The following is a 57129-nucleotide window of genomic DNA, read 5'->3' on the forward strand; positions in this document are numbered from 1 at the left end:
CGGCGAGCAGCATCATCAGAAGGATGGTCTCGAGCGGCGCGAGCGTTCCGAAGAAGGATGTCGGCCCGATGCAGCAGCCGGCCGTGACATATTGCCCCCGGCTTATCCCGGTGCGGGCGCTTTGCCGCTCCAAGCCGAGCCCGGCGATCCGGCTCGCCAGCACGCGGCTGTTGGCGCGGCGCAGGGCGGCGGCAAAGAGACTCGGCGTGGTGACGACGATGTCGTTGCGAAGGTGCGGGCCGCCGGCGAGCATCCGCCGCAGAGCCGGGCCGGTCGGCGCCAGGACGAGCCGAATGCCGCTTCCGGGCATTGCGACCGGCGCGATGCCTTGGCCCAGGATGGCGTTGAGGTCGCCGCCCGCCCGCAACGAAAGCTCGTCATCGCAGAACGGCAGGCCAAGCTCGGCCGCCAGCGCCCGATAGAAGGCCGTCTCTCCCACCAGCCCCGAGGCGATGGCCTCGCTCGCGGGATCGACGCCGATGCGCGCGGCGCGTGCGGCGATCCGTTGCAGCCGCGCCATGGAGACGCCGTGGCGGATCAGGAATGCGATCTCGTCGGGCAAACCCGGCAATGACCGGTCCCGCCCGAAGTGACTTGTCTGCCCTGGGACATCGATACGCAACGACATGCCCGCCCCGCGGCCGTCGTGCTTATGACGTTACGGCACCAACCCATGGTTGATGATTTCGGCCTACGAGTCGATAGGCTGAAAGTCGGAAAGGCTGGAACGTGCCGCGATGACGCAGCAACCTCTCCGCGTCATCCCGGAGCTCCGCTGCGCTCCGTCCGGGATGACGGCGTTTAATTCTGGCAGATCACGGCAGGCTCTAGATCAAAATATCCGAATTCTGGCGCAGGCGGCGCCAGGCGGCCGGCGTCTCGCCGACGACGCGGCGGAAGACGCGGGTGAAATGGGCCTGGTCGGAAAAGCCGGCCTCGACCGCGATCTCGGTGAGCGAGCGGTCGCCCTGCAGCAGCAAATCCTGCCCCCTGCGCACCCGCGCCTGCAACTGCCATTGATGCGGCGGCAGGCCGGTCGAAGCCTTGAAGGCATGGCTGAAATAGGATTGCGACAAGTCGACCATCTCAGCCAGTTCCTGCAGGCGGATGCTGCCGGCGCAATTGGCCTCGATATAGTCGGTGACGCGGCGCAGCTGCCATGAGGCGAGCGGAGTGCGCTTGCGCTCCGGCCGGCGGCCGAGCTTGAACAGGTCGATCAGCAGCGCCAGCGTCAGGCCGTCGCCATAGAGGTCGTGGCGGGCGTTGGGCTCGGCGCATTCGGTCGCGATCAGCCGGGCCAGCGTCAGCAGGCGCTCATCGCTGAACATGATGCGCGGCTCGGCCAGCCTTGCGGGGTCGAGCGGCTCGCCGAGGCGCTCGCCCACCTCCTTGGGGTCGAAATGCAGGTCGAGATGGCGGATGCGCAGCTTGCGCTCGGTGCGGCCCCAGACCGGCATCTTCGCTGGGAAATAGCTGAGCGAACCCGGCCTGTGCTGGCTGGAGATGGCGTGGCCGTTCGAGGCCAGCCGGGTCGTGAACTCGCCGCCGGTCTTGTCGAGCACGATGAACAGGCGCGGATGCTCGGAGACATACTCGCCGCGCGCGCCGGTGGCGCATTCCGCCTGCCAGAGATCGGCGATGACGCCGTTCCAGGAGCGCCATTTCAGATCGTCGAGCAGCGTGATGCCTTCGCGGATCGACCTCATGCGCGGCTGAAACGTCATCATCCGGCTCCTCGTCCGGGGCAGTGCAGAAGCGCCACGCCGGACAGAAATTGAAGAAATGCCTGCCCTCACGATAATCGAGTGGACAGGAACGTTCAACATGCAACAGGAATGAACAATCCCGGAAAGGACTGAACTGATATGCGCCAGATAAGATACTCGGGCGGCACGTGAGTAGAGCCAGTTTACAATGGTTCTCATGTGTAAAGAGCAGATCGTGGTGGGCGCAAAAATGTTTTATCCCGCGGCAATGAAATCTAGATTTATTCTTATCTCGACGGTTTCTCTCGTCGCCATGCTGCAACCATTAGCCTCGCGGGCCCAGCAGGCCGGCGATGCCCGCGCGATCCAGCTCGACCCTGTCGTGGTCACAGGTGAAGGCGAGGCCGCCGCCGGGCCGGTGAACGGCTATGTCGCCCAGCGCTCGGCCGCGGGCTCGAAGTCGAACACGCCGATCACGGCGATCCCGCAATCGGTCTCGGTGATCGGCCGCGAGGAGCTCGACGACCGCAAGGTGCTCAAGGTCGACGAAGCCCTGCGCTACACCTCGGGCGTCGCGACCCAGACCTTCGGGCCCGACCCGGACACCGACTGGTTCTTCATCCGCGGCTTCCAGGCGACGCAGACCGGCGTCTTCCTCGACGGGCTCTCGCTCTACTCCTACGGGTTCGGCGGCTTCCAGATCGACCCGTTCACGCTGGAGCGGGTCGAGGTGCTGAAGGGCCCGGCCTCGGTGCTCTATGGCGGCGCCAATCCCGGCGGCATCGTCAGCCTGGTCAGCAAGCGACCGAACGGCAGGACTTTCGGCTATGTCGAGGCCGGCATCAATAATTTCGGCAATGCCTATCTCGGGCTCGACCTCGGCGTCAGCGACAAGCAGGGCGTCTGGAGCACGCGCCTGACCGGGCGCATCGCCGGCGGCGACCAGTATACCGACGTCTCCAAGGATTTCCGCGGCACGCTCCTGCCGCAGATCACCTACCAGCCGACGGGCGCGACCAAGTTCACGCTCTACGGGCATTATTCGGCGCTGGACCAGGTCCATTCCGGCGGCGGCTTCCTGCCCTATGTCGGCACGGTGGTGAACGCCCCCTTCGGCAAGATCCGGCGCAAGGCCTTCCTGGGCGAGCCGGCGATCGACGACCAGGACCGGACGCAGGCGATGCTGGGCTACGAGTTCCAGCACGCGTTCAACGACTGGACCTTCTCGCAGAACGCGCGCTGGGGCCGGATGACCGGCTCGCAGCTCGGCCCCTACGGCTTCGGCTATTATGGTCCGGACGCGCAGTTCGGCGACCGCTTCCAGCCGCTCGGGCCGGACTACCAGATGTACCGCATCGGCTTCCAGGAGCGCACGGCGGTCAACAGCTTCACCATCGACAACCGGCTGGAGCGCGAGTTCAAGACCGGGCCGCTGAGCCACTCCTTCCTGGTCGGGCTCGACTACAAGTTCTTCGGCATCGACCACACCCAGGCCTCGGGCGGCGCGACGCCGATCAGCGTCACCAACCCGGCCTATGGCGCGCCGCAGGGGCTGCCCGGGGTCTATCTCAACCAGAACCTCAAGCATAACCAGGTCGGCATCTACGCGCAGGACCAGATCCGCTTCGGCGGAGGCTGGCTGGTGACGCTGAACGGCCGCTACGACTACGTCACCAAGAAGTCGGTCAGCCCGGCCGGGCTGCTGTTCTCGCCGAGCTATGACGACAAGGAGGCCTCGTTCAGCGGCCGGGCCGGCCTCGCCTACGAGTTCGCCAATGGGCTGACCCCCTATGTCAGCGCCGCGACCTTCTTCAACCCGGTCTTCGACGCCAACCCGAACCTGCTCGGCGGCGACGCCCAGCCGTTCCGGCCCGAGACCGGCCACCAGATCGAGGCCGGCCTGAAGTACAAGCCCGGCTTCATGGATGCGCTGGTCACGGCCTCCGTGTTCCAGATCGTCAAGGAGAACGTGCTCAACCCGAACCCGACGGTGACGAACCCGTTCGCGCAGCAGCAGCTCGGCGAGGTGACCTCGAAGGGCTTCGAGTTCGAGGCCAAGGCGAACGTCACCAAGGACCTCAAGCTGCTGGCGTCCTTCACCGCGCTCGACCTCGAGACGACCAAGGACACGCGGCCGGCCTATGTCGGCAGGACGCCGATGATCGTGCCGGAAATCACCGGCTCGCTCTGGGCCGACTACACCATCCCGGAGGGGATGTTCAAAGGCGTCAGCGTTGGTGCCGGCCTGCGCTATGTCGGCAAGTCCTGGGTCGACAACGAGAACACGCTGAAAGTGCCGGCCGCGACCCTGGTCGACGCCGCCATTCGCTACCAGCGCGACAATTGGGGGTTGGCCCTCAACGTCACCAACCTGTTCGACAAGGATTACGTGAAGAGCTGCCAGGGCATTTCCGGCTGCGGCTATGGCGACGCCCGCACCGTGACGGTCTCCGCGCACTACAAGTGGTAGGATCTGAAGAAGCTGAGGCCCTTCTTGGCCAGGGTGAGGCTACTCCCTTCCCCCTTGTGGGGAAGGGATGGGGATGGGGGGCGAATGACTGGGTGAGATGCGGCTTGTATGAGCGAAGCAAGCCACAACGAGAATAATCGCTCGGACTTTTCGCCCCCCACCCCAACCCTCCCCGCAAGGGGGGAGGGGCTTCGCGCGCCCGATCCCGTTACCGGATATATTGATCGGCCAGCCTCTCAAGATGAGGGCTCAGAAGAGGTTCCGAACACGCTTGCGTCTCACCCGCCGCCAGATGCTCGCCCTTGCCGGCGCAATCGCCCTGCCCGCGCCGGCGCGCGCTGCGGGCTTGCGCGTCGCGACGGTGGACTGGGCCGTGCTGGAGACTTTGCTCGCGCTCGGCGTCGTGCCGGTGGCGGCGACGGAGCTGCTGCAATTCCATGAGGTCGCGGTCGAGCCGGCGGTTCCCGCCTCTGTCACCGATCTCGGCCTGCGCGGCACCGTGAACTTCGAGCTGCTGCGGCTGACGCGGCCCGACCTGATCTTCTCGTCCAGCTTCTACGTCTCATCCGAGCCACGCATGCGCCTGATAGCGCCGGTGGAGAGCTTTGCGATCTATGCGCGCGGGCAGCCTCCGTTCGATGCCGCCGTCAGGATGACGCGCAGCATCGGCCAGCGGCTCGGCCTCGCCGAGGCCGCAGAGCGCTATATCGCCGAGACCGAGGCCGAGTTCGCTGGATTGCGTGAGCGGCTGAAGAGCCATGACGGCCGGGCGGTCATCCCGATCAATCTCGGCGACCCCAGGCACTTCCGCGTCTTCGGTGCCGACAGCATGTTCGGCGAAGTCTTAAGTCGGCTAAATCTCGCCAATGCCTGGACGGAGGCGACCAGCTATTCCGCCATGGCACCGGTCGGGCTGGAGGCACTGGCGCGCGTGCCGGAGGCCTGGATCGTGATGATCCCGCCGGTTCCGCCCGATGCCGAGCGCATCCTCGCCCGCAGCGCCTTCTGGAACGCGCTGCCGAACGTGCGCGCCGGACGCGTGCTCCGGCTGGGTTCGATCAACCCCTATGGCGCCTTGCCGGCGGCGCGGCGCTTCGCGCGGCTGCTGGTCGAGGCATTCGGCCATGCCGGAACGAAGCCTCTTGGCTAGCGCGCCGGCCATGCCGCGCGCCGCCCTCGGCTGGGCCGGGCTGGCGCTTCTCGCCGCCGTGCTCGCACTGGCGGTCGCGCTGACGCGCCCGCCGCTGCCGGGCGATCCCGCGGTCACGCAGGCGCTCGAGCAGATCCTGCTCTGGCAAAGCCTCGTCCCGCGCGCTGTGACCGCCCTGCTCGCCGGCGCGGCGCTCGGGCTTTCCGGTGCGCTGCTGCAGCAGGTGCTGCGCAACCCGATCGCGGATCCCTCGACGCTCGGCATCGCCTCGGGCGCGCAACTGGCGCTGACCATCGCCACGGCCTATGCGCCGGTGCTGATCGCCTTCTCTCGCGAGGCCGTCGCGCTCACCGGCGGGCTGGCCGCGGTCGGCATCATCCTCGGCCTGAGCTGGCGGCGAGGACTCGACCCGATCACGGTCGTGCTCTCCGGCATGGTGATCTCGCTGATCGCGGCGGCGCTCAGCGCGACCGTGATCCTCGCCAAGGGCGAATACGTGCTCTCGCTCTTCATCTGGGGGGCGGGATCGCTGAACCAGCAGAGCTGGGATGCGGTCATCGCGCTGGCGCCGCGGCTGGCGCTCGGCTTTGCCGCTGCGCTGCTGCTGTTGCGGCCGCTCGGCCTGCTCGGGCTCGACGACCGCAGCGCGCGCAGCCTCGGGCTCGCCCTGCATGGCGCGCGGCTGCTGGTGATCGCGGTCGCGGTCTGGCTCGCCGCCACGGTCACAGCCGAAATCGGCGTGATCGGCTTCGTCGGCCTCGCCGCGCCGGCGCTCGCCCGGATCGCGGGCGCGCGGACCCCGCGCCAGATCCTGCTCGCAGCCCCCGTGATCGGCGCGATCATCCTGTCGCTGACCGACAGCGCCGTGCAGTTGCTCGGCTCGGGCACGGCCGATCTCGCCCCGACCGGTGCCGCCACGGCCCTGCTAGGTGGGCCGCTATTGCTCTGGCTATTGCCGCGCGTGCGCATGGTGCACCGCGCCCAGGCCGGACTGCCGCCGTCCGCGCCGCATCGCGTGCGCCGGCCGCTGACAGCCGCCATTTGGCTTGCAGGCCTCGCGGTTCTGCTCGTCATCGTCGCGCTGACACTCGGGCGCGGCCCGGATGGTTGGGAGATCGCGACTGGCGCTGTGTTCAGCGACCTGCTGCCCTTCCGCGGCCCGCGCATCGTCGCTGCCGGCATGGCCGGCGCGATGCTGGGCGCGGCCGGAACGTTGATGCAGCGCCTGACCGGCAATCCGTTGGCCGGGCCGGAGGTGCTCGGCGTCAGCGCCGGCGGTGGCGTCGGGCTCGCGGTGACGCTCTTCCTCGTGCCGGTGCTGAACCCGCTCTACCTCGTGCTCGGCATCGCCCTCGGCTCGCTCGCGGTGCTGCTGGTCATGCTCGCGCTGGCGGCGCGCTCCGGCTTCGGGCCGGAACGACTGCTGCTCGCCGGTATCGCCATGGGCGCGCTCTGCATGGCCTTGATCTCGACCGTGCTCGCCCAGGGCGATCTCCGTGCTTACGTCCTGCTGGTCTGGATGTCCGGCTCGACCAACCGCGTCGGCGAGATCGAGGCTTGGACTGGCGTGATCGCGGCGGCCGTATTGATCGCTCCGCTGTTCCTGTTCTGGCGCTGGCTCGACATCCTGCCGCTCGGCGCCGGCAGCAGCCGCAGCCTCGGGCTGGGACTGACGCGTAGCCGGCTTACGCTGGCGACATTCGGCGCGTTGCTGACCGGCTTCGCCTCCTTCCTGATCGGCCCACTCAGCCTGATCGGGTTGATCGCGCCGCATCTCGCCCGCCTGACCGGCTTTGCGCGTGGGAACCACCAGTTGCTCGCCGCGGTGCTGATCGGCGGCGCCACGATGATCCTGGCCGACTGGCTCTCGCGCATCGCCGCCTTTCCCTACCAGGTCCCGGTCGGGCTCTTCGCCGCGCTGATCGGCGGGCCCTACCTGATCTGGCTCTTGAGCCGCGGAGACACGGATGGCTGAGGCGCAAATGCTGATCGCGACGACGCGGGTCGCGCTCGCCGATCCGCGCGGCCTGCACGACAAGCTCTGCGGGCATTTCGTCGAGCATGGCACGGTCAGCCGCAGCCACGGTAGCAGCCGGCTCGACGGGCCATTCGGCGCAGTGCTGATCTCGGAGGGCGTGGATGCACTCGATATCCGCGTCGAGGCGCCGAGCGAGGGCTATCTCTTCGTCGTGAAGTCCTCGGTGGCCGAACATCTGGTCGCATTCGCCGAGGGCGAGGCACCTGTCGTTGCCTGGAACGGCGATCGCGCGGCAGCGACCGAGATCCCCTATTTCCGCGCCATGACGGTGCGCGGCGCCCGCGACGTCACGCCGAAGATGCGCCGCGTCACGCTCGCCGGCGACATCGCGCATTTCGAGACGGGCGGCCTGCATGTCCGCGTGCTGATCCCGCCGAAGGGGCACGAGCCGCGCTGGCCAAGCGTTGGCAGGGACGGGCGCGTCGCCTGGCCAAAAGGCAGGGACGAGCTCGTTGCCCGCGTCTACACGATCCGCCGCCTCGACCGCGCCAGCGGCGAGCTCGCTATCGACGTCGTGCTGCATGAGGACTCGGCCGGTTCGGTCTGGGCCCGGACGGCGCAGGAGGGCGATCCCATCGGGTTGATGGGACCGGGTGGTGGCGAGATCGTCCCGGCCGACTGGTACCTGCTTTGCGGTGACGAGACCGCGCTTCCGGCCATCGCCCGCATCGCCGAGAGCCTCCCGACGACGGCGCGCGCAACGATCCTGCTCGAGATCGCCGATGCCGGTGAGGAGCAGCCGATCGCCTCAGCGGCGACGCTCGACCTGCGCTGGCTGCACCGCAACGGCGCCGAGCCGGGAACGACCGACCTGCTGGAGACGGCGATCCGAGCCGTGGACTGGCCGGCGGAGGGCGAGCCCTACGTGCTGGCCGGCTGCGAGCAGAAGGCGGCGCGCGCGATCCGCGGCTACCTGCGCAAGGAGCGAGGGTTGGCCAGGGAACGCCATCTCGTCGCCGCCTATTGGCGGCGCGGGCATGAGGGGGTGCTTCCGGAGCGGGACTGAGGTTGCATTCTGGCGCCCGGAAGCAAATCCGGCTAGAATGCCGATATGAGCAAGAAGCCGGCCCCTCAGCTCTCGCCAGACATGGAGATCGCCCGCGAGCGGCGGCTCGTCGCCATGCATTTGCAGGAGATCGAGGACAATCCGCTGGATACCGCAGACGTGGCCATGTTTGAGATGTTCGAGCGCGAAGGCTGGTCTCCCGACAAAAGGCGGAGCTACATCGCCGAACGCGCACTGGCGGCAGGCTTCATATCCGCCGCAGAATGAGCGGCGACACCGCCTACTGCTATCCGCCGGATTATAAAGTCCTCAAGAACAAGCTGGGCTTGCGGGACGAGCACGCGCTGGAGCGTTTCGAGCGGCGCTCGGTCGTCCAGCGTGCCGGCGAAGGCATTCCTGATGGTGACTTCGACCTCAACCACCTGCGAACGATCCATCGGCACCTGTTTCAGGATGTCTACGATTGGGCCGGCACCTTGCGCACGGTCGAGATTTCGAAGGGCGGCAACCAGTTCCAGTTTCTTCGCTACATCCGAACCGGTATGGCCGATGTCCACCGCCGGGTCGTCGCCAAGACCTATCTGAAAGGACTGACGCCGCGGGTCTTCGCCGAAAGTGCCGGAGAGATCATCGGCGACGTCAATTACGTGCATCCGTTTCGGGAAGGAAATGGCCGCACGCTTGCCCTCTACCTGGAACAACTCGCCTCAAATGCCGGTCATCCCATCGACCTCCGGCTCATTCGAAAAGATCATTGGATCGAAGCTTCGAAGGCGGCGCATGCCGGGAACCATGCGGTTTTTGGAGCTTGCATCCAGAATGCGATCCGATCGGAGCAAAAGGCGTAGAGGTCCAGGAGCCGAGCAGACTTATCTCTCCGATCGGATAGGAGCGCTCACCTCCTATCACCCGCGCCAACCGGCCCCAGCGGCGACATCAGCACGCCCGGCCCTTCGCTCCGCTTCTCCGGCTCGGCCGCAACGACCATCGCCCAGTAGGTCCGGTACTGCGTGCGCGGATCCTTGGCCAGCGCGATGCCGAAGCGGGTCGCCTGCGGCATCAGCAGGTTGGCATTGTGCTCCGACGAGCTGCGCCAACCGGCGAAGGCCTCCTCGGTCGAATAATAGCCGCCGCCGAGGTTCTCGCCGGCCCGCACCGTGTCGAGCCCGGCCGCCGCGACGCGCGAGAAGAAATTCCCGGCCGCATCATGCGACAGGTTGTTGCTTGCGGCCATCGCATCGGCCTGGCGCTGGGCCATCGCGGTCAGCAGCGGGTCGAGCCTGACAGGGCCGAGCCCACGGCCGGCGCGATAGGCGTTCAGCATCCTGATGGCGCCGGCAGGGTCGACGCGGACATTCGCGACCGACTGCAAGGTCTTCTCATTGATCGGCCCGGCGCGCCGCGGTTCGCCCGCACAGCCGGCGATGAGCAGGGCAACGCCCAGCGCGGCACCCCATGATCCGGTTCTGATGTTCAGCATATCGCCCTGGCTCGCCTCGATGGCGGCCCCTGTCGCCCAGGATGATGTCGCCTTTGAGGTCGCGGGCGCCCGGCCGTGCCCGGGCCTTCGGCGAGGGGTGGTCCCGAAGAGCGCTCGACGTGACGGCGGCAACAAAAGGCCCCACCGGCCGGAGGCCAGCGGGGCCAGTCTAGGGGAGAAACAAACGAATGAAGACAGTGCGGCGCTCAATGCGAGCACCCGCGCTACTCCATCGCATCGCTGCGATGCCCGAACCCTAGCCCGCGCGCATCCTTCATTTCAGTGATGCGCATCACATAGTTCGCGACCAGAGCATCGGCCCGAAAAGTGGCATGCGGTTTTCGGAAAAAGCCGATGCCAAATCAAGGCTGCAGCGCCGGCGTTCAGCGGAAGAACTCGGCGAGCTGATCCAGCACGACCCGCGTCTTCGGCGGCATGCGGCGTCCGACCGGGATCAAGGCATGGACCGGCGGCCCGTCGGCATCGGCCTCGGGCAGGACGTGCTGCAGCTCGCCGGAGACGACATGCGGATGTGCGACGCGGTCGAAGATCTGGGCGACGCCGAGACCCTTGATGGCCGCATCGATCAATGCGCGGCCGTCGCTCGTCACCAGGCCAGCCTTGGGGGCAATCTGGGTGGCGCGGCCGCCGTCGAGCACCGTCCAGGGCCGGAGCTGCCCCGAGCCGGAGCGGAAGACGATCGCCTCCTGGTTCCAGAGCTCCTTCACCGCTGCGATCGGCCCGCGCTGCGCCAGGTAGTCGGCTGAGGCGTAGAGTCCAAGGCGGAGGTCGCAGAGCTTGCGAACGGTCATGTCGCCGCTATCGGGCAAGGGGCCGACGCGCACGACGATGTCCCAGCCCTCGCCGACGGCGTCGGATTGCCGGTCGTTCAGCGCCAATTCCAGCGTGACCTGCGGATGGCGCGAGCGCACCAGCGCGAAGACCGGCAGCAGCAGCCGGCCGAAGCCGACCGGCACGTCGATCCTGACGCGCCCGACCGGCTCCTCGCGGCGGGCGGCGAGCGCGGCCTCGGCCTCGCTCAACCCGTCGAGTGCGGTGCGGGCGGCTTCGAGATAGGTCTCGCCCTCTTCCGTGAGGCGCACGGCGCGCGTGGTGCGCTGGAACAGGCGGATGCCGAGCCTGGCCTCCAGCCGCTGCACCGCCTTGCCGACATTCGACTTGCTGGTGCCGAGCTGCTCGGCCGCGCGAGTGAAGCTCGCATTCTGCGCCACCGCGATGAAGCTGGCGATATCCTCGATCGGCAACGCCCCGCGCGTCATCCCGCCCTCCCCGTTGGCGCTGGAACGCCCGCCTGCCGATGCCTAGCACGAGCTTGCGCAAATTGTCTCTTCATGGGCGACAGAGCATCGCCTCTCGCCTCATTTATCTCGCTTCGCGCTCAAGGCTCATTGCGGCCGGACGATTCCGCGCAGGCGAAATTTCACCGCGCCATGATACAGAGGCGAACCATGGACAAGCACTTCCTCACCCGCGAACTGATCGAGAGCGGCGGCATCGACGCCCTCGTCGCCCGCGACGCCCCGACCATGCGGGTCCTCAGCGAGGCCGAGCGCACCGCCTCGCTCAAGGCGACGCTCGCCGCCCGGCCGGCCGGCGACGCCTGGCTCTTCGGCTACGGCTCGCTGATCTGGAACCCGACCATCGACGCCGTCGAGCGGCGCACCGCCCGCATCATCGGCTGGCACCGCGCCTTCTGCCTGACGACGATGGTGGGGCGCGGCTCGGCCGCCAATCCCGGCCTGGTGCTCGGGCTGGACCAGGGCGGCGACTGCACCGGCGTCGCCTTCCGCCTCTGCGAGGAGAAGCTCGAAGCGGAGCTCGCCATCCTGTGGCGGCGGGAGATGCTGTCGGGCGCCTATATCCCGCGTTGGCTCGACCTGCTCGACGAGGCCGGCGAGCGCTTCGGCAGCGCCATCGCCTTCACCATCGACCCCGCCGGTCTGTATTATGCCGGCGGGCTCGAGCCCCCCGACGTCGTCCGGCGGCTCGCGACCGCCTCGGGAGCGCTGGGCAGCGCCGCCGACTACCTGTTCCAGACCTGCAAAGGGCTGCACGAGCACGGCATCCCCGACCCGGCGCTGGATCAGCTCGCCGCAAGCGTGCTGGCGGCGCAGGCCGCCGAGACCGGCAAGTAAGCACCTCATCGCGCCGATCGGCGACGCCGCATTGTCTCACTTCAGGCGACAGAGCGTCGCCTTGCCTCGTATTTATCGCCCCTGCCCGGCGAATTACCTCTCGCGCAGCGCCGCCGACCCGGCGGCCCTTCTCTCGAAGCGAGACCGCGCATGCATCCCCAACCAGAACCCGCCGGCCGCCTATCGGTCGCGTTCATCGTCTGCCTGGCGGCGCTGATCCTGCCGCTGAGCTTCTCCGGCGGCGCGGTGGCGACGCCGGCGATCGGCCGCGACCTCGGCGGCAGCGCCACCGCCCTGACCTGGATCACCAACGCCTTCATGCTGACCTTCGGCAGCCTGCTGATGACGGCGGGCGCGCTCGCCGACCAGTTCGGCCGCAAGCGCATCTTCATCGGCGGCGTCGCCCTCTTCGTGCTGTTCTCGGGGGCGTTGAGCTTCGCGCCCTCGCTCCTCGTCGTCGACCTGCTGCGCGCCGGCCAGGGCGTCGGCGCAGCCGCCGCCCTGGCCGGCGGATCGGCGGCGATGGCGCAGGAATTCGAAGGCCGCGCCCGGATCCGCGCCTTCAGCATGCTCGGCACGACCTTCGGCATCGGCCTCGCCTTCGGGCCGATCGTCGCCGGCGTGCTGATCGCGCAATTCGGCTGGCGCTCGATCTTCCTGACCAGCACACTGGTCGGCGCGGGCGCGCTCGTCCTCGGCATGCGGCGGCTGCGCGAGACGCGCGATCCCAACGCTGCCGGCCTGGACTGGCCGGGCGCGCTCAGCTTCACCGGCATGCTCTCGCTCTTCACCTTCGCCATCATCCAGGCGCCGGAAAGCGGCTGGACGAGCCCGCCGGTGCTCGGCCTGTTCACCGGCGCGGCGATCCTGCTGGCAAGCTTCATCCTGGTCGAGACACGGGTCGCGCGGCCGATGCTGGACCTCTCGCTCTTCCGCTACCCGCGCTTCGTCGGCGTCCAGGTGCTGCCGATCGCGACCTGCTACTCCTACGTGGTGCTGCTGATCCTGCTGCCGCTGCGCTTCATCGGCATCGAAGGCCTGAGCGAGATCGAAGCCGGCTGGCTGATGATGGCGCTGTCGGCCCCGATGGTGGTCGTGCCCGCGCTCGCCGCAGCCGGCACGCGCTGGCTTTCGGCCGGCGCGATCTCGGCGCTCGGCCTGCTGATCGCCGCCGCCGGCCTGCTCTGGCTCGGGCGGATCGGGCCGGGCGCGCCGCATGAGGCGATCGCGCCGATGCTGCTGATCGGGCTCGGCGCCGGCATGCCGTGGGGCCTGATGGACGGTCTCTCGGTCACCGTGGTGCCGAAGGACCGCGCCGGCATGGCCTCGGGCATCTTCAACACCACGAAGGTGGCGGGCGAGGGCGTGGCGCTCGCCATCGTCAGCGCCGGGCTGGCGCTGCTGAGCAGCACCGGCCTGCAGGGCCTCGCCAGTCAGGCGCGGACAGCTTCGCCGCAGCACTTGTCGGAAGCCGGGCTGCGCCTCGCCACCGGCGACCTGGCGCAGGCCGCGACGCTGCTGCCGGAGATCGGCCGCGCGCTGCTGGTTCAAAGCTATTTCGGCGCCTTCGAGACGCTGACCCACGCGCTCGCGGCGGTCACGATCCTCTCGGCGCTGATCATCTTCTGGTTCCTGAGCCGCGAGCGCTCCGAGGACCACGCTACCGGACAGGTCGCGGCATCGGCCGCAGAGCTTGAGCCAGTCGCGGCGGATTGCTCCGCCCAGGCTTGAAGTCAGGCTTGCGGAGCTGCGGCGGCGCGTTGGCCCAGCCAGCGCCCGCCGCAGAGACTGCCGGTCCGCAGCCACACGTCGTCAGGCCTGCGAGACAGCCCGATCAACGCGCCCTCGGCCTAGAGCCGGATGATTTCAGATGGAATCACGAAGCGATCCCATCTGAAATCTGAATCCGTCTCTCATCAAAGAGTTAGAGCATGATGTCGTCCGAAAACCGGGGCCCACTTTTCGGCATCATGCTCTAGGCGAGCTCGAAGCTCTGCTCCAGGACGTCGCGGGAATCGAGGCCGAGCTGCACGTCGAAGCGCCCGCTCTCGAGCACTTCGCGCAGCTCGGCATTGACGAATTTGAGCTGGTCCTCGCCGATCTCGAAGCGCACGACGCGGCTCTCGCCAGGCTTCAGCGCCACCTTCTGGAAGCCTTTCAGCTCCTTTACCGGTCGCGCCACGGAGGCAAAGCTGTCGGAGATGTAGAGCTGCACCACGTTCGCGCCCTCATAGGGGCCTTCGTTGGCCAGCGTCGCCTCGGCGGTCAGGCTCTGGCCGCGCGAGATCCGGGACGCCGAGAGCTTCAGGCCCGACAGGGTGAAGCGGCTGTAGCTCAGCCCGAAGCCGAAGGGATAGAGCGGCCCGTTCGGCTCCTCGAAATATTGCGAGGTGTAGTTGCCGGGCTTGCCCTCCGTGAGCGGGCGCCCGATGCGCAGGTGGTTGTAGTAGATCGGGATCTGGCCGACCGAGCGCGGGAAGCTGATCGGCAGCTTGGCCGAAGGGTTGTGGTCGCCGAACAGCACGTCGGCGATGGCGTTGCCGCCCTCGGTGCCGGCGTACCAGGTCTCCAGCAGCGCGTCGGCGTTGTCCTTCTCCCAGCCGATGGCCAGCGGCCTGCCGTTCATCAGCACGACGACCAGCGGCTTGCCGGTCGCCTTGAGGGCCTTGAGCAGCGCGCGCTGCGAGCCGGGCAGGTCGAGGCTGACGCGGCTCGATGATTCATGCGACATGCCGCGCGATTCGCCGACGGCCGCGATCACGACGTCGGCCTGCGCGGCCAGGGCCACGGCCTCCGCGATCATCGCCTCGGGGCTGCGCGGGTCCTGGATGACCTCGGGCGTGTCCCAATTCAGGTAGTTGAGATACTCGACGACCTTGGCATCGTCGGTGACGTTGGCGCCGCGCGCGGTGAGCAGGCGCGCCTTGCCCGCAACCGCCTTCTCGATCCCCGCGCGCAGCGTGACTGCGAGCCCGGCCACGCCCTGGGCCGACCAGCTGCCCAGGATGTCGAGCCCGGAATCGGCCAGCGGCCCGACCAGCGCGATGGTCCCGGCCTTCTTCAGGGGCAAGGTCCGGTTGCGGTTCTCCAGCAGCACGATGGTTTCGCGGGCGATTTCGCGCGCCGGCTGGCGGTGGAGGCGGCTGTCGACCTTCTCGTCGACCGGATCGTCGGCGGGCTTGCCCATGCGCAGGAAGGGATCGGCGAAGAGGCCGAGATCGTATTTCACGCCCAGCACCTCGCGCACGCGGGCGTCGAGCTCGGCCATCGCGATCTCGCCCGAGGCAACGAGGCCGGGCAGCTCGGCCAGATAGATCTGGTCGGCCATGCTCAGGTCGATGCCGGCCTTGATGGCGAGCTTGGCGGCCTCGCGCGCGTTACTCGCCACGCCATGCTTCAGCAGCTCGGCGATCGCGCCGTGGTCGCTGATCGTCACGCCGCTGAAGCCCCATTCCTTGCGCAGCAGGTCCTGAAGCAGCCAGGTGTTGCCGGTCGCCGGCACGCCGTTGATGGAGTTGAGCGCGACCATGACGCCGCCCGCGCCGGCCTCGATCGCGGCGCGATAGGGCGGAAGATAGGTCTGATGCATGCGCATCGGGCTCATGTCGACCGTGTTGTAGTCGCGCCCGCCCTCGACCGCGCCGTAGAGCGCGAAATGCTTGACCGCGGCCATGATGCTGTCGGGCCGGTCGACGGAAGGGCCCTGGAAGCCGCGCACGCTGGCGCGCGCCGATTCGGAGACGAGATAGGGGTCTTCCCCGAAGCCTTCCGAGGTGCGGCCCCAGCGCGGGTCATGGCTGATGTCGACCATGGGCGCGAAGGTCATGTCCACGCCGTCGGCGCAGGCCTCGACAGCCGAGACGCGGGCCATGCGTTCGATCGCCGCCATGTCGAAGCTCGCCGCGAGGCCGAGCGGAATCGGGAAGGTTGTGCGATGGCCGTGCACGACGTCATAGGCGAAGAAGAGCGGGATCTTCAGCCGGCTGCGCTGGACGGCGGCCTCCTGCAGCGGCCGGTTGTCGCGCCGGATGACGGTGTTGAAGGAGGCGCCGATGCGCCCGGCCGCGATCTCCTCCGACAATTGGGCGTGCGTCATCTCCGGGCCGATGCTGATCAGGCGCAGCTGGCCGACCTTCTCCTCGACGGTCATGCGCGAGATCAGGTCGTCGATGAAGGCCTTCTTCGCGCCCGGATCGGCCTTCTTGACGCCCAACCCGACCGGCGTCTGGGCTTGCGCCGGCCCCGTCGTGGCCAGGTTCGCGGCCATTCCCGCCGCCCAGGCGACCGAGGCGATGGCGCCGAGGGCCTGGCGCCGGGACAGGCCGTCCCCGGTTGCGTCCGTGCGGGAGTCGGCCCCTCGTCCGTCGACGACTGGCACACCGTTTGCTTTGTCCATGCTGGGTTTGTTCACTTCGATTGGGGTCGCCGGAGGCGGCGCGGGTGCAGGTCGAGGTGTTTGGCGCTCATTCCTTGACCCTTGTCTCGATGATAGGCATTTGTGCTCGTGCGCGCCGTCGCCAACGCAGGACGGGCGCGCCGCCCTGCCGTTCGAGCCTTTTTAGAGGAGCTTCTGTGAACTTGTCGACCCGTTCCGCGGCAGGGCTCTGCGATCAGGCCCGGCGCATTCCGGCCTGGCGTAGATTGGCTTCGGTTTGGTGCCGTTTGGCTCGGCGCAAGCCGGATTCGGCGCGCCTTCGCCCGGCTTTGGGCTGGCTGGCCGCCGGCGTCTTCGCGCTCGGCACGTCGGCGTTCGCGCAGGATCGGCCGACCGGCTTCGGGCTGGAGGAGGTGACGGCCAGGGCGAAGGCGCTGGCGGATGCGCCCTACGCCGCCCCGGTCAGCAACCTGCCCGACGTCTTCAGCAGGATGCAGTTCTCCGACTATCTGAAGCTGCAGCCCCGGCGCGACCGGTTCGCATGGGTGGAGCTCGACACGCCCTTTCAACTGGCTTTCTACCATCAGGGGATGCAGTTCAACACGCCGGTGAAGATCAACGAGATCGTCGACGGCGCCGTGCAGGAGATCCGCTACGATCCGGACCGCTTTGATTTCGGCGACCTGCGCTTCGACCGCAACCAGACCAGCAAACTCGGCTGGGCGGGGTTCCGGGTGACGTATCCGATCAACCAGCCCGGCAAGAACGACGAGATCATGAGCGTGCTGGGCGCGAGCTATTTCCGCGTCATCGGCAAGGGCCAGATCTACGGCCTGTCGGGGCGCGGGCTGGCCCTCGACACCGGCCTGCCGATCGCCGAGGAGTTTCCCGCCTTCCGCGAATTCTGGATTCGCCGCCCCGCGCCGCAGGACCGGTCGGTGACCTTCTATGCCCTGCTCGATTCGCCGCGCGCGTCGGGCGCCTACGAGTTCACCCTGACGCCCGGCGCTGAGACGCTGCTCGGCGTCAAGGCGCGCGTCTTCCTGCGTGCGGGCGCTACGCCGGCGGCGCTCGGCGTCGCGCCCTTGACCAGCATGTTCCTCTTCGGCCCCAACCAGCCCTCGCCGACCTATAACTTCCGCCCCGCGATCCATGACTCCAACGGGCTTGCGATCCACACGGGCAGTGGCGAATGGCTCTGGCGCCCCCTCAACAACCCTTCCATGGTGGCGACCAGCAACTTCGCGGCGGAGAATCCGAAGGGCTTCGGCCTGCTCCAGCGCGGCCGGGCCTTTTCGCGCTACGAGGATCTGAAGGACCGCTACGATCTGCGCCCCAGCGCCTGGATCGAGCCGACCAACGACTGGGGCAAGGGCCATGTGCGCCTCGTCGAGATCCCCACGGCCGACGAAACCAACGACAACATCGTCGCCTTCTGGGCGCCGGACACGCTGCCGCCGCCCGGCCAGGCCATGCAGTTCGACTACCGCGTCCGCTGGACCATGGACGAGCCCGATATCCTGAAGGACGGCCTGTCCTACGTCTGGCAGACCATGCGCAGCACGGGCGAGGTCTATCAGTCCAACCTGATCCGCGCCTATGACGGCACGCTCGCCTTCCTGGTCGATTTCAAGGGCCCCTCGCTAGGCGATCTCGCGCCCGATGCGCCGGTCGCCGCGCGCGTCAGCGCCAACGACAATGTCGAGATCGTCGGAACGGAGCTTCAGCCCAACCCCGCCATCAAGGGCTGGCGCCTGACCTATCGGGTCAAGGTCAAGGATTCGACCGAGGCCTCCGAGCTGCGTGCTGCGCTGGAGCTGGGCGGACGCACGCTCACCGAAACCTGGAGCTTCCAGCTCCCGCCCTTGCCGGCCGCCAGGTCCGCCAAGGACAGAGAGCGCTATCTCAACCTCTTCAAGGCGATCGAGTAGCACGGCCGCCGGAGCCGTGCGCTCCGGTGGCGCAAACTCATGGACCGAGGCGGAATGCGCCTGGTGTCCGGGCGCGGTGATCAAGGTTTACGGAACAGCGGCTTCGGCAACGGGCCGTCCCGTTGCCGGGACGGCTCGAGCTGCGCCCGCCGCAGTTGCGGGGGGAGGTCGACGCCGGAATGGCACTCGCCCGCCTCGTCAAACTCGCTCCTGCGCTTGTGGTGCGGCTGTCCGGCCGGCACTCCCGTGATCATGGGAGCAGGCGACGGGCGCGCGCCGGCCGATTGAACGCGACGACGAGGGGCTCGCTCGTTGCCCAGTTTTACACATTGGCGAGGGTCGACAGGATTGCGCCTGCGGACCCTGCTCGGCGAAGTCGTCCCAAGAGCGAAAATCAGAAAAGCTCTCCAGGGAGGATATCGTGCTGACAAGGTCAGGATTACTCGCGGCTGCGATCCTATGCGCCCTTACCGGCTCGGCAATCGCCCAGCCGAAGACGATCAGCCTGTGGCACCCGTTCACGCTTGAGACCGACATGATCTATGGCGGCATCAAGGCCTTCAACGAGTCGCATAGCGAATACCGCATCGACCCGCGCATCGTGCCCGGGCCGCAAATGGATTCCGAGCTGATCAAGGCGATCGCCAGCGGCTCGGTGCCGGATCTGGTGACGCTCGACAACCCGGTCGTCGCCAGCTTCTCGGCGCAGGGCACGCTGACCGACCTGACCGAGCGCGTCGGGAAGTCGACGACCGTCAAGCCGGACCTCTACTTCAAGGGCCCCTGGGCCTCCGGCCTCTGGAAGCAGCGCATCTTCGCCGTGCCGCGCGACGCCAACACCCTGGCGCTCTGCTACAACGCCGACATGTTCAAGGCGAAGGGGCTCGATCCCGACAAGCCGCCGAAGACCTGGACCGAGCTGCTCGCCGCCGCCAAGGCGCTGAAGGACCCGGCCAAGAACGTCTACGGCTTCGGCTTCAGCGCCGTGCAGGCCGACGAGGGCGTGTTCCAGTTCCTGCCCTTCCTGCACCAGGCCGGCGGCGCGGTCGACAAGCTCGATGCGCCGGAGGCGACCGAGGCGCTCGAGTTCTGGGCCGGGATGGTCAAGGACGGCATCGCCTCGCGCGACGTCATCAACCAGCGCCAGTATGAGGTCACCAACACCTTCATGGCCGGCAATGCCGCGATGGTGATGTGCGGGCCGTGGGAGCTGCCGCGCCTGCAGAAGGAGGCGAAGTTCGAGTGGCGCCTCGCGCTGCTGCCGGTCAAGGCCGGCAAGGACATCGCCGCCTCCGCGCTCGGCGGCTATGACTGGGTCGTGCCCAAGGGCGCCAAGCAGGTCGACGGCGCCTTCCGCTTCATCGAGTTCATGTCGGACCCGAAGATCCTGAACGAGGGCTGGAAGACCGGGCGGCTAGCGCCGCGCACCGACGTCACCGTCTCCGACCCGCTCTGGCCGCAAGCCTACGGCATCTACCGTAAGCAGCTCGAGAGCGCCCGGGCGCGGGGTCCGCACCCGCAATGGCCGGAAATCTCGCGCGCGATCCAGATCGCGATGCAGGAGGCGGTGACCGGCACCAAGCCGGCCGCGGCCGCGCTCGCCGACGCGGCGCGGAAGATCAAGCCGATCCTGGCCAAGACGCCGTTGTGATCTGACGCGAACGGGGAGCGGCCCACCCGCCGCTCCTGCCTGCTCAAGCCTTCTGCCTGCCCAAGCCGAATTCGGAGCGAAAAAGGATATGCCGGGATCACCCTCAGCGCTGCTCTATGTCTTCCTGGCGCTCCCGATCCTCTATCTCATCGGCTTCGTCGGCTTCCCGATCGCCTACAACCTGATGATGAGCGTGCAGGAGGTGAATCTCGGCAATATCACCGAGTTCATCCGGCCCTTCGTCGGGCTCGACAACTACCGCACCGTCCTGGCCGACGAGTCGTTCCAGAAGGTGCTGGTCAACACCTTGCTCTTCGTCGGCTGCAATGTCGTAGCCCAGGTCGGGATCGGGCTCGGCGTCGCCCTGTTCTTCGCCCAGGATTTCCCGGGAGCGGGCTTCATGCGCGGCCTCCTGCTCTGCTCCTGGATGCTGCCGGCGCTGGTCGTCGGTGCCCTGTGGAAATGGATCTTCGCCACCGAATACGGCGTCGCCAACTACGTGCTCTCGGCCCTGCACCTGGTCGGCTCGCCGATCCACTGGCTCTCGGACCCGACGGTGGCGCTGACCTCGGTGACATTAGCCAATATCTGGTTCGGCATGCCCTTCAGCATGATCCTGATCGCGGCGGCGCTCACCGCGATCCCGAAGGAGCATTACGAGGCCGCCTCGCTCGACGGCGCCGGCAGCGCGGCGCGCTTCTGGTACATCACCTTGCCGGCGCTCAAGCCCGCGCTGCTCGCCGTCGCCTGCCTGGTGACGATCTACACGATGCGCGCCTTCGACCTGATCTTCGCGATGACGCAGGGCGGGCCGCTCGACGCCTCCAACGTGCTGCCGCTGCTCTCCTACCAGTTCTCGTTCAAGCAGTTCGACTTTGGCGTGGGCTCGGCTATGGGCTCCTTCGCCTTCCTGATCGTCTTCGGCGTGGCGCTGCTCTACGTCCGCACGCTGAAGCAGGAGACGGCGTCATGAGCGTCAGGCTCCGCCAGCTCGGCGTGCTGCCCTTCGGCGGCTGGCCGGCTACGGCCGTCGCCATCATCGGCGTCTGCATCTACCTGTTCCCGATCTACTGGATGCTGATCTCCGGCCTGAAGGACTCGGCCGAGATCTTCGCCAACCCGCCGACCTTCGTGCCGCGGGCGCCCTCGCTCGCCGCGTTCGAATACGTCTTCGTGCGCGAGAACGTGCTGCGCTACCTGCGCAACAGCCTGACCATCGCGATCCCGGTCACGCTGCTGACGCTCGTGCTCGGCTCGATGGGCGCCTATGCGATGAGCCGGCTGCGCAATCGCCTGGTCGATGTCGCGATCGTCGTCGTGCTGCTGCTCCAGGTTTTCCCGGAGGCGCTGCTGGCGACGCCGATGTTCATCATCTTCCGTTCGATCGACCTGCTCAACACCTTCGCCGCCGTCATCCTGGCGACGACCTCGAAGACGCTCGCCTTTGCCTTGGTGATCCTGCGGCCGATGTTCCGGCAGGTGCCGTTCGAGCTGGAGGAGGCCTCCTTCGTCGATGGCTGCACCAGGCTGCAGACCTTCCGGCTGGTCGTGCTGCCCTTGATGAAGGTGCCGCTGATCGTCGTCGGCACGCTCTGCTTCGTCCAGGCCTATGGCCAGTTCGTCTACGGGCTCACTCTGCTCAGCCAGCAGGAGCTGCAGCCGGCGACGGTCGGCATCTACAGCTTCGTCGGCGCCGAATATGCCGACTGGCACCGGGTCATGGCCTTCTCCTCGATCTTCGTGCTGCCGATCCTGGTGATCTTTTTGGCCATGCAGCGGCGCATCGTCTCCGGGCTGACCGCGGGGGCGCTGAAATGATCCAGATATCTGTCTTTTGGAGGCTCCAGCGATGCGCGTGACGGTGTGGAACGAGTTCCGGCACGAGAAATCGAACCCGGTGGTGTCCGGCATCTATCCGGACGGCATCCATGGCGCGATCGCGACCGGGCTCACCGAGAATGGCCTCGATCAGATCACGACCGCGACGCTGGATGAGCCCGAGCAGGGGCTTTCCGCCAAGCGCCTGGCCGAGACCGACGTACTGGTCTGGTGGGGCCATCGCCACCATGACGAGGTCTCGGATGAACTGGCGGCGGCGGTCGCCGAGCGCGTCAATGCCGGGATGGGCCTCGTCGTGCTGCATTCCGGGCATTTCTCAAAAGTGTTCAAGCGGCTGATGGGCACGCCCTGCACCTTGCGTTGGCGCGCCGAGGGCGAGCTGGAGCGGCTCTGGGTGGTCGATCCCGCCCATCCGGTCGCTGCCGGCATCCCGCCCTTCTTCGAGTTGGAGCGCGAGGAGATGTATGGCGAGCCGTTCGAGGTGCCGCCGCCGGACGAGCTCGTCTTCCTGAGCTGGTTCAAGGGCGGCGAGGCCTTTCGCAGCGGCTGCGGCTATCGGCGCGGGCGCGGGCGGATCTTCTACTTCCGGCCCGGCCACGAGACCTTTCCGACCTATCACGACGCGACGATCCGCAAGGTCATCGCCAATGCCGTGCGCTGGGCGGCGCCGACGCTGATCGAGGCCGAGCCCTTCCAGAACCGGCGCATCATGCCGCCGCTCGAGCCGATCTGAGGGCGGCGCGATGGGCAAGCGCATCTACGTCGCCGGGACGCTCGACACCAAGAGCGCCGAACTGGCCTATGCCCGCGACGCCATCCAGGCCATGGGCGAGCAGGCGGTGATCGTCGATCTCTCGACGCAGCCGCATGGCCATGCCGCCGATATCAGCGCTGCCGAGGTTGCGGCGCACCATCCAGGTGGCGCCCAGGCTGTCTTTACGGGCGACCGTGGCACCGCGATCACGGCAATGACCGAGGCCTTCGCCCGCTTCCTGCCATCGCGGGACGATGTCGGCGGCGTGCTCGGGCTCGGCGGTTCGGGCGGTACGGCACTGGTTGCGCCGGCGTTTCGGGCGCTGCCGGTGGGAACGCCGAAGCTGCTGGTTTCGACCGTCGCCTCGGGCAACGTCGCCGGCTATGTCGGGCCGACCGACATCGCGATGATGTATTCGGTCACCGACATCGCTGGTCTCAACCGGATCTCGCGGCTGGTCATCGCCAATGCCGCTCATGCCGTGGCGGGCATGGTGAAGGGCGCCGCGACGATCGCGCCATCCGCCGGGGACAAGCTCTCGATCGGCCTCACCATGTTCGGCGTCACCACGCCCTGCGTGAACCAGATGGTGGCAAATCTCTCCGATGACTTCGAGTGCTTCGTCTTCCACGCCACCGGCACGGGCGGACAATCGCTGGAGAAGCTGGTCGATTCCGGCCTGATCCATGCTGCGATCGATGCGACCACGACCGAGCTCTGCGACCTGCTGATGGGCGGTATCTTCCCCTGCACGGAGGATCGTCTCGGCGCCTTCGCCCGCACCGGCACGCCCTATGTCGGCAGCTGCGGGGCGCTCGACATGGTCAATTTCGGGCCGCCGGAGACCGTGCCGCAGCGCTATGCCGGCCGGCTGTTTTATCGCCACAACCCGCAGGTGACGCTGATGCGCACCACCCTGGAGGAGAACGCCCGCATGGGCGCGTGGCTTGGCGAGCGACTCAATCGCTGCAATGGCCCGGTGCGCTTCCTGATCCCCGAAGGCGGCGTCTCGCTGCTCGACATGCCGGGTCAGGCTTTCCACGATCCCGCCGCTGATGCGGCCTTGTTCGACGCGCTCGAACGCACGCTGAAACCGGGGCCGCGCCGCAAGCTGCTGCGCCTGCCCTACGCCATCAACGACCCTGCATTCGCCGACGCGCTCGTCGCCCAGATGCATGAAGCCCTAGCAGAGGCCTGAGCCATGCCCCCATTCCAGAGACAGCAACTGGTCGACCGCTTCCAGGACATGGTCCGCCGCGGCGAGAAGATCGTCGGCGGCGGCGCCGGCACCGGGCTCTCGGCCAAATGCGAGGAGGAGGGCGGGATCGACCTCATCGTCATCTACAATTCCGGCCGCTACCGCATGGCGGGCCGAGGCTCGCTCGCCGGCGTGCTCGCCTATGGCAATGCCAACGAGATCGTCGTGGACATGGCGCGCGAGGTGCTGCCGGTGGTCAAGCGCACGCCGGTGCTGGCCGGCGTCAACGGCACCGACCCGTTCTGCCTGTTCGACAGCTTCCTCGACGACCTCAAGCGCATGGGCTTCTCCGGGGTGCAGAACTTCCCCACGGTCGGGCTGATCGACGGCGTCTTTCGGGCCAATCTCGAAGAGACCGGCATGGGCTACGGCCATGAGGTCGAGATGATCCGCATGGCGCGCTCGAAGGAGATGCTGACCACGCCCTATGTCTTCAACGAGGCCGAGGCAGTCGCGATGACCGAGGCGGGGGCCGATATCCTCGTCGCCCATATGGGCCTGACCGTCGGCGGCAATATCGGCGCCGAGACGGCCTTCAGCCTCGCCGATTGCGTGCCGAGGATCGACGCCATCGCGGCAGCGGCGCGGGCGGTGCGCGAGGACATCATCATCCTCTGCCATGGCGGGCCGATCTCCTCGCCCGACGACGCCCGCTACATCCTTTCGCAATGCCGCCACTGCCATGGCTTCTATGGCGCCAGCTCGATGGAGCGGCTGCCGACCGAGGCCTCGCTGACGGCGCAGACCCGCAGCTTCAAGGCGATCGCGAAGGCCGCCGAATAGACGCGAAGCAAAAGACTTCTGGAGGAAATGGAAATGGCGAAAGTCTATGTCAGCGGGATCATCGATGCGCCGGTCGACAAGGTCTGGGCCTATGCCCGCGACTTCAACGGCCATGGCGAATGGCATCCGCTGATCGCCGAGAGCCATGTCGAGGACGGGCTGCCGAGTGACCGGGTCGGCTGCGTGCGCAATTTCACGCTGACCAATGGCGGCCACCTGCGCGAGCGGCTGCTCTCCTTCAGCGACCTGGAGCGGCGCTTCACCTACAACATTATCGTCTCGCCGATGCCGATCGAGAACTACGTCGCGACCTTCGGCGTCAAGCCGGTCACCGAGGGGAACAAGACCTTCGTCGAGTGGATGGCGGAGTTCGATGTTTCCGCCGCCGATGAGGCCGACATCAAGGACAAGGTCGGGCAGGGCACATTTGCGGAGGGCATCAAGGCGCTGGAAAAGGCGGTGAAGGCGCGAGGTTGACGGTCAGACTTCCCAGCCCTCATCCTGAGGAGCGCCGTAGGCGCGTCTCGAAGGATGCTCCAGCCATCTCCGGAGCCTCCTGGATCATCCTTCGAGACGCCGCTTCGCGGCTCCTCAGGATGAGGGCTGGGAGTTGAGCTCATTCTCCCTCGGGCGCCGCCATCGATTGCAGCCCGTAGGTGCGCATCTTGTTGTAGAGGGTCTTGCGCGAGATGCCGAGATACTCGGCCGTCTGGCTGCGGCGGAAGCGGTTGCGCTTCAGCCCGTGCAGGATCCACTCCTTCTCCGAACTGAAATTCCGCGCGGAGGAAGCGGCTTCGGCGCCGAGCGGTGGCAGATGCTGCTCCAGGATGACGCTGCCGGTGCAGGCCAGCACGGCCTGCTCCAGCACGGAATCGAGCTCGCGCAGGTTGCCCGGCCAGTGATGCGCGGCGAGCAGGCGGAAGGCAGCAGGGTCGAGGCTCTTGGGCTCGCTCTGCCGGCGCAGGCCGATCGTGCGCAGCGATTCATCGATCAGCGAGGGCAGGTCCTCGCTGCGCTCGCGCAGCGGCGGCAGCACGATCGTGAAGCAGCCGAGCCATTCGGCGAAGCGCGGATCGACCCGGCTGGGCGGGAGATGGCGCAGGTCCTCGCCAGCGATGGCAAGGAAGCGGACATTGAGCGGTGACGGCGTCTCGCTGCCATGGCGCCAGAACGAGCCGGCCTCGACTGCGTCCAACAGCGCCCGCTGCACCTCGAGCGGCATCTCGTCGGCATCGTCGAGCAGCAGCGAGGAGGAATGGACGATCTCGAGCCAGCCGAGCCGGTGCTTGACGGCGCTCGGGTGCATCCCGGCCATGCAGCCGAACAGGTCGAGCTTGAGCCGTTCGGAGCCCTGGTTGGCGCAGGGCAGGCTGACCATGTCGCGCGCCTGCCGCGGCCCGAAGCGATGCAGGGCGCGGGCGATCTCGCGCCGGCCGGTGCCGGCCTCGCCGGCGATGACGACGGGATAGTCGGTCGTGGTCAGCCGGTTGAACAATGCGCGCGCCGTCTCGGCCGCCTGCGAATGGCCCCAGAGCGGGCGGGGGAAACGGCGCGGGTTGAAGCGGCTGTCGAGACCGTCAGGCTGCTGGCGCGCCATGCCGATCGCCTTGAAGGCGGCGGTCACGACCTCGATCGCGCTCTCCGACGGCACGCGGTCGATGGTCGAGCCGCCGATATAACCGTCGACCCGGGCGATCTGGCAGAACTCCTCCAGCTGCTTGGGGCTGACGATCGGACCGCCCTCGACGAGGCAGCGCGTCTTGCGCGAGACGGCGCGAACCTGCTGGGCGATGGCGTTGGCCATCAGCCCGGCATCCTCGACGCGCAGATGCGAAACGGCGCCGAGCACGCCGCCGACATTCCAGCCGAGGTCGATATTGACGATATCCGCGCCTTGCCTGGCGGCTTCAGTCGCCTCTTCGGCAGTATGGGTATAGGCCAGCGTCGAGAGCCCGCGCTCGCGCGCGACGCGCAGCAATTCGAGCTCGCGGCCGAAGCCGACGCCGCTGCGCTCGAGGAAGGCGCGGTACTGGCCGTCGATCAGGATCGAGGTCGGGAAATTGGCGATGCCGCTGAAGCCGGCCCTGGCGATGCGCTCGACGAGATCGGCCAGATCAAGCCGCGGATCGAAGCTCGCCGCGCCGAAATAGACCGGTACGGTGGCGCGCGGCAGGATCTCCGAGCGGGCGAAGCTGAGCACGAACTCGTTGCTGTCGCGCAAGGGCAGCATGGCCGCGACCGAAGGCTCGCCGATGCAGCGCATCCGGCCGGCGCTGAGGGCAATGAGAAAGTCGGCGCCGCCGCGCGTCGCCGATTGGGCCGCCATGCCAGTGCCGATCGCGGCACCGACCATGAAGCGCGGCTGCTCCCGCTGGGAGCCCGAAAGGTCCGGCCCCATCTGAGCCGGGGCCCTGACGCTACGACCCGTCGAAGGAGCGGATATAGTCCTGGACATCGATGGTCTTGCCGCTGCGCGCGCTCTCGATCCCCGCAAAGATCAGGGCAGCCGCGTGGAGGTTCGCCTCGACATGGGTCTCCATCTCGGCGCCGCCGTCAAGCCAGGTGCAGAATTTCTCGATGAGCCAGTTGTTCAGCCATTTCGGCTGGGTGATGAGCTGGATCTTCTGGCCCTGGCCTTCGCGGCAGCGCTGGCGCACGAGCTGGCTGCGCGAGAAGATCTCGATCTCGCGGTTGTTCAGGATCGCCGTGCCGAATTCGCCGTCGACGCGGACATATTCCTTCATCCAGTCGTTCAGGCCGACCGCCGCTGAGGACGAGCCCTCGTAGATGCCGCGCACGCCGTTCTGGAACACCATCATGACGATGCCGTCGGTGTCTCCCGCGTATTTCGCCCAGTCCGGCTTCCAGGTCGAAGCGGTCAGCGACTGGCACTGCGCCCCGGCGAAATCGGCGACGAGGTCGAGATGGTGGACCGCGCCCTCGATCATCAGCGGGTCCATCATCGTGTGGCGGAAGAGGGCGCCCCAGGCGAGGTGCTCGCGCATGTCGGCGAAGTAGCGGCAGCTGACATTGTTGACCCGGCCGATCTGGCCGGCGCGAATGACCTGGCGCAGCGTCGTCTTGTCCTGGTCGAAGCGGTGGCTCATCGTCACCGCCATCTTGCGCCCGGCGGCGCGGACCTTGCGGGCGATGCGGGCGCTGGCCGCCATCGTGTCGGCGATCGGCTTCTCGCAGAGGATGTCGACATTGTGCGCCAGCGCGATGTCGATCACCGCCTCATGGTAGCCGGGCGGCACGACGATCGTGCAGAAATCGACCTTATGGGCGGCAAAGGCGGCCTGGGGATCGGTATAGCAGGCGGCTTCCGGCAGCTTCAGCGCCTTGCGGCCGAATTCGAGCGCCTTGGGGTCGATATCGACCAGCGCCACCACCTCGATCGTGCCGTCGGCGATGTTCGAGGCGAGGAACTCGGTGCACCAGCGCCGCCCGAAGGTGCCGACGCCGACATGGATGACCTTCTTCGTCATGGTTCAGATTCTCTCGGGCTGGGGCTGGGCAAGGCCGTGGGTGTGGTTCCAGAGATGGCCGACGCGCTTGCGGCCCTCGAGCGACGTCTCGAAATAGACGGCCTTCACCGGCTCGGAGACGCTCGCCATGTCGTGATGATGGCCCATGCCGAGCGCGACGCAGTCGCCCGGCCCGCTGTCGAAGAAGCGGCCACCGACGACGACCGTGCCGCGGCCTTCGAGGACCAGCCAGTACTCGTCGCAATCGTGGTAATGGGAATCGACCCGGGTCGCCTTGGGGTAGGAGACCGGATCGCCGTTATTGGTGGCGTCGGGCTCATGAGCGACGCGGAAGATGCCGCAGCCGGAGATATCCTCGCCCCAGCTGCCGCAAAGCCGCACGAGCTGCGTCTTGGCGCCGTGGCCGATCACGCTCCAGGCCGCGAAGCTCGGCTTGTCGTGAATGTCGAGAAACTGGCCTTCCTTCAGGATGACGGAGCCGCCCTGACCCATGATCTGAGCCGTGCCGCCGGTGCAGAGCAGGCGCTCCTTGGCGGTTGCCTGCTTGCGCGCGGCCGTCTGGTTCTCGGGAAGGTCGATGATTTCAAAGGAGCGAAGCGTGCACCAGGCCGGCGGCGCTTCAAGACTGCGGAAAAGCGACAAGATCGGCACCTCGGAACGACATGAATGCCCGTCGAAGGTGAAAGGCAGCGGTCGTCGCGCCCGCGCGAGCCCGTCCTGGCAACCTCCCGGCGAAGATCCTGCCCGCGGCCTTGAGCGACCGAAGTGAATCTCCACGATCAGAATGACCGCGCCGCCCTCAGCCGAATAGGACAAAACTGGGAATGGTGGGTAGAATTGGGAAAGCCGGGCGCCAGCAAGGACATCCGAGAATGGCGCGGGGCAGACCGGTCTGCAACCCCTGCCAAGGAGGAGCGCCGTGACCGATTCGACCTATGCAAAGCCGCAGCCGCTTCGGCGCATGCCGGGGGCGGCGAAGCTGCCTGCCCGGCAAGGCGAGCCGTCCCGGCCGTTCCGGATCGTCGCCGGCACGGAGCAGGATTGGGAGGGCGTCGCGGCGGGCGAGCTTGTTCTGGTCTGTCCCTGGCTGGCGGGGCTCGACCCCGCGACCGGCCTGTGGCTTGGGGCGCTGCCGATCCATGACTGCAACGCCTTCATCGACGGCGACTGGAGGCTCGATGCCCCGGCGCAGCTGCGCGAGCGCTGCTATGTCGGGGTCTTCGCTCTGGATCGGCTGCGCTCCGGCCCGCAGATATTCGGCCCCTTGCGCGACAAGGGTGTTAGCCGGCTGATCAACCTGCCGAGCGTCAGCTTCTTCGATGGCGCGACCGCGCAGACCTTCGGCCGGCTCTCCTTCACCCTGGAGAGCGAGATTGCCTTCCTGGCGCAGGCACGGAGCCTCGGCTTCGGCACGGCCTTGTGCGCGCGTTCGGAGGCCGAGCCGGCGCTCGCGAGAATGGCGCAGTTCGACTTCGTGCTGCGCCATCGCGGTCCCGGGCATCCGCTGGCGATCGACGAGGCCTGAACGACTGGGCTTCAGCCCTTGACCGAGCCCATGGTCAGGCCGCGCACCAGGAAGCGTTGCATCACCACCGCGAAGAGCACGACCGGCGTCGAGATGATGAAGGCGGCGGCGCCGATCGAGGGCCATTGCACGCCGTATTCGCTGCGGAAGGCGACCATGGCGAGCGGTGCCGTCGAGGCGAAGCTGTTGGTCAGCGCCAACGCGAACAGGAACTCGTTCCAGGCGGCGATGAAGACGAAGACGCCGGTCGCGACGATGCCGCTCGAGGTCAGCGGCAGCATGATCTTGAGGAAGACCTGCAGCTCCGAGCAGCCGTCGATGATCGCCGCCTCGCGGATCTCGCCCGGCACGTCGCAGAAGAAGCCGCGCAGCAGCCAGATCGCGAAGGGCAGGTTGAAGGTGGCGTAGAGCACGATCAGCACGCCATGGGTGTCGAGCACGCCGAGGCGCGAGGCGACGAGGTAGATCGGGATCAGGATGGCGATGCCCGGCACCATGCGCACGATCAGGACGAAGAGCAGGAAGCCGGTGCCGCGGATCGGCAGATGCGCCAGTGCGAAGGCCGCGGGTGCCGCGACCGTCAGCACCACCGCCGTCGTCAGCGTCGAGACGATGATGCTGTTCAGCATGTAGGCGCGGAAGATGCTGTCGCCGAGCACGCTGCGGAAGCCCTCGAGCGTCGGCTCGAAGATGAAGCGCAGCGAGAGCGTGTCCACCGCCGAGCGGAAGCCGGTCAGCACCATCCAGGCATAGGGGAAGAGGTAGACGATGCCGAGCCCGAGGCAGAGCAGGCTGAGCAGCAGCCGCTTGGTGGAATGCGAGAGAGTGAGCGTCATGCCGGCCTCCGCGCGGTCCGGAACAGGTGCCTGAGCAGCGGCGCGCTGGTGATCAGCACGATGACGACGAAGATCATCGCGATCGCGGTGGTCCGGCCCATGTCGAAGGATGAGAAGGCGATCTTGTAGGTGTAGACCGTGATCGTCGTCGTCGCCTCGCCGGGGCCGCCCTGGGTGAGCAGCCAGATCTTGTCGAAATCGTTCATCGTGGCGATGCCGCGGAAGGCGGCCGCGATCAGCATGTAGGGCACGAGATGGGGCAGGACGACGTAGCGGAAGCGCTGGAAGACGTTCGCCCCATCGACGCGGGCGGCATCCATCAGGTTGCTGTCGACCGATTGCAGCCCGGCCAGGATGACCAGCATGAAGAACGGCGTGTTCTGCCAGGAATCCATGATCACCATGGCGAAGAAGGCGTGTTCCAGCCCGAGCCACGCAACCTTGCCGAAGCCCAGCGCCACCAGCACGGAATTCAGCACGCCCTGTTCCTGCTCGTAGAGCAGCTTCCAGAAGATCGCGATCACGGCAGGGGTGATCACCATCGGGATCAGCATGATCGAGCGGAAAAACGAGGCGAAATGCAGCTCGTTGTCGAGCAGCAGCGCCAGCAGGGTGCCGAGCGTCAGGCTCAGCGTGACCGAGGTCAGCGTATAGAGCAGAGTGACCTTGACGGCCTGCCAGAAGGACGGCGCCCCAAGCACGTCGGTGTAGTTCTCGAGCCCGGCGCGGATAGTCTCGCTGCCGGGTTCGGTCAGCACCCAATGGGTGGTGCTGGTCATCACCGCATAGATCATTGGCCCGAGATAGACGGTCGCGAGCATGATGACCGCGGGCGCCATGAACCAGTAGGGTTCGAGCGGCACCCGGGCGCGGCGGTGGATCGAGGCCTTGCGGGCTCCGGCCGGGAGCGAAGGCCCTCCGGCCGCGAGCATTTGCGAACTCGTCACGGCTGGCCGCTCACTGGATGTAGCCACGGCGCTTGAGCAGCGTCGTCACGCGCTCCTGGAGGGCGGCCGCGCCTTGTTCAGGCGTCTTGGTGCCGGAGCAGACGGCATTGGCCTCGTCGTAGATTTGGATGTTGACCTGCTCGGCATCCTTGATCGGCGCATAGGTCGCGACATTGCCCTCCATCGCCTTCAGCACGGTCGGGAAGAAGGGAAACTTCTTGTTGGTGTCGGGATCGAGCAGCGCCGAGCGGCGTACCGGGGAAAGGCTGAGCAGCGCGGTCTGCTTGACGATCTCGGGCGAGGTGAACCAACCGAGGAAGAGCTTGGCCGCGTCGAGATTGCGCGATTTCGACCCGACCGAGAGGCCCCAGCCGCCGAGCAACACCGTCTCGGGGGTGGGAGCATAGCCGACCCCCTTGGCGATCTTCGATTTCGACGGGTCGTAGAGCGAGCCGACGCCGCCGGCCCACATGTAGCCCTGCGCGGCCTGTGCCGAGGAGACGCTGGCGATCATCTCGGGAAAATCCCAGGTCAGGTTGCCGGGAGGGCTGATCGGAGCGAGCTGCTCCTTCATGTAGCGGAACGCCTCGACGCTGGCCTTGCTGTCGAGCAGCGGCTTGCCGGCCTGGTCGAAATACTGGCCGCCGAAGGAGTGGAACAGGGTGATCCAGACGCAGCAGGTCTGGATCGTCTTGCCGGCCGGCATGTTGTAGCCGAACTGGTCGCCCTGCTTCAGCTTCGCACCGTTCTCGACGAGCTGCTTCCAGGTCGCCGGACCCTGTTCGGGATCGAGCCCGGCCTTCTGATAGGCCTCCTTGTTCCAGACGGTGAAGGAGGTGTCGCCGTTGATCGGGACGGTGGCGAGCTTGTCTCCGACCTTGGAATAGGCCGCCAGCGCACGCGGCGCGTAGTCGTCCCAGTTCATCGGCGGGATGCCGGCGACTTCCTTGTCCATGTTGGTGTGGTCGATGACGAAGGGAGCGACCTGCTCCTTCCACTGGTAGGCGACCAGGTAGACGTCGAAGGAGTTGGTGTTGGTCGTCGTGTCGAGCACCATCTTCTGGTAGCGCTCGGCGGTCGGCAGGGCCGAGAACTCGACATTGATGCCGCTGGCCGCGGTGAACTCCTTGGCGACCTCGGCCGAGCCGACATAGGCCGGCGTATTGCCCCAGATCACCTTCACCGTCTTGCCGGCATGGGTGCGGGGCAGGTTGCGCGTGGCTGCTGCTGCTGCGGCCTGCGCGGAGCAGTGCTGCACGAGGGCGCTGTACGAGGCGCCGGTCGCAAGGGCGCCCAGCGTGAATTGGCGGCGCGAAAGCCCCATCATTGTCGATCCTCCCAGGTGATTTTCTTTGTTGGGGGAAGGACAGCAGATCGACTATGCGGCCTCAATTGCCTTGTCGGGGCACGCTGAGTAATTGTGGGTAACCTCAATCAGATCGCCCAGGGAGGTCTGCTTTCGGGCAGGCTTCGAGCTTCTGCTCTTGTAGCGGCGGACGATTGCACGCAGACGCCTGCGCCGCACGCTCGCCGACATTGTCTCATCTGCGCCCGTGGATAACCCTCCAGATGGTCTGCGGGGTCGCCGGCATGTCCACATGCCGCACGCCATAGGGGGAGAGCGCGTCGACGATCGCGTTCATCACCGAGGGCAGCGAGCCGGCGCAGCCAGCTTCACCGCAGCCTTTCGCGCCAACCGGGTTGTTCGCGGTCGGGATGCCCTGGCTGGTGAAGGAGAAGAAGGGCACGTCCGCCGCGCGCGGCATCGCGTAGTCCATGTAGGAACCGGTCATGAGCTGGCCGGATTCGTCATAGGCCGTCATCTCGTAGATCGCCTGGCCGATGCCCTGCACGACGCCGCCGTGTAGCTGCCCCTCGACGATCATCGGGTTCACCAGCGTCCCGAAATCGTTGACCATGACATAGCTGACGACCTCGACCTGTCCGGTCTCCGGATCGATTTCGACCTCGGCGATATGGCAGCCATTGGGATAGGCTGACGGCGCCGCCTGGAAGACATGGTCGACATCCAGGCTGTGCGGCAGCTCCTCGGGCAGGGCCGGTCCCGTCCGCAGCCTCTCGGCGAGCTCCATGACGCCGATCGAGCGGTCGGTCCCGGCGATGGTGAAGCGGCCGCGGGCGAATTCGATGTCGGCCACACCCGCCTCCAGGAGATGCGCGGCGACGAGCTTGCCCTTCTCGATGACGCGATCGCCCGCTTCCATGATGGCCGAGCCGCTCGCCATGATCGATTTGGAGCCGCCCGTCCCGCCACCCGCGATCAGCCGGTCGCTGTCGCCCTGCACCAGGCGGATCTTGTCGAAGGGCACGCCGAGCTTGCTCGTCAGCACCTGAGCGAAAGGCGTCCAGTGGCCCTGGCCGTAATCGAGCGTGCCGGTGACGATCGTCACGCTGCCATCCGCCTCGAAATGGAGGCCGCCCATCTCGTTGCTGGGCGGCGCGGTCACCTCGAGATAGCAGCCGATGCCGCGGCCGCGGAGCTTGCCCGCCTTGCGGCTGTCGCGCTGACGCGTCTTGTAGCCGCCCCAATCCGCCACCTCGAGCGCCTTTGCGAGCAGGGCCGGGAAGTCGCCGCTGTCGTAGAGCGTCCCGATCGGAGTGGCCCAGGGCAGCTGCTGCGGTGCGACGAGGTTGCGCCGCCTCAGCGCGGCCTTGTCGATCCCCATCTCCGCGGCGGCCGTGTCGATCAGCCGCTCCATGAAGTAGTTTCCCTCCGGCCGCCCGGCGCCGCGATAGGCGCCGATCGGCGCCGTGTTGGTGACGACGCATTTGCTCTGCACCTCCACCAGCGGCGTGCGGTACATGCCGATGCTGTTCTTGCCGATGTTCATCGTCGCCATCATCGGCGCGAAGGGCGAGAGGTAGCCGCCCATGTTGCCGATGCCGCTGAAGCGCGTCGCCAGGAACGTGCCGCGTGCGTCGAGCGCGAGCTCGGCCTCGAAGACCATGTCGCGGCCATGATGGTCCGAAACGAAGCTCTCCGACCTCTGATCAGTCCACTTCACCGGCTTCTTCAGGAGGCGCGCGGCATGCAGCAGCACGACATATTCGGGAAACACCGAGGACTTCATGCCAAAGGAGCCGCCGACATGGCCGGTGACGAGCCGCATCCGCTCCTGCGCGACGCCCATCGCGGCTGCGAGGTTGTTGCGCATGCCGAAAGCGCCCTGGCTCGGGGCGTGCAGCGTGTAGCGGTTGGCCTTGCGGTCATAGCTGCCGATCGCGGAGCGCGGCTCGATCGGGTTCACCACGATGCGGCTGTTGACGATGCGCAGCTTGGTCACATGCGAGGCGCCGGCAAACGCAGCGGCGACCTTTTCGGCATCGCCATAGTGAAAGTCGAGGATCACGTTGCCGGGGACGTCGTCATAGAGCTGCGGCGCGCCGGGTGCGACCGCATCTTCCCCCGCCGTGACGGCGGGAAGGATCTCGATGTCGAGCGCGACAGCCTCGGCGGCATCGCGCGCCTGCACGGCGCTGCGGGCCACGACCATCGCCACCGGATCTCCGACGAAACGGACCTTGTCGGTTGCCAGCGCCTTGCGGACCGGCTTCCTGATCGGCGTGCCGTCGCGGTTGGGCAGGTCGATCTGGCACTTCAGCGTGCCGTAGCCATGGCCCTCGAGGTCGCCGCCGGTGTAGATCGCCACGACACCCTTCATGGCTCTGGCACCCGACACATCGATGCCCCGGATGACGCCGTGCGCATGCGGGCTGCGGACAAAGGCGGCGTAGAGCTGCCCCTCCAGCGAGAGGTCGTCGGTGTAGCGGCCGTCGCCGCGCACGAGGATCGCGTCCTCTTGGCGCGGGACCGACTGGCCCACCTCAAACGTCATCGCAGAAGGGTCGGCCGGGGACATGCGCATATTCATAAGGAGGCACCGCGACTAAAGCTGGGCTGATCGGCAGGCGATCCGGCTACTGTGGACCCAAAAGGGCGGCGCCCGCCCTGCAGATGTCGCATGGGCGGTATCCTCGCCGTGGATCAGCGGGCACGCTTTCCACGTCCGCCACGCACGCCGTGGCGGTCGTCTCGGGCGCCTGGCGCTGGCGTGGCGTTGACGCGTTTCTTCGGGCCGAATGCGCTCGTCTACTCCGTCTTCGTCGCCTGGCTGCCGGCGATCCTGCCCGCCATCATCAGGCCCTGGCCAGGACGCGCTCAGCCTCCGAGACGAGTTCGTCGGCCGCCTGCTTCGGCGTCAGCTGCTTGAAGCCGGTCTTTTCCGCGGCCTGCCGGATCAGGGCCGTGACCTCGCCCGCTCCCTTTGGCGGCGCCGGCGGCAGGGGCGCGGGGCCCCGCTTGCTGAGCGCGGAGAGGTGATCGACCTGGATCCGGCCCGTCTCATCAAGGTCGCCCGCCAGGAGTGCGCGGATCTTCTCGGAAGGCGAGACGCCGCGCTCGACGCCGAGCAGCTTGGCGCCGTCGGGCTTGAGGACCATGAAGTCGATCAAAGCGGCGGCCAGCTTCGGATCGGCGGCCTTCGCGGCGACGCACAGCATCATCGAGGGCTTGAGGTATTCGCCGGGCTTTTCGCCCTTTGGATGGAAGGCCATCCCGAGCTTGCCCTTGTTCGCGGTCTGGTAGCCGACGATCTGGTTGCTGTTGGTGAAGGTGATCGCGGCGTGCCCCGTCGTCAGCAGGTCGGTGTCGATGGTGATCTTGTCCGTGGCGGCGACGTCGGCCGGTGCGATCGCCCCTTTTGCCCGCATCTCGGCGCAAAGCGTCAGCCAGGACTCGGCGTCGTCGCGGGTGAAGCCGAGGCGCCCCGACGCGTCGTAGAGGGTGCGCCCGCGCGTCAGCACCCAATATTCGAGCTCGGGTTCCATCACGCTCGGATCGGCGGCGCCGAAATAGCCGCGCCGGTTGGCCTTCTTGGTGATGCTTTCACTGAGCGCCGTGAATTCGGCCCAGCTCATCTCTGGAGTCGGCGCCGGCAGGCCGAGCGTGTCGAGCATCGTCTTGTCGTAGAGCAGGACGTCGCTGTTCATCCCCATCGGGATGCCATACTGCTTCCCATCGATCTTTCCGGCCTCGATGACCGACGGGACGTAGTCGCTGGGGTCGATGACCGACGGAATGAGATCGTCGAGGGGCCGCAAGGCGCCGCGTCGCGCGTATTCCGGCAGGTAGCGATAATCCATCTGAATGATGTCGGGCGGACTGCCGCCGGCGACCTGCGTCGCGAGCTTGGTCCAGTAGGCGTCCCAGCCCACGCTTTCGTAGACGACCTCGACGCCGACGTTCAGACGCTTGAAGGCGTCGATCGCGGCCTGCGTCCGCTTGGCGCGGTCGGCCCCGCCCCACCAGGCGATCCTGAGGCGGCCCTCCGCCGCAGCGGCGGGGGACGCCAGCTTCAGGACGGCAGGCGCCGCAATCAGGGACCCGAGGCGCAACACATCGCGCCGTGATAGCTTCTTCGCCATTGCTGCTCTCCTTGGATACCTTGCTCGCCATCCCTGTGGCTGGGCATCTTGTTTGACAAAAGCGCCCGCGCGGCGCGAACCTTTCATAGTTGAATCCCTGACGCAACGATGTGTCTGGCACTATTGGTGAAAGGTCCAGAGTAGGCTTTCGCTGAGTTCCTTCAATGCCTCGACGGCGTCCGGCCGCTCGCGCGCGACGGCTGCGATCAGGGCATCCGCGAGCGCGAACACTGCCGTCGGCGAATTCGGGAGGAGGCGACTGCGGGCCGGCGCGAATAGCGTGACGTCGGCGATCGGCGCGAGCGGCGATGTCGGGCTGTCCGTCAGCACGAGCAGCGCCGCGCCGCGCTTCTTGGCGAAGTTGGCGAGGTCGAGCGTCGCGCGGGAGTAGCGCGGGACCGAGATCGCCACGACGAGATCGTTCGGCCGGGCCGACATCATGTGGCGGATGGCGCGCTCGGGGCCAGTGCGCGAGGATGCGAAGATCACGTCGGCATCGAGATACAGAGCCAGCCCATCCTCGAGGAAGGAGGCGACGTGGTGGCTCGCGCCGGAGGCGGCGATGAAGACGCGCGGCGCCTTCAGCAGGAGCTCCACGGCCCGCGTCGCGGCTGCCTCCGTCAGCCCGTCGCGCGCGGCCTGGAGGTTTGCGGCCTGGTCGGCGAGGGCGTCTGCGAACGTCGCGAAGGTCGACCCCGCGGCCGAGCGCGCACCGGCGAAGCTGTCGACCGGGTCGTGCGCGAACTTCAGCGCGGCCGAAAGCGCGCTGCGGAACTCGCCATAGCCACCATAGCCCAGCGTCCGGACGAAGCGCGTCACCGTGGCGTTGGAGGTCCCGCTGCCCTCGGCCAGCCCCTCGATGGTCATCGTCGCGACGTCGAGCGGATGCTGCAGCACGAAATCGGCGGCACGGCGATGGCCGTTGCTCAGCGACGGGTAACTCTGCGCGATCCGGTTGGAGAGATCCGTCGTCGGCTTCAGGCCCTGGGACATGCGTCGCCACCCGATTGACGTTCAAATATTTTCATGTTTGCTACTAGACGAAAATGAAGCTGTCAAAAGCGTCCAAGTCGGGAGCGGATTTCACCATGCGTCAGTCCCTGTTCGCCGCGGCCTTTGCCGCCCTCTGCCTGCCCGCGACCGCGGTCTCGGCGCAAACCCTGCGCATCGCGCTGGCGTCGGAGCCGACGGCCGTCGATCCGCATTATCACGACCTCACCCCGAACAACGCCTTGGCGCAGCATATCTTCGACTCGCTCGTCAGCCAGGACGAGCAGCAGAAGCTGCATCCGAGCCTCGCCTCGTCCTGGGAGAATGACGGCAAGAACCGCTGGACCTTCAAGCTGCGCCAGGGTGTGAAATTCTCGAACGGCAAGCCGTTCACCGCGGAGGACGTGGTCTTCACCTTCTGCCGGACGCTGAAGAACGAGACCAAGGTCTCGGATTCCTTCGCCGACGTCACCGGTAACTTCGCTTCGGTCGAGACGCCGGACCCGCAGACGCTGGTGATCAGCACCACCAATCCCGAGCCGCTGCTGCCGAACCTGCTCTCGGCGCTCAGCATCCTCTCGGCCGGGATCGTCGAGCATGGGCCGATCAGCTACGACGTCGCCAAGAACTGCGGCGTCACCGGCCCCTGGCCAACGGTCAGCGGCTTCAACGATGGCACGCTCGCCATCGGCACCGGTCCCTACAAGCTGAAATCCTATGTGCGCGGCTCGGCGATCGAGCTGGAGCGCAACCCGACCTATTGGGGCAAGGCCGAGCCCTGGGCCAGCGTGCGCCTGCTGCCCGTCAGCAATGCCGGCCCGCGCCTCGCGGGCCTTCTGGCCGGCGACTACGACGTGATCGAGAACCCGGCGGCGCGCGATCTCGGCCGGATCAGGGGCGACAAGCGCTTCGGCCATGTCGTCACCCCCTCGACCCGGGTGATCTACCTCCAGCTCGACGTCGCGCGTGACCAGAGCCCCTTCGTCAAGTCGGAGGACGGCAAGAACCCGCTCAAGGACCCGCGCGTGCGCCAGGCGATGTCGCTCGCCATCGACCGCGACGCCATCGTGAAGCGCATCATGGATGGCGCGGCGGAGCCGGCCTATCAGTACCTGCCGACAGGCATGTTCGGCACCCAGCCGAACCCGCCGAAGCTCGCCTATGATCCCGCGGCGGCCAAGAAGCTGCTGGCCGAGGCGGGCTACGCCAAGGGTTTCCAGCTTACCGTGGCGACGACCAATGATCGCTACATCAACGACAGCCAGATCACCCAGGCGGTGGCGCAGTATCTGACCCAGGTCGGCATCAAGACCGAGGTCGACGCGATGACGCGGGCGATCTATTTCCCGCGCCGCGCCAAGAAGGAATTCAGCGTCGCGCTCGGCGGCTGGGGCTCCGCCACCGGCGAGGCAGCCTCCTTCCTGCGCCAGTGGCCGCCGACCCCGAACGAGGCCAAGACGATCGGTGGCTCGAACTATGGCGGCTACAAGAACGAGCAGTTCGACAAGGTGATCCGCGAGGCGATCACCACGCTCGACGACGCCAAGCGCGCAGCGCTTCTGCAGGAGGCCGGCAAGCTTGTCCTCGCCGACAACGCTTTCATCCCGCTGCACTTCGAGAGCGGCATCTGGGCCTTCAAGTCCGATCTCACCGTTGCCGGCCGCGCCGACCAGTTCATGCTGGCGATGTCGGTGAAGCCGGTCGCGAAATAAGTCCTGGGAACGACGGGCCGCCCGCGAGGGTGGCCCGTGCGGAACGCGTAGCGGAGCCGGTCGAGCCTCATGACCGCCTATGTCCTGCAGCGACTGATCCAGAGCGTGCTCGTTCTGCTCGCGGTTTCGGTCGTGGTCTTCTTCGCCGTCTACGGCATCGGCGATCCGATCGAGCTGCTGGTCTCGCCGCAGGTCAGCGCGGCCGAGCGCGAGGCGCTGATCCGGCGCCTCGGCCTCGACCTGCCGGTCTGGCAGCAATATTTCGTGTTCATGGGCAATGCCCTGAAGGGCGATCTCGGGCGCTCCTTCGTGCATGGCGTGCCGGCGATCGAGCTGATCCTCGCCCGGCTGCCTGCGACCTTCGAGCTCGTGCTGCTGGCGATGACGTTCGCCATCTTTACCGGCGTGCCGCTCGGCCTCTTCGCCGGGCTCGACCCGGAGAGCCGGCCCTCCCGCATCATCATGGCCGGCACGGTGCTGGGCTATTCGCTGCCGAGCTTCTGGAAGGGCATGATGCTGATCCTGCTCTTCGCCGTCGTGCTCGGCTGGCTGCCGACCGCCGGGCGCGGCGAGACGGTCACGGTGCTCGGCATCTCGACCAGCCTGCTGACGCTGGACGGGCTGCGGCATCTCGTGCTGCCGGCGCTCAACCTCGCCATCCCCAACATGGCGCTGATGATCCGCCTCGTCGCCGCCGGCACCACCGAGACGATGACGCAGGACTACGTGAAATACGCTCGCGCCAAGGGCGTGAGGCCCCGGCGCATCGTCGGCCGGCACGTGCTGCGCAACATCCTGATCCCGGTCGTCACCGTGGTCGGCATCGAGTTCGGCAGCCTCGTCGCCTTCTCGACGATCACCGAGACCGTCTTCGCCTGGCCGGGCATGGGCAAGCTCCTGATCGATTCGGTCTACCAGCTCGACCGGCCGGTCGTCGTCGCCTACGTCCTACTCGCGACGCTGCTCTTCGTCACCGTCAACTTCCTCGTCGACATCCTCTACGCCGCGCTCGACCCGCGGGTGAAGCTGACGGGAGAGATGGCATGAGCGCGAAGGCGAAGACGCCGGCCGTTCCGGCCTATGCCGATACGCAGCTGCGCGGGAAGGTGCTGCGCCGGATCCGCAGCCGGCCGACGACGCGCGGCGCTGCCATCCTGCTCGGCGTCATGGTGCTGCTGGCGCTGCTGGCGCCGGTCATCGCACCGCAGAACCCGCACGACCTCGCCTCGCTCAGCGTGATGGACAACCGCCTGCCGCCGGGCGAGGCCGGCATGACCGGCGTGACCTACTGGCTCGGCACGGATTCGCAGGGGCGCGACATGCTGAGCGCGATCCTCTACGGCCTGCGCACCAGCCTGATGGTCGGCTTGTCCGCGACGCTGGGCGCGCTCTTCATCGGCATCTCGGCCGGGCTTCTGGCGGCGCAGTTCGGCGGGGCGGTCGATGCCGTGATCATGCGCGTCGTCGATTTCATGCTCGGCTTTCCCTCGATCCTGATCGCGCTCGTGCTGCTCGCCTCGATCGGGCGCGGGGTGGACAAGGTCATCCTCGCCATCGTGCTGGTGCAGTGGGCCCAATACGCCCGGCTGATGCGCGCCTCCGCGCTGGTCGAGCGGCGCAAGGAATACATCGAGGCGGCGCTGAATTTCGGCCTGCCGACCCGGTACATCATGATCGCGCATCTGCTGCCCAATTCGGTCGGCTCGGTGCTGGTCGTCGCCTCGATCAGCGTCGCCAGCGCGATCACGCTGGAGGCGACGCTCTCCTTCCTCGGCGTCGGCGTGCCGGTGACGCAGCCCTCGCTCGGCCTGCTGATCGCCAACGGCTTCGAGTTCCTCCTGTCGGGCGAATACTGGATCGCGGTCTTCCCCGGCATCGCGCTGGTGCTGCTGATCGTCTCGCTCAACCTCGTCGGCGACAGGCTGCGCCGCAGCTTCAACGTGCGCTCATGAGTGACGCCCTGCTCGAGGTCCGCGGCCTCAGGACCGTGTTCCATGCGCTCGACGGCGCCTGGCCCGCCGTCGACGGTGTCGATTTCAATGTCGCGCGCGGCGAGGTGCTGGGGCTCGTCGGCGAATCGGGCTCCGGCAAGTCGGTAACCGGCTTCTCGCTGGTCAGGCTCATCGATCCGCCGGGCGAGATCGTCTCCGGCACGATCAGCTTCGACGGCGAGGATCTGCTTGGCGCCTCCGAGGAACGGTTGCGCGCCCTGCGCGGCGACCGCATCGCGATGATCTTCCAGGACCCGCTGATGACGCTGAACCCGGTGCTCAGCATCGGCGAGCAGATGAGCGAGGCGATCCTGGAGCATCGCGCATGCAGCCGGGCGGAGGCGCTGGCTAAAGCCGCTGAGGCGCTGGCGCGCGTCGGCATCTCCTCGCCCGAGGCGCGACTGCGGCAGTTTCCGCATGAATTCTCCGGCGGCATGCGCCAGCGCGTCGCCATCGCCACGGCGCTGCTCAACGCGCCCGACCTGATCATCGCCGACGAGCCGACGACGGCGCTCGACGTCACCATCCAGAGCCAGATCCTGTTCGAGGTGCAGAAGCTCAGCCGCGAGACCGGCACCGCGGTGCTCTGGATCACGCATGATCTCGCCGTGGTGGCCGAACTCGCCGACCGGGTAGCGGTGATGTATGCCGGCCGCATCGTCGAGATCGGCCCCGTCGACCAGGTGCTCGACGCGCCGCGCCATCCCTATACGATCGGGCTGCTGAAATCCTCCGCCACCATGGTCGCGCCGGGCGAGCGGCTCCACCAGATCGACGGCGTCGCACCGCGCATCGACGCGCGGCCGAGCGGCTGCCCGTTCCGGCCGCGTTGCCTGCGCGTCCAGCCGATCTGCGCCGATGAGGACCCCGCCGCGACGGGGCAGGGCGGGCACAGCTTTCGCTGTCACAACCCGGTGCCGGCGGGAGACGCGGCATGAGCGCGCCGATCATCGAGCTCAAGGGCGTGGCCAAGCACTTCCGCCGTAGCCCGACGCTGGCGGAGCGCATCCTGATGGCGACCGGGCGGGGCAAGGCGCCCCCGGTGCTGCGCGCCGTCGACGGCGTCGATCTCAGCGTGCGGCGTGGCGAGGTGCTCGGCCTCGTCGGCGAATCCGGTTGCGGCAAGTCGACGCTCGCGCGCGTCGTCACCGGCATTCTGAAGCCGAGCGCGGGCGAGGTGGTCTACGAGCAGCGGCCAGTGGCCAGGCTCAAGGGCAAGGAGCGGCTCGATTTCCTGCTCAAGGTCCAGATGATCTTCCAGGACCCTTACGCCTCGCTCGATCCGCGCATGAAGGTCAGCCGCATCGTCGGCGAGGCGCTGAGCGTCCACAAGCTTCTGCCCAGGGCCGAGATCGACAAGGCGGTGGACCAGGCGCTGAGCGAGGTCGGGCTCGATCTCGCCTATCGCGAGCGCTATCCGCACCAGTTCTCGGGCGGGCAGCGCCAGCGCATCGGCATCGCGCGAGCCCTGGCCGTGAAGCCCGATTTCCTCGTCTGCGACGAGCCGGTTTCGGCGCTCGACGTCTCGATCCAGGCGCAGGTCGTCAACCTGTTCATGGATGTGCGTGCCCGCCACGGCCTGACCTATCTTTTCGTCAGCCACGATCTCGGCCTGGTGCGCCATATCAGCGACCGGGTCGCGATCATGTATCTCGGCCGCATCGTTGAGATCGGCGCGGCGAACGAGGTGTTCGCTGGGCCCGCGCACCCCTACAGCGCGGCGCTGATCGCGGCGATACCCTCGGCGGCGCGGCGCAAGCAGGCCTTCCAGCCGCTCAAGGGCGAATTGCCGTCGCCGCTCGCGCCGCCGCCGGGCTGCCCTTTCCATCCGCGCTGCGAGCAGGCGATGCCGGTTTGCCGCGAGGTTCGGCCGGTCCTGACCGAGATCGCGCCCGGCCGCAGCGCCGCCTGCCACCTGCACACGGCTTCGGAGTCCGCATGACCACCACGACCCTCAATCCGCCGCTCGGGCGCAGCACGCTGCCCTTCGTCGACGGCCGCCATCCGGACCGGCCGCTCGCCGTCAATGTCTACCGGCCGGTGCGCCACCAGCCGAACGATCCCGTCATCGTCGTGCAGCACGGCATGATGCGCAACGGCGACGATTATCGCGATTTCTGGATCGACGCGGCCGAGAAGCACGGCCTGCTGATCGTGGCGCCGACCTTTCCCAACGAGCACTTCCCCAAGGCCGAAGGCTACAACAACGGCCTGCTGGTCACCGATGATGGCGCGATCGCCCCGCGCGAGCAGTGGCTCTATGCGGTGCCGGAACGCGTGCTCGACGCGCTGCGGGCCGGTGGCGTGATCGAACGCCCCGTCATTCGCATCTTCGGCCATTCGGCCGGCGGCCAGTTCGTGCATCGCATGCTGGCGACGGAAGGCGGCGCGCTGTTTACGGCGGCGATGGCCGCCAACTCGGGCTGGTACACGCTGCCGACGCTCGAACGCCGCTTCCCGGAGGGGCTCGGCGGCGCCGGTCTCGACCGGGATGCGCTGGTGCGCTGGCTCGCCTATCCGATGATCATCTTCGCCGGGGACCGCGACATCGTCACCGACGATCCCAATCTGCCGGCGCAGGCCGAAGCGCTGGCGCAGGGCCCGCACCGCTATGGGCGCGCCCATTTCATGCTCGACTTCGCCCGCACCGAGGCCAGCCGGCTCCGCGTGCCCTGCAACTGGCAGCTGATCACGGTCGGCGGGATCGGCCACGACGGCGCTGCGATGTCGCGCGCGGCGGCGGCCTACTGGTTCGAAGGCGGCCGAATCCCTCCGGCGGAGGAACTCGGAAGACAGGCCGAACCGGTGCTCTGAGGTCGGCGCGCGACTGCGCGGGACAAGCTGGTAGGGCGCTCGCGACGGAGGCGGGCCGCCTCAAGGGTCGAAGGGATCTGATTTCTCCGGACCATTTCGACGAGGATCCGGAGCAGTCCCCGCTTGGCTATTCATGCGGCTTCTCCGCGTCTGGCGCCCGGCGCACCGCCGATGCGCCGGAATCTCATTTTGACGGCAACGCTGGAATTGTTAGCATTCTCGTTTCTGACCTACCGATCGAGATCATCATGCCTGCCTACCGCTCTCGCACGACCACCCATGGCCGCAACATGGCCGGAGCGAGGGGGCTCTGGCGCGCCACGGGCATGAAGGACAGCGATTTCGGCAAGCCCATCATCGCCGTGGTCAATTCCTTCACGCAATTCGTGCCGGGCCATGTCCATCTCAAGGATCTCGGCCAGCTGGTGGCGCGCGAGATCGAGAAGGCCGGCGGCGTCGCCAAGGAGTTCAACACCATCGCGGTCGATGACGGCATCGCCATGGGCCATGACGGCATGCTCTACAGCCTGCCTTCGCGCGAGCTGATCTCCGACAGCGTCGAATACATGGTCAACGCCCATTGCGCCGACGCCATGGTCTGCATCTCGAACTGCGACAAGATCACGCCCGGCATGCTGATGGCGGCGATGCGCCTCAACATCCCCACGGTCTTCGTCTCCGGCGGCCCGATGGAGGCAGGCAAGTTCATCGCCGAGGGCGTGTTGAAGAAGGTCGACCTCGTCGATGCGATGATCGCCGCCGCCGACGACAGGGTCAGCCAGGCCGATCTCGAGGTGATCGAGCGCTCGGCCTGCCCGACCTGCGGCTCCTGCTCGGGCATGTTCACGGCCAACTCGATGAACTGCCTGACCGAGGCGCTGGGCCTGGCGCTCCCCGGCAACGGCTCGACGCTCGCCACCCATGCCGACCGCAAGCGCCTCTTCGTCGAGGCGGGGCATCTCATCGTCGATCTGGCGCGCCGCCATTACGAGCAGGACGACGCCTCGGTGCTGCCGCGCAACGTCGCCAGCTTCAAGGCCTTCGAGAACGCGATGACGCTCGACATCGCCATGGGCGGCTCGACCAATACGGTGCTGCATCTGCTCGCCGCCGCGCATGAAGCGGAGATCGACTTCACCATGGCCGATATCGACCGGCTGTCGCGGCGCGTGCCGGTGCTGTGCAAGGTCGCGCCCGCCGTGGCCAACGTCCATATGGAGGATGTCCATCGCGCCGGCGGCATCATGGCGATCCTCGGCGAGCTCGATCGCGCCGGGCTGATCGACACCTCGCTGCCGACCGTTCACAGCGCCAGCCTCAGCGAGGCGCTGGCGCGCTGGGACGTCAAGCAGACGGAGAGCGAGAGCGTCCGCAGCTTCTACAGCGCGGCACCCGGCGGCGTGCCGACGCAGGTCGCCTTCAGCCAGGACCGGCGCTTCGAGGAGCTCGATCTCGACCGCGAGGCCGGCGTGATCCGCGATCTCGACCACGCCTATTCAAGGGATGGCGGCCTCGCCGTGCTCTACGGCAATATCGCGCTCGACGGCTGCATCGTGAAGACGGCGGGCGTCGACGCCTCGATCCTGACCTTCTCGGGCCCGGCGGTGATCTTCGAGAGCCAGGACGCGGCGGTCGAGGGCATCCTCAACAACAAGGTCAAGGCCGGTGAGATCGTGCTGATCCGTTACGAGGGGCCGCGCGGCGGCCCGGGCATGCAGGAGATGCTCTATCCGACGAGCTACCTGAAGTCGAAGGGCCTCGGGAAGCTCTGCGCGCTGGTCACCGACGGCCGCTTCTCGGGCGGCTCCTCGGGTCTCTCGATCGGCCATGTCTCACCGGAGGCGGCCGAGGGCGGTGCGATCGGCCTTGTCGAGACCGGCGATGTCATCGCGATCGACATTCCCAACCGCAGCATCAACCTGCGGGTCCCGGACGAGGAGCTGGCGCGCCGGCGTGCCGCGATGGAGACCAAGGGCAAGGATGCCTGGAAGCCGGCCGCCCCGCGCAAGCGCAAGGTCTCGACGGCCTTGAAGGCCTATGCGGCCCTGACCACCAGCGCGGCCAAGGGTGCGGTGAGGCAGGTCGACTGACGGGCGGGCCGCAGTCAGCCGGCAAACGCGGGAAATCGGCGCGAGGGAAGCCGGTCGGCGCAAGGCCGACCGGGATGTGCGGAGCCCCTCAGCCCTGTTCGCTCTTGGCCAGGACTGGCGCGAAGGTCTCGGTCGCCTTCTTCAGCTCGGCCGCCACGTCGGCGCCACCGAGGGCATTGGTCAGCGCGACGCCGAAGACGTCGCGGAACTCGGTCACCGGCACGATCTGCGGCAGCCCGGCGCGGGCGATCTTGGCCGAGGCCAGCAGGCAATCGAAATACTGCTTGCCGAACTTCGACTGCGCGATCAGCTCCTTGTCGAGATAGGGCGAGGAACGCGCCGGTGCGCCTGCGCCGGTCCGCAGCATCGCGGCCTGTCTCGCCTTGCTGGTCATGAACTGGATGTAGAGCCAGGCGGCCTGCTTCTTCTGCGAGCCGCGCGAGATGCCGATGCCGTCGGCGAACATGCCGGCGTAGTGCGCCTTCGGTCCCGGCGGCATGATGCCGTAGCCGACCTTGCCGACGATGCGCGACTTGGACGGGTCTTCGAGCGGCGTGGCGAAGCCGATGCCGTCGAGCCACATCGCGGCGCGGCCCTGCATGAAGGTGGTTTGGCATTCGTTCCAGTTGAAGCCGACGGCGCCGGCGGGGCCGCTATCCTTGTTCAGCTTCTTGTAGAGTTCGGCCCCCCAAATCGCCTCGGGCGTATCGGTCAGCAGCTTGCCTTCGGGTGAAACCGTCTCCACGCCCTGCCCGAGCACGAAGCTGGTCCAGACCGGGACGTTGGCGTTCTTCAGGCCGCGCGAGACGAAGCCGGCGATGCCCTTGGCCGGATCGTGCAGCTTGGCCGCGACGGTGGCGATCTCCTCCATCGTCTTCGGGTAGGACACCCCCTTCGCGTCGAAGAGCTCCCTGTTGTAGTAGACGACCCAATAATCGACGAAGGTGGGCAGGGTATCGAGCGAGCCGTCTGCCTGCCTGGCATAGGCGACCGGGCCGGCGCCGAAATCGGCGAAGTCGAAATCAGGCGCGGTCAGCGAGGCGTCGGCGATATAGGGCCTGAGATCCTCCATCCACTTGCCCTTGAAGAGAAGGCGCTTCTGGACGTGCAGCGAGATGTTGCTGACGTCGAAACTCGGCTTGCCCGAGGCGAACTCGATCATCGCCTTCTGGCGCTGCTGCTGCTCCGGCACCTGCTCGGAGGAGACCTTGATGCCGGTGAGCTCGGTGAACTCCTTCTCGCCGCTCTGAGCCAGGTCGGAGCGCGGGTTCTTCACCATCAGCACGTCGAGTGTCGTGCCCGAGAAACGCTTCCAGTTGAACGGCGCCTGGGCGCGGGCTTCGCGCAGCACCATCGGCGAGCCGATCGCGCCGGCCGCGCCCAATGCTGCCGCCCCGCGCAGGAGCGCACGCCGGCTCGGCTTCAGAATCGTGCCCGTCATGATAGTCCTCCCTGTGGACTTGAGGCCGCGGCCCGTTTGCTGGGCCCGTTTTTATTCGGCGATGGCGGTTAGCGAGGAGCCGGTGTGCAAGCCTCCGTCAGAGGGGCAGCAAGACTTCATGCCTTCTGTGCGCTGGGCTGTACCTGCCAGCACTTGGGCGTATGGCCCTGCTTGTTATTTTACGGCGATATGGACGCGGCCGGCCTCTACCTGGGCAGCATAAGAAAATGTCGAATATTTTGTCAACAATCTGGCCGACCAGGCGCCGGCTGTACGGCGGCGGGCGGGCCAGGACCTGACGAAACTGCCCAGCCACCCGCTTTGCAGGTGGCTGGGCAGCAATATGGCGACGCAGTTCGTGCGGGATGCAGCGCCGCGGCCGAGTTTGGCGCTGCATCCCAAGAGCCTGCCCCGGCTTCCGCTGCAAGGTGCGGAGCAGGCCGAGGCGGTTTCTTACTGGTTGAGCGCCTTGAGCTTGGTATCGGCCTCGCAGGCGGCGGTCTTGACGTCGGCATCCTTGGTCAGCACGCGGCTGATCGATTCGCCGAGGATGTCGACCGCCTCGGGCGTGCGGGTCGTCTTCGGCGTGACGAAGCTCGAGCCGATGCTGCCCAACTGCAGGATCGCGCCCATCCAGTTGGTGCGATTGGGATACTCGCTGAGCCAGGCCTTGAACTTGGGGTCCTCGCCGATCGACTTGCGCGGCGGGGCGACGCCCTTCAGCGCCAGGCGCGCCTCCATCTCCGCCGAGGTCGCCCACTGGATGAAGTACCAGGCGGGCCCCTTCTTCTGCGACGAGGCAGGAATCGCGATGTGCCAGGAGATGACCGACGGCTTGGTGATGCCGGTATCGCGGCCGGGCGGCACCAGCTTCACGTCGATGTCCTTCTGGCGCCCTTCGAACGAGGTCAGCTTGCCGAACTCGTTGCTCGATTCGAGCGCCATGAAGGCCCGCCCCTGCCCGATCAGCTCGGTGATCTGGTAGAAGGTGTAGTTGCTAACGCCGGGCGGGCCGTACTTGATCAGCATGCTGGTGTAGAGGTCGAGCGCCTTGATGCCGTTGTCATTGCACAGGAAGCCCTTGGCGGGGTCCTCGTAGCTGCCGCCGGAGTTGAAGAAGACCGGGTTCAAGGTCGAGTAGGCCGCGCCCTTCAGCCCGCGCGACACGAACGGCGTGATTCCGGGCTTGCAGGCCTTCAGCTTCTCGGCGGTAGCAGGCAGATCCTCGAGCGTGGCGGGGAACGGCACGTTGCAGGCTTCGAACAGGTCCTTGCGGTAGTAGACGACCGGCCCCTCGATGTTGAGGGGGATGCCGACCGTCTGGGCGTCCATGGTCGAGAGCTTGACCAGGACCGGGCTGAAATCGCCGTAGTTGTAGTCGGGCGCGGTCAGCTTCTTGTCGTCGAGCATCGGCTTCAGGTCGGCATACCAGCCAGATGCGCGGTATTGCTGGCCCTCGCGGGTCGGCAGGGTCATGAACAGGTCGACATCGGACGAGCGCGTCTGCAGGACGGTCGTCAGGCGCTGCCGCATCTGCTCTTCGTTATAGGTGTCGAACTTGAGCTTGATGCCGGTCTTGGCCGTGAATTCGGGCAGGAACTCGTTGAGCGCCGTCGGCCAGGGATGGTTGGACGACAGGAAGGTGATGGTCTGGCCATCGAACTGCTTCCAGTTGAAGGCCTCCTGCGCCTGCGCCAGCGCGATGCCGGACAGGCTTGCGAGCGCGGCTAGGCCGACACCCGCATGCAGATTGCGCCAAGTCTTTTTACGCCAGGTCTTCGCTGCCATTTTAGTTCCCTCTTCTTTTGGTGGTTTCTTATGTCGACCGGGAGCACCTGCGCGCCCGTCTACCCCGGCTTTACGCGTAGCCGATCGCCTGCCCGTCGCCGGCGTCGAACAGCGCGCATTTCGACGCGTCGATGCGCAGTCCGACCCGCTCTCCCGGCCTGAAGCCGCAATCATTCGGGCTGCGCACGGTCAGCGGGATGGTCGCCTGCGCCTGCTCCGGCCCCGTCTTGACCAGCACCAGCGCCTCCGCGCCGAGCGGCTCGACGACATCGACCCAGCCGGTCATCCAGATGTCCGGCGCATCGGCCGCGACCAGTTCGAGGTCCTCCGGCCGCAGGCCGACCAGCACGTCGGTGCCTGCCTTGGCCTGCTCGGCCTTCACGCCGGGGCGCGCCAGAACGGGCAATGCGGATTGGCTGCCATCGGGCAGGATTGCCTTCAGCCCGACGATCGCCTGGGCGAGGCGCGCCGGAATCAGGTTCATCGCCGGCGAGCCGATGAAGCTGGCGACGAAGGTGGTGGCGGGGTAGCGATAGAGTTCCGCCGGCGTGCCGAGCTGCTCGATATGGCCGGCGCGCAGGACCACGATCTTGTCGGCGAGCGTCATCGCCTCGACCTGATCATGGGTGACGTAGATCATCGTCGCCGACAGCCGCTGGTGCAGCCGCTTGATCTCGGCCCGCATCTCGACGCGAAGCTTGGCGTCGAGATTGGAGAGCGGCTCGTCGAACAGGAAGACCTTCGGCTCGCGGACGATGGCGCGGCCCATCGCGACGCGCTGGCGCTGGCCGCCGGAGAGCGCCTTGGGCTTGCGCTCGAGCAGCGGCTCGATCTGCAGCACCTTGGCGGCATAGCTGACGCGCTTCTCGATCTCGGCTGCCGGATCGCCGCGCATGCGCATGGCGAAGGACAGGTTGTTCTTCACGTTCATGTGCGGGTAGAGCGCGTAGTCTTGGAACACCATCGCGATGTCGCGGTCGCTCGGCAGGCGGTCGTTGACGACGTGCCCGTCAATGCTGACGGTGCCGTCGCTGATGCTTTCGAGGCCGGCGATCATGCGCAGCAACGTGGACTTGCCGCAGCCGGAGGGGCCGACCAGGACGCAGAATTCGCCGTCCTCGATGTCGAGCGACAGGTTGGGCAGGATGACGTGGCTGCCATAGCGCTTGACGACGGAGTTGATCGCGACGTTTGCCATTGTTTCAGCCCTTTACCGATCCGCCGCTGAGGCCGCTGATCAGGCCCCGCTGCATGATGAAAATCAGCACGAGCGGCGGCAGGCAGATCAGGACGGCGGCGGCCATCAGCCGGCCCCAGTCCGTCGCGCCCTCACCGACGAAGTTGAACGACGCGACGATCAGCGTCTTGGTATCGATGCCGCCGAGCACCAGCGCGAACAGGAAGTAGTTCCACGAGGCGATGAAGCTGAGGATGATCGCCACCATCAGCCCCGGCAGCACGAGGGGGATGGCGATGTGAACGAGGCACTTCACGCCCCGGCAGCCATCGACGAAGGCGCTCTCGAAGATCGAGCGCGGCAGCGCGTCGAAATAGGGCAGCAGGACCCACAGCGCCAAGGGCATGGTGATGACGGTGTGGGTGAGGATGAGCACCCAATATCCGCCGGTCATGCCAAGGTTGGAGAACAGCACGAACCAGGGCAGCACGAACAGGGTGCCCGGCGCCATGCGGGTGATCAGGGCGATGGTCGCCGGCCAGCTCACGCTGTGCCAGGAGATGGCGAACGCGCAGGGCAGGGCCAGCGCCAGGCCGAGCAGCGTGGAGACGACCGAGACGATCAGGCTGTTGAGGCCGTATTCGAAGAACGGCACCTCGGCGAAGAGCTTCGCGTAGTTGGCGAGCGTCGGATCGAAGATCACGGTGGGCGGGTAGCGCGTCACCTCGCCCGGCCGCTTCAGGCTGGAGAGCGCCATCCAGATCACGGGGATGAGCAGGACGACCGCGACCGCGAAGACCTGGAGGGTCGTGGAGACCGCGGCTATCCGGCGGGAGCTCGACTGGCTTACCATGACACAGCCTTTTTCAGGTTGGTCAGCACGAAGACGAAGCCGAGGATGATGGTGGTCAGCGTGAGCATCATGGCGCTCGCGTAGCCCATATCCAGGAACTCGATGCCGCGCTGGTAGGAGTAGATGTTGAGCGTCCGCGAGGCGTTGCCCGGCCCGCCCTGGGTCGTGATGTAGATCAGGTCGAAGAAGCGCAGCAGGTCGACGCTGCGCAGGATCGCGGCCGTGACCAATGTCGGCCCGAGCAGCGGCAAGGTGATGTGCAGGAAGATCTTCCCGCGGCTGACGCCGTCGATCTGCGCGGCCTCGTAGACATTGGTCGGCAAGGTCTGCAATCCGCCCAGCACAAGCAGCGCCACGAAGGGCGTCCATTGCCAGGTGTCGATCAGGGCGACGACCGGCAGCACCAGCTGCGTCGAGGCGAGCCAGTCCGAAGGCGGCAGGTGCATCAATTCGAGCAGGTAGTTCGCCGCCCCGAGCGACGGGTCGAGGATGACGATCCACATCATGCCGATCACGACCGGCGGCATCAGGAAAGGTGAGATCAAGATGGTGCGGACGAGTTGCTTGAGGACCGTGACGCGGTTCATCAGCAGCCCCAGGTAAAGCCCCAGGACGAGCTGCAGCACGATCGCCAGAACATAGAGCAGCACGGTGATCTTCAGCCCGTTCCAGAAGAGCGGGTCCGCCACCATGCGGGTATAGTTGCTGAGGCCGATGAACTTGGTCACCGCATTGCCCATGCGGAAGTCGCTGAGGCTGAACCAGATCGCGTAGCCCAGCGGCACCGCCACCATCAGCGCGACGAAGATCAGCGAGGGCGCGGCCATCCACATCAACTGCGGCGGCTTCTGGGTGGGCTTCGACCCTGTCCCGGCCACGGCGGCCGATACGGGCGCCCTTTCGACGGCAGCCGACATATTGCCTCCCTGTCTGAGGTCCCTTTGTGGGACTCCCGCTTTTTATGTGGCGCCGCGACTTGCCCGCGATCGCAGAGATTTGCCGGCGACCCGGCGACGCTCATCGCTTTTGCGTGGCGCTCATTCGCGCCTTCTATCCGCCGCGCTTGGGGCGGCCAGCTCCGCAACTTGGCCTTCATTACTCCAGCGCGAACAGGCCGCCGGCCTCGTTCCCACCGGCCCCGTCGAGGGGCGCAAGCGATGCTGGTCTCCCGTTTCCGAACCCTAGAAAATGTCGACTAGATTGTCAACATTATCATTTACGATCATGACGACAACGCAATCGTGGCGGGCGTACCCCGGCCCGGCCCCCTTCACCCGAACACGTGCTTGTCGAGGAAGGCGTTGCGGAACTTGCCGTCCGGGTCGTAGCGGCGGGCGCAGGCGCGGAACTCGGCGATGCGCGGGTAGAGCGGCGCCAGAGCCGCGGCATCGGCATGGATCAGCTTGCCCCAATGCGGCTTGGCGCCGAGCGGGATGAGCGCCGCCTCGAGCTCGCGGGTGACGGCGGCCACGGCTTCGGCCTCGAACTTCCAGGTGAAGTGGATGCCGATGGTGTCCTGCCGATAGGCCGGACTCAGCCAGAGCTCGTCTGCCGCCATCGTCCGGATTTCCGTGACGTGCAGGACGGGATCGACCCGGTCCGCCATCGCGCGGATGATCGCGACGGCCTCGGCGAAGCGCGGCCGGGCGATCAGGTACTCGCTCTGGATCTGCTCGGCGGGCGTCGGCGGGAGATGGGGCGGCGAATGCGCCAGGCGCTCCGACCAGGGCCCGGGCACGCCGAACGGATTGAGTCGCGCGAGCGGGTCGGGGCTGGTCGCGGGAACGGCGTAGGGCGGGCCCGGCCGCAGCCGCAGAGACGCGATCTCCGGCTCCGGCACGTCGAGCCGGGTCTTCAGCCAGATGCGGCCCGCCGTGGCCGCCGACCATTTGGTGAAGATGCTGACGCTGTAGGCGGCCGAGGTGAGCGCGTCGAAATTGCCGAGCAGATCGTCCCACGGCATGTCGACGAATGAGTCCTGGCGGATGTCGAAGCTCGGGCCGACATCGAGCGTCACCCGGCTGACGATTCCGAACGCTCCGAGGCCGACGACCACGGCCGGAAAGTCCGGGTCGCCGCGCACGACGTGCCTGACGCTGCCGTCGCTCGCGACGAGTTCGAGTCCGGCGACGGCGCTGGCCAGGGTCTGGTTGCGATCGCCCGAGCCATGCGTTGCCGTCGCGACGGCGCCTGCGATCGAGATATGCGGCAGCGACGCCAGGTTGTGCAGCGCGAGACCTTCCTGCTGAAGCCGGTCGATCAGGACGCTGTAGGAGGTGCCGGCGCCGACGGTCACGGTCAGCCGCGCGCGGTCGATCACGATGTCCGGGGCGATGCCGCTGAGGTCGACCATGACGCCTGGCGTGTCCGCGATCCCGTTGAAGGAATGCCGCGTCCCGACCGCACGGATCCGCGGCGACGCGGCAATGAGGCGCCGCAGCTCATCGATCGACGACGGACGATCCAGCCGCGCGGCCGTGAATGCATAGTTGCCAGCCCAGTTCTGCATTCTCACCAATCTCCTCCCGGGTCCGGCTCAAAGGCCGGCAGCGGTCGACGCTCCAGGGTCGCGCGCCCGCCTGTCCGGTGCTTTGCTTGCGCACGATCGGCCCGGGAGCGTGCGACAGCGCCTGCTGGTCAGTCGCTGCGCCCCGCGCAGTTTTCCGGCACTGATGCCGCCGGCCGCCGCCGCGTGCATTGTTCTTCTTCAGACCGTATGAATTGAAGACTTTATTGTCAACAATCTTATCTACGATAATGAAGACAATGATGGGCCGGCTTAGTCGGCGGGCGCCGGCGCTTGCCCACGTGGCGACGCTCCAGCCACTTGCTCATCGTTCAGCCCTCCACCTTCAAATTGGATTGCTTGTCGCGAGTGCAAGCACGTCGCCTACCAGGCTCGCCTAATTCGTGCGGACTACGGCCTACCCACTTTGCTCGTCTTGATTGCGATCGAGGATCAGCAGCATCGTGCCGGCCAGACGGCTCGTCACTCCGGGGGGCAGGGAGTGTATTGTCTGGCAACTGCGTTGAATCCTCAGGTGGTCGTTCTATTGACTCTCCTGGTGGCCGCGGATTCCGCCTGCGCAATCGACAAACATGATGCACCCAACACGGCGCTTGTCCGGCAAGGCGGCCTGTTGTCGGATCGGGTGGAGCCCCATCTCCATGTTGCGCAAGTCTCCCCACAGGTTTCGGCTTCGGTGGGGGGCTGCGGCGGCTCCTATGTCTTCGCCCAACTCGATACGTTGAGCTACACTCCTCTGCTTGGACCAAGGGCGGACCGGAAATGGCTCTCGGCGCAGGGCGATGCGGCCTCATGGTACGACGTCGAATGTGACACCAAGGACAGGCCGTCGGTATTTACCCGCTACCGTTTTGGCCAAAAGGCTGAAACCAATGCACTTGAGTACGATGACGCGACCGGCCACGTGGCGCGGAATGTAACCAAACGGCCGGATGGTACGGTCAACTACGTAACGCACTACCGTCGGGATACGGCGGGGCGTCCGATCGGGGCAGAAAATGTGGGTCCTGACGGCGAGCGACAGCTCGAAGCCGTATTCAACTACAAGGACGGCGTGCAGGAACTGAACCTGACCGATCCGCAAAAAGGCGCACCCCTTAGCCGGGCACGCAAGTGGTTCAACACCGAGGGGGCGCTGACCAAAGCCTACTGGTATTATCCTCGCTATTGGTTCGGTTATGATTATGATCCAAAGACTGGACTGTATATGCGCTTGGACAAGTATGACGGATCGAAGAAATTCGCCACGACAGCTTATGAATACGACAGTTTCGGCAATCCCGTTCAACGAATGTCACGGTGCCTGACGGCCGAATGCTATCCACCTGTTTCACGGGGGCAATTCGACCACGGTAACATGGTTCGAGAGGAGGCCGAGCAAAAAGATCGGACCAAGTTGGTTTGGGACAATCAGTTCAATGCCGACGGGCAAATGATCGCTTCGCTCCTTAGCGTCAACGGCCACTTCGCTCTAAAGTTCGTCATCGAAAGAAACGGTACGGCCGTTCAGCGGACACTTGCGTATTCGCCGAAAGGCGAGAAGCTGTTCGCATATGACAGTGCCGAGACCGTCTACCTGAACCGCGATGGATCTCCAGTCAATGGCGGGAAGTTTGAGAGATTTACGCAGAAGAATATTTGGTAGGTTTTTCGACTGCAGCTTGAGGCCCAGGCGGTCTTATTCTCCAAAAGGCAGCGGCCCGCCCAGATTTGCTGTTTAACAACGAGCGCGCGGAATACGTCATGTCGAGTAACAACCCGTGGAATACGCCTCTCCATGGTGCGGCGGCCTTTACGCCGCAACAGGTGCAATTCCGGCAGGACTGGGGGCTGGAGCCCAGGCCTCAGGTTCCCCCGCCTGGAGGCGGCGGATTCGGGCCCCCCGGCCCACCGACGGTCGGCCAGATCACGTTCGGCTCCCATGATAGTGGAGGACGCATTGGGCGCACTGGCAACCCCAGAGAACCCATGTCCGGGCAGGAACTGGCGCGACTATTGCTTTCGATCGTTCTGTTTCCGGCCTGTGTTTATGTCGTTGCCGGCACCCTCGCGACCTTTCCCTGGTGGGCCTATGTGGTCGCGAGCTTTGTGCTTCTCGTTGTGGCCACCAGGTCCGAATGGTTCGGTGAGGCAATGCTGCGATGCGGCACCGTTGCCGTCCTATTGCTGGCCACAGCCTCTCTCTTTCAGGTGGTTCCGCTGGCCAACCGCGCATGCTCGGTGCGATCCTTCTGGCAGCGCTGACCTTCTCACTGTTCACCCTGCTGACCGGAAAGGGAGCCCGAATCAATGAGGTGCTGGGTGAATTGATCAATTACTGGCTCGGCCTTATCAGCATCCTGATCATCGCGATTGTTATCTGTTACGTCCTGAAAGTATTGAACATCCAGACCTACGATTTTGAATATTACGCTTTTCGCGCTCTGAGATTTATGACGGTGTCCATATACGATGCTGGAATTGAACTGTGGGCGCGCGCACTTGGATCATAGCAGAGGGCTTTCCGGCAGTACGTCATGCCGGCTAAGAGAAACCCTGAAAATCGGCTCTCCTCACTAACGTAGCGCGGTGAACCTGGGCAAGCTATTGTCTCTTGGGGCATGCACTCAATGAATGGTGTTGTTGATCTGAAGCCAGGCAAGGCGCTCAGCCTCGTCCCGTGATAGTCCGCACTCGTATTCGAGCATGCCGGCGCGCTGGTCGAAGAGGGCTGTCGCTTCATCTTCCATCGAAGAGGAATCCTCGGATTCCCGCCTAGGGCGAGCTGACAAACCCCTTCCGGCTGACTTTTGTCAGTTTTGTCAGTCCCGGTTTGGGCCATTCGACGATTTTCTTCATGCTCACGCAGGCGGTCCAGCCACTTGCTCATCGCTTAGCCCTCGACCTTCAAATTTGGGTTCCAGACGTA

At 66.7% G+C, this 57129-nt stretch carries 48 protein-coding genes (1 of these 48 running past the window's edge); 27 read left to right on the forward strand and 21 right to left on the reverse strand.

The genetic code is table 11. The features are described 5' to 3' along the window. Together DWF00_RS00285 and DWF00_RS00290 are read right to left on the reverse strand one after the other, a co-directional pair. Positions 1–571, reverse strand: the start of a protein-coding gene (locus tag DWF00_RS00285; RefSeq protein ID WP_181832564.1) for a glycosyltransferase family 2 protein. 1241 nt of this gene lie to the left of the window's left edge; only the first 571 of its 1812 coding nucleotides appear in the window; the start codon lies at positions 569–571; its stop codon lies beyond the left edge, outside the window. Positions 572–827: 256 nt separating this feature from the next. Further along, positions 828–1724 carry an AraC family transcriptional regulator gene (locus DWF00_RS00290; protein ID WP_114828854.1) on the reverse strand — a complete coding sequence of 299 codons (897 nt, stop codon included), beginning with the start codon at positions 1722–1724 and terminating at the stop codon, positions 828–830. A 250-nt stretch (positions 1725–1974) separates the two neighbouring features. Between DWF00_RS00290 and DWF00_RS00295 the strand changes: the two genes are divergently transcribed. The 6 genes from DWF00_RS00295 to DWF00_RS00320 all read left to right on the forward strand — a co-directional run bounded on the left by DWF00_RS00295 (position 1975) and on the right by DWF00_RS00320 (position 9218). Continuing rightward, positions 1975–4176: a TonB-dependent siderophore receptor gene (locus tag DWF00_RS00295; RefSeq protein WP_281270088.1), complete on the forward strand. Its 2202-nt coding sequence runs from the start codon at positions 1975–1977 to the stop codon at positions 4174–4176. 292 nt (positions 4177–4468) lie between these two features. After that, positions 4469–5326 carry an ABC transporter substrate-binding protein gene (locus tag DWF00_RS00300; protein WP_114828540.1) on the forward strand — a complete coding sequence of 286 codons (858 nt, stop codon included), beginning with the start codon at positions 4469–4471 and terminating at the stop codon, positions 5324–5326. A gap of 10 nt (positions 5327–5336) precedes the next feature. Next, positions 5337–7301 carry a Fe(3+)-hydroxamate ABC transporter permease FhuB gene (fhuB, locus tag DWF00_RS00305; RefSeq protein ID WP_245973684.1) on the forward strand — a complete coding sequence of 655 codons (1965 nt, stop codon included), beginning with the start codon at positions 5337–5339 and terminating at the stop codon, positions 7299–7301. Continuing rightward, positions 7294–8370 (forward strand): siderophore-interacting protein, encoded by a 1077-nt coding sequence (locus DWF00_RS00310; protein ID WP_114828542.1) that lies wholly within the window; start codon positions 7294–7296, stop codon positions 8368–8370. Before fhuB ends, DWF00_RS00310 begins: the two co-directional genes overlap by 8 nt. 45 nt (positions 8371–8415) lie before the next feature. Beyond that, positions 8416–8637: a hypothetical protein gene (locus tag DWF00_RS00315; RefSeq protein ID WP_114828543.1), complete on the forward strand. Its 222-nt coding sequence runs from the start codon at positions 8416–8418 to the stop codon at positions 8635–8637. Then, positions 8634–9218, forward strand: coding sequence for a Fic/DOC family protein (locus DWF00_RS00320; protein ID WP_114828544.1), 585 nt, complete (start codon positions 8634–8636; stop codon positions 9216–9218). The genes DWF00_RS00315 and DWF00_RS00320 overlap by 4 nt, the downstream gene beginning before the upstream one ends. A 47-nt stretch (positions 9219–9265) precedes the next feature. On the opposite strand, the gene DWF00_RS00325 is transcribed toward DWF00_RS00320, so the two are convergent. Together DWF00_RS00325 and DWF00_RS00330 are read right to left on the reverse strand one after the other, a co-directional pair. After that, a complete protein-coding gene (locus DWF00_RS00325) occupies positions 9266–9850 on the reverse strand; it encodes a CAP domain-containing protein (RefSeq protein ID WP_114828545.1) in 585 nt (194 codons plus the stop codon). Positions 9851–10233: 383 nt separating this feature from the next. Then, the gene (locus tag DWF00_RS00330; protein WP_114828546.1) at positions 10234–11130 is read right to left on the reverse strand and encodes a LysR family transcriptional regulator; all 897 of its coding nucleotides are present in this window, start codon (positions 11128–11130) and stop codon (positions 10234–10236) included. Positions 11131–11319: 189 nt separating this feature from the next. Between DWF00_RS00330 and DWF00_RS00335 the strand changes: the two genes are divergently transcribed. Then, a complete protein-coding gene (locus DWF00_RS00335) occupies positions 11320–12006 on the forward strand; it encodes a gamma-glutamylcyclotransferase (RefSeq protein ID WP_245973685.1) in 687 nt (228 codons plus the stop codon). A 150-nt stretch (positions 12007–12156) separates the two neighbouring features. Then, positions 12157–13737: an MFS transporter gene (locus tag DWF00_RS00340; RefSeq protein WP_114828548.1), complete on the forward strand. Its 1581-nt coding sequence runs from the start codon at positions 12157–12159 to the stop codon at positions 13735–13737. Between the two features lie 244 nt (positions 13738–13981). Here DWF00_RS00340 and bglX read toward each other — a convergent pair whose 3' ends face one another. After that, on the reverse strand, positions 13982–16273 hold the full coding sequence (bglX, locus tag DWF00_RS00345; protein ID WP_114828855.1) for a beta-glucosidase BglX: 2292 nt from the start codon (positions 16271–16273) through the stop codon (positions 13982–13984). Between the two features lie 311 nt (positions 16274–16584). Here bglX and DWF00_RS00350 point away from each other — a divergent pair, with 311 nt between their 5' ends. The 8 genes from DWF00_RS00350 (at position 16585) to DWF00_RS00385 (ending at position 25074) form a co-directional block, all read left to right on the forward strand. Beyond that, positions 16585–18312: a glucan biosynthesis protein G gene (locus DWF00_RS00350; RefSeq protein ID WP_342769070.1), complete on the forward strand. Its 1728-nt coding sequence runs from the start codon at positions 16585–16587 to the stop codon at positions 18310–18312. 421 nt (positions 18313–18733) lie between these two features. Then, positions 18734–19963 (forward strand): ABC transporter substrate-binding protein, encoded by a 1230-nt coding sequence (locus DWF00_RS00355; RefSeq protein WP_147283665.1) that lies wholly within the window; start codon positions 18734–18736, stop codon positions 19961–19963. An 88-nt stretch (positions 19964–20051) separates the two neighbouring features. Further along, positions 20052–20936, forward strand: coding sequence for a carbohydrate ABC transporter permease (locus tag DWF00_RS00360; RefSeq protein WP_114828550.1), 885 nt, complete (start codon positions 20052–20054; stop codon positions 20934–20936). Beyond that, positions 20933–21781: a carbohydrate ABC transporter permease gene (locus DWF00_RS00365; RefSeq protein WP_114828551.1), complete on the forward strand. Its 849-nt coding sequence runs from the start codon at positions 20933–20935 to the stop codon at positions 21779–21781. Before DWF00_RS00360 ends, DWF00_RS00365 begins: the two co-directional genes overlap by 4 nt. A gap of 31 nt (positions 21782–21812) precedes the next feature. Continuing rightward, a complete protein-coding gene (locus DWF00_RS00370) occupies positions 21813–22535 on the forward strand; it encodes a ThuA domain-containing protein (RefSeq protein ID WP_114828552.1) in 723 nt (240 codons plus the stop codon). Between the two features lie 10 nt (positions 22536–22545). Beyond that, entirely contained in the window at positions 22546–23754 is a 1209-nt protein-coding gene (locus DWF00_RS00375) for a Tm-1-like ATP-binding domain-containing protein (protein ID WP_114828553.1), read from the forward strand. 3 nt (positions 23755–23757) lie between these two features. Further along, positions 23758–24597: a phosphoenolpyruvate hydrolase family protein gene (locus tag DWF00_RS00380; protein ID WP_114828554.1), complete on the forward strand. Its 840-nt coding sequence runs from the start codon at positions 23758–23760 to the stop codon at positions 24595–24597. Between the two features lie 33 nt (positions 24598–24630). Beyond that, positions 24631–25074 (forward strand): SRPBCC family protein, encoded by a 444-nt coding sequence (locus DWF00_RS00385; RefSeq protein ID WP_114828555.1) that lies wholly within the window; start codon positions 24631–24633, stop codon positions 25072–25074. Positions 25075–25213: 139 nt separating this feature from the next. Here DWF00_RS00385 and DWF00_RS00390 read toward each other — a convergent pair whose 3' ends face one another. From DWF00_RS00390 to DWF00_RS00400, 3 genes are read right to left on the reverse strand one after another with little or no spacing between them, the layout of a single operon-like run. Beyond that, a complete protein-coding gene (locus DWF00_RS00390) occupies positions 25214–27052 on the reverse strand; it encodes a phosphoenolpyruvate hydrolase family protein (RefSeq protein WP_114828556.1) in 1839 nt (612 codons plus the stop codon). Then, positions 27015–28085 carry a Gfo/Idh/MocA family protein gene (locus DWF00_RS00395; protein WP_114828557.1) on the reverse strand — a complete coding sequence of 357 codons (1071 nt, stop codon included), beginning with the start codon at positions 28083–28085 and terminating at the stop codon, positions 27015–27017. Before DWF00_RS00395 ends, DWF00_RS00390 begins: the two co-directional genes overlap by 38 nt. Before the next feature lie 3 nt (positions 28086–28088). Next, positions 28089–28736: a cupin domain-containing protein gene (locus tag DWF00_RS00400; RefSeq protein WP_425453039.1), complete on the reverse strand. Its 648-nt coding sequence runs from the start codon at positions 28734–28736 to the stop codon at positions 28089–28091. A gap of 268 nt (positions 28737–29004) precedes the next feature. Between DWF00_RS00400 and DWF00_RS00405 the strand changes: the two genes are divergently transcribed. Next, positions 29005–29610: a phosphoenolpyruvate hydrolase family protein gene (locus DWF00_RS00405; RefSeq protein WP_114828559.1), complete on the forward strand. Its 606-nt coding sequence runs from the start codon at positions 29005–29007 to the stop codon at positions 29608–29610. A gap of 11 nt (positions 29611–29621) precedes the next feature. Here DWF00_RS00405 and DWF00_RS00410 read toward each other — a convergent pair whose 3' ends face one another. From DWF00_RS00410 to DWF00_RS00435, 6 genes are all read right to left on the reverse strand, one after another. Further along, a complete protein-coding gene (locus tag DWF00_RS00410; protein WP_114828560.1) occupies positions 29622–30446 on the reverse strand; it encodes a carbohydrate ABC transporter permease in 825 nt (274 codons plus the stop codon). Continuing rightward, a complete protein-coding gene (locus DWF00_RS00415) occupies positions 30443–31378 on the reverse strand; it encodes a carbohydrate ABC transporter permease (RefSeq protein WP_114828561.1) in 936 nt (311 codons plus the stop codon). The genes DWF00_RS00410 and DWF00_RS00415 overlap by 4 nt, the downstream gene beginning before the upstream one ends. Before the next feature lie 25 nt (positions 31379–31403). Continuing rightward, complete coding sequence (locus DWF00_RS00420; RefSeq protein ID WP_114828562.1) at positions 31404–32720, reverse strand: extracellular solute-binding protein; 1317 nt, start codon at positions 32718–32720, stop codon at positions 31404–31406. Positions 32721–32934: 214 nt separating this feature from the next. Then, positions 32935–35250, reverse strand: a complete 2316-nt coding sequence (locus DWF00_RS00425) for a xanthine dehydrogenase family protein molybdopterin-binding subunit (protein WP_245973686.1) — start codon at positions 35248–35250, stop codon at positions 32935–32937. A gap of 301 nt (positions 35251–35551) precedes the next feature. Then, positions 35552–36838: an ABC transporter substrate-binding protein gene (locus DWF00_RS00430; protein ID WP_181832566.1), complete on the reverse strand. Its 1287-nt coding sequence runs from the start codon at positions 36836–36838 to the stop codon at positions 35552–35554. Positions 36839–36958: 120 nt separating this feature from the next. After that, positions 36959–37831, reverse strand: coding sequence for a MurR/RpiR family transcriptional regulator (locus tag DWF00_RS00435; RefSeq protein WP_114828564.1), 873 nt, complete (start codon positions 37829–37831; stop codon positions 36959–36961). 95 nt (positions 37832–37926) lie between these two features. Here DWF00_RS00435 and DWF00_RS00440 point away from each other — a divergent pair, with 95 nt between their 5' ends. From DWF00_RS00440 to ilvD, 7 genes are all read left to right on the forward strand, one after another. Then, a complete protein-coding gene (locus DWF00_RS00440) occupies positions 37927–39540 on the forward strand; it encodes an ABC transporter substrate-binding protein (protein WP_114828565.1) in 1614 nt (537 codons plus the stop codon). A gap of 69 nt (positions 39541–39609) precedes the next feature. Continuing rightward, positions 39610–40587, forward strand: a complete 978-nt coding sequence (locus DWF00_RS00445; RefSeq protein WP_114828566.1) for an ABC transporter permease — start codon at positions 39610–39612, stop codon at positions 40585–40587. Continuing rightward, entirely contained in the window at positions 40584–41492 is a 909-nt protein-coding gene (locus DWF00_RS00450; RefSeq protein WP_114828567.1) for an ABC transporter permease, read from the forward strand. The genes DWF00_RS00445 and DWF00_RS00450 overlap by 4 nt, the downstream gene beginning before the upstream one ends. Further along, the gene (locus tag DWF00_RS00455; RefSeq protein ID WP_114828568.1) at positions 41489–42469 is read left to right on the forward strand and encodes an ABC transporter ATP-binding protein; all 981 of its coding nucleotides are present in this window, start codon (positions 41489–41491) and stop codon (positions 42467–42469) included. Before DWF00_RS00450 ends, DWF00_RS00455 begins: the two co-directional genes overlap by 4 nt. Further along, a complete protein-coding gene (locus tag DWF00_RS00460) occupies positions 42466–43473 on the forward strand; it encodes an ABC transporter ATP-binding protein (protein ID WP_114828569.1) in 1008 nt (335 codons plus the stop codon). Before DWF00_RS00455 ends, DWF00_RS00460 begins: the two co-directional genes overlap by 4 nt. Next, entirely contained in the window at positions 43470–44345 is an 876-nt protein-coding gene (locus tag DWF00_RS00465) for an alpha/beta hydrolase family protein (protein WP_114828570.1), read from the forward strand. The genes DWF00_RS00460 and DWF00_RS00465 overlap by 4 nt, the downstream gene beginning before the upstream one ends. 248 nt (positions 44346–44593) lie before the next feature. Next, positions 44594–46435, forward strand: coding sequence for a dihydroxy-acid dehydratase (ilvD, locus tag DWF00_RS00470; RefSeq protein WP_114828571.1), 1842 nt, complete (start codon positions 44594–44596; stop codon positions 46433–46435). An 88-nt stretch (positions 46436–46523) separates the two neighbouring features. Here the strand turns inward: ilvD and DWF00_RS00475 are convergent, their stop codons facing one another. The 6 genes from DWF00_RS00475 to DWF00_RS00500 all read right to left on the reverse strand — a co-directional run bounded on the left by DWF00_RS00475 (position 46524) and on the right by DWF00_RS00500 (position 54203). Further along, positions 46524–47876: an ABC transporter substrate-binding protein gene (locus DWF00_RS00475; RefSeq protein WP_114828572.1), complete on the reverse strand. Its 1353-nt coding sequence runs from the start codon at positions 47874–47876 to the stop codon at positions 46524–46526. A 453-nt stretch (positions 47877–48329) separates the two neighbouring features. Then, positions 48330–49664 carry an ABC transporter substrate-binding protein gene (locus DWF00_RS00480; RefSeq protein ID WP_181832567.1) on the reverse strand — a complete coding sequence of 445 codons (1335 nt, stop codon included), beginning with the start codon at positions 49662–49664 and terminating at the stop codon, positions 48330–48332. Between the two features lie 70 nt (positions 49665–49734). Beyond that, complete coding sequence (locus DWF00_RS00485) at positions 49735–50862, reverse strand: ABC transporter ATP-binding protein (protein WP_114828574.1); 1128 nt, start codon at positions 50860–50862, stop codon at positions 49735–49737. A 4-nt stretch (positions 50863–50866) separates the two neighbouring features. Next, positions 50867–51694 carry a carbohydrate ABC transporter permease gene (locus DWF00_RS00490; protein ID WP_114828575.1) on the reverse strand — a complete coding sequence of 276 codons (828 nt, stop codon included), beginning with the start codon at positions 51692–51694 and terminating at the stop codon, positions 50867–50869. Beyond that, complete coding sequence (locus DWF00_RS00495) at positions 51688–52611, reverse strand: carbohydrate ABC transporter permease (RefSeq protein ID WP_245973687.1); 924 nt, start codon at positions 52609–52611, stop codon at positions 51688–51690. Before DWF00_RS00495 ends, DWF00_RS00490 begins: the two co-directional genes overlap by 7 nt. A 353-nt stretch (positions 52612–52964) precedes the next feature. Then, positions 52965–54203, reverse strand: a complete 1239-nt coding sequence (locus DWF00_RS00500) for an FAD-binding protein (protein ID WP_181832568.1) — start codon at positions 54201–54203, stop codon at positions 52965–52967. A 424-nt stretch (positions 54204–54627) separates the two neighbouring features. On the opposite strand from DWF00_RS00500, the gene DWF00_RS00505 reads away from it, so the two are divergent. The 3 genes from DWF00_RS00505 (at position 54628) to DWF00_RS00515 (ending at position 56713) form a co-directional block, all read left to right on the forward strand. Beyond that, positions 54628–55866, forward strand: coding sequence for a hypothetical protein (locus DWF00_RS00505; RefSeq protein WP_114852984.1), 1239 nt, complete (start codon positions 54628–54630; stop codon positions 55864–55866). Between the two features lie 323 nt (positions 55867–56189). Further along, positions 56190–56465: a hypothetical protein gene (locus DWF00_RS00510; RefSeq protein ID WP_114828579.1), complete on the forward strand. Its 276-nt coding sequence runs from the start codon at positions 56190–56192 to the stop codon at positions 56463–56465. Next, the gene (locus DWF00_RS00515; protein WP_114828580.1) at positions 56435–56713 is read left to right on the forward strand and encodes a hypothetical protein; all 279 of its coding nucleotides are present in this window, start codon (positions 56435–56437) and stop codon (positions 56711–56713) included. Before DWF00_RS00510 ends, DWF00_RS00515 begins: the two co-directional genes overlap by 31 nt. Positions 56714–56827: 114 nt before the next feature. Here DWF00_RS00515 and DWF00_RS29960 read toward each other — a convergent pair whose 3' ends face one another. Further along, on the reverse strand, positions 56828–56950 hold the full coding sequence (locus DWF00_RS29960) for a hypothetical protein (RefSeq protein WP_281270093.1): 123 nt from the start codon (positions 56948–56950) through the stop codon (positions 56828–56830). Positions 56951–57129 lie beyond the last annotated feature (179 nt).

This window comes from Allobosea caraganae, assembly GCF_003351345.1.
Classification (GTDB): Bacteria; Pseudomonadota; Alphaproteobacteria; order Rhizobiales; family Beijerinckiaceae; genus Allobosea; species Allobosea caraganae.

Bases quoted from the DNA above. Each gene is read 5' to 3' on its own strand.
- DWF00_RS00290 (WP_114828854.1), bottom strand. From the start codon at position 1,724: ATGACGTTTCAGCCGCGCATGAGGTCGATCCGCGAAGGCATCACGCTG.
- DWF00_RS00295 (WP_281270088.1), top strand. From the start codon at position 1,975: ATGAAATCTAGATTTATTCTTATCTCGACGGTTTCTCTCGTCGCCATG.
- DWF00_RS00300 (WP_114828540.1), top strand. From the start codon at position 4,469: ATGCTCGCCCTTGCCGGCGCAATCGCCCTGCCCGCGCCGGCGCGCGCT.
- fhuB (WP_245973684.1), top strand. From the start codon at position 5,337: ATGCCGCGCGCCGCCCTCGGCTGGGCCGGGCTGGCGCTTCTCGCCGCC.
- DWF00_RS00310 (WP_114828542.1), top strand. From the start codon at position 7,294: ATGGCTGAGGCGCAAATGCTGATCGCGACGACGCGGGTCGCGCTCGCC.
- DWF00_RS00315 (WP_114828543.1), top strand. From the start codon at position 8,416: ATGAGCAAGAAGCCGGCCCCTCAGCTCTCGCCAGACATGGAGATCGCC.
- DWF00_RS00320 (WP_114828544.1), top strand. From the start codon at position 8,634: ATGAGCGGCGACACCGCCTACTGCTATCCGCCGGATTATAAAGTCCTC.
- DWF00_RS00325 (WP_114828545.1), bottom strand. From the start codon at position 9,850: ATGCTGAACATCAGAACCGGATCATGGGGTGCCGCGCTGGGCGTTGCC.
- DWF00_RS00330 (WP_114828546.1), bottom strand. From the start codon at position 11,130: ATGACGCGCGGGGCGTTGCCGATCGAGGATATCGCCAGCTTCATCGCG.
- DWF00_RS00335 (WP_245973685.1), top strand. From the start codon at position 11,320: ATGGACAAGCACTTCCTCACCCGCGAACTGATCGAGAGCGGCGGCATC.
- DWF00_RS00340 (WP_114828548.1), top strand. From the start codon at position 12,157: ATGCATCCCCAACCAGAACCCGCCGGCCGCCTATCGGTCGCGTTCATC.
- bglX (WP_114828855.1), bottom strand. From the start codon at position 16,273: ATGGCCGCGAACCTGGCCACGACGGGGCCGGCGCAAGCCCAGACGCCG.
- DWF00_RS00360 (WP_114828550.1), top strand. From the start codon at position 20,052: ATGCCGGGATCACCCTCAGCGCTGCTCTATGTCTTCCTGGCGCTCCCG.
- DWF00_RS00365 (WP_114828551.1), top strand. From the start codon at position 20,933: ATGAGCGTCAGGCTCCGCCAGCTCGGCGTGCTGCCCTTCGGCGGCTGG.
- DWF00_RS00370 (WP_114828552.1), top strand. From the start codon at position 21,813: ATGCGCGTGACGGTGTGGAACGAGTTCCGGCACGAGAAATCGAACCCG.
- DWF00_RS00375 (WP_114828553.1), top strand. From the start codon at position 22,546: ATGGGCAAGCGCATCTACGTCGCCGGGACGCTCGACACCAAGAGCGCC.
- DWF00_RS00380 (WP_114828554.1), top strand. From the start codon at position 23,758: ATGCCCCCATTCCAGAGACAGCAACTGGTCGACCGCTTCCAGGACATG.
- DWF00_RS00385 (WP_114828555.1), top strand. From the start codon at position 24,631: ATGGCGAAAGTCTATGTCAGCGGGATCATCGATGCGCCGGTCGACAAG.
- DWF00_RS00390 (WP_114828556.1), bottom strand. From the start codon at position 27,052: ATGTCCAGGACTATATCCGCTCCTTCGACGGGTCGTAGCGTCAGGGCC.
- DWF00_RS00395 (WP_114828557.1), bottom strand. From the start codon at position 28,085: ATGACGAAGAAGGTCATCCATGTCGGCGTCGGCACCTTCGGGCGGCGC.
- DWF00_RS00410 (WP_114828560.1), bottom strand. From the start codon at position 30,446: ATGACGCTCACTCTCTCGCATTCCACCAAGCGGCTGCTGCTCAGCCTG.
- DWF00_RS00415 (WP_114828561.1), bottom strand. From the start codon at position 31,378: ATGCTCGCGGCCGGAGGGCCTTCGCTCCCGGCCGGAGCCCGCAAGGCC.
- DWF00_RS00420 (WP_114828562.1), bottom strand. From the start codon at position 32,720: ATGATGGGGCTTTCGCGCCGCCAATTCACGCTGGGCGCCCTTGCGACC.
- DWF00_RS00425 (WP_245973686.1), bottom strand. From the start codon at position 35,250: ATGACGTTTGAGGTGGGCCAGTCGGTCCCGCGCCAAGAGGACGCGATC.
- DWF00_RS00430 (WP_181832566.1), bottom strand. From the start codon at position 36,838: ATGGCGAAGAAGCTATCACGGCGCGATGTGTTGCGCCTCGGGTCCCTG.
- DWF00_RS00435 (WP_114828564.1), bottom strand. From the start codon at position 37,831: ATGTCCCAGGGCCTGAAGCCGACGACGGATCTCTCCAACCGGATCGCG.
- DWF00_RS00440 (WP_114828565.1), top strand. From the start codon at position 37,927: ATGCGTCAGTCCCTGTTCGCCGCGGCCTTTGCCGCCCTCTGCCTGCCC.
- DWF00_RS00445 (WP_114828566.1), top strand. From the start codon at position 39,610: ATGACCGCCTATGTCCTGCAGCGACTGATCCAGAGCGTGCTCGTTCTG.
- DWF00_RS00450 (WP_114828567.1), top strand. From the start codon at position 40,584: ATGAGCGCGAAGGCGAAGACGCCGGCCGTTCCGGCCTATGCCGATACG.
- DWF00_RS00455 (WP_114828568.1), top strand. From the start codon at position 41,489: ATGAGTGACGCCCTGCTCGAGGTCCGCGGCCTCAGGACCGTGTTCCAT.
- DWF00_RS00460 (WP_114828569.1), top strand. From the start codon at position 42,466: ATGAGCGCGCCGATCATCGAGCTCAAGGGCGTGGCCAAGCACTTCCGC.
- DWF00_RS00465 (WP_114828570.1), top strand. From the start codon at position 43,470: ATGACCACCACGACCCTCAATCCGCCGCTCGGGCGCAGCACGCTGCCC.
- ilvD (WP_114828571.1), top strand. From the start codon at position 44,594: ATGCCTGCCTACCGCTCTCGCACGACCACCCATGGCCGCAACATGGCC.
- DWF00_RS00475 (WP_114828572.1), bottom strand. From the start codon at position 47,876: ATGACGGGCACGATTCTGAAGCCGAGCCGGCGTGCGCTCCTGCGCGGG.
- DWF00_RS00480 (WP_181832567.1), bottom strand. From the start codon at position 49,664: ATGGCAGCGAAGACCTGGCGTAAAAAGACTTGGCGCAATCTGCATGCG.
- DWF00_RS00485 (WP_114828574.1), bottom strand. From the start codon at position 50,862: ATGGCAAACGTCGCGATCAACTCCGTCGTCAAGCGCTATGGCAGCCAC.
- DWF00_RS00490 (WP_114828575.1), bottom strand. From the start codon at position 51,694: ATGGTAAGCCAGTCGAGCTCCCGCCGGATAGCCGCGGTCTCCACGACC.
- DWF00_RS00495 (WP_245973687.1), bottom strand. From the start codon at position 52,611: ATGTCGGCTGCCGTCGAAAGGGCGCCCGTATCGGCCGCCGTGGCCGGG.
- DWF00_RS00500 (WP_181832568.1), bottom strand. From the start codon at position 54,203: ATGCAGAACTGGGCTGGCAACTATGCATTCACGGCCGCGCGGCTGGAT.
- DWF00_RS00510 (WP_114828579.1), top strand. From the start codon at position 56,190: ATGTCCGGGCAGGAACTGGCGCGACTATTGCTTTCGATCGTTCTGTTT.
- DWF00_RS00515 (WP_114828580.1), top strand. From the start codon at position 56,435: ATGCTCGGTGCGATCCTTCTGGCAGCGCTGACCTTCTCACTGTTCACC.
- DWF00_RS29960 (WP_281270093.1), bottom strand. From the start codon at position 56,950: ATGGAAGATGAAGCGACAGCCCTCTTCGACCAGCGCGCCGGCATGCTC.